The organism is Halobacteriovorax sp. XZX-3 (assembly GCF_043196495.1).
Classification (GTDB): Bacteria; Bdellovibrionota; Bacteriovoracia; order Bacteriovoracales; family Bacteriovoracaceae; genus Halobacteriovorax_A.
The window spans coordinates 1258628-1316298 of the sequence record NZ_JBEBMO010000001.1; the positions used below are offsets into that span (position 1 = coordinate 1258628).

61 protein-coding genes and 1 riboswitch (2 of these 62 running past the window's edge) are annotated in these 57671 nt (G+C 36.8%); of the genes, 21 read left to right on the plus strand and 40 right to left on the minus strand.

All coding sequences use genetic code 11. From position 1 onward, the window contains the following. A protein-coding gene (locus tag ABMA70_RS05965) for an RsmB/NOP family class I SAM-dependent RNA methyltransferase (RefSeq protein WP_392990991.1) crosses the window boundary here: on the minus strand, nucleotides 1-106 show its 5' end (the start). The gene continues 767 nt to the left of window position 1, outside the view; the window shows 106 of its 873 coding nt (coding positions 1-106); its start codon is at nucleotides 104-106; its stop codon lies beyond the left edge, outside the window. Nucleotides 107-157: 51 nt separating this feature from the next. Here ABMA70_RS05965 and ABMA70_RS05970 point away from each other — a divergent pair, with 51 nt between their 5' ends. After that, nucleotides 158-517, plus strand: coding sequence for a hypothetical protein (locus tag ABMA70_RS05970; protein WP_392990989.1), 360 nt, complete (start codon nucleotides 158-160; stop codon nucleotides 515-517). A gap of 44 nt (nucleotides 518-561) precedes the next feature. Further along, entirely contained in the window at nucleotides 562-1560 is a 999-nt protein-coding gene (rlmN, locus tag ABMA70_RS05975) for a 23S rRNA (adenine(2503)-C(2))-methyltransferase RlmN (protein ID WP_393022207.1), read from the plus strand. Here the strand turns inward: rlmN (ABMA70_RS05975) and ABMA70_RS05980 are convergent. Beyond that, nucleotides 1540-1917, minus strand: a complete 378-nt coding sequence (locus ABMA70_RS05980) for a thiol-disulfide oxidoreductase DCC family protein (protein WP_393022141.1) — start codon at nucleotides 1915-1917, stop codon at nucleotides 1540-1542. The genes rlmN (ABMA70_RS05975) and ABMA70_RS05980 overlap by 21 nt on opposite strands. 122 nt (nucleotides 1918-2039) lie before the next feature. Between ABMA70_RS05980 and ABMA70_RS05985 the strand changes: the two genes are divergently transcribed. Continuing rightward, nucleotides 2040-3293, plus strand: coding sequence for a hypothetical protein (locus ABMA70_RS05985; RefSeq protein ID WP_392990986.1), 1254 nt, complete (start codon nucleotides 2040-2042; stop codon nucleotides 3291-3293). Nucleotides 3294-3344: 51 nt separating this feature from the next. Here ABMA70_RS05985 and ABMA70_RS05990 read toward each other — a convergent pair whose 3' ends face one another. Continuing rightward, on the minus strand, nucleotides 3345-4118 hold the full coding sequence (locus tag ABMA70_RS05990; protein ID WP_103216438.1) for a dienelactone hydrolase family protein: 774 nt from the start codon (nucleotides 4116-4118) through the stop codon (nucleotides 3345-3347). A 51-nt stretch (nucleotides 4119-4169) separates the two neighbouring features. Between ABMA70_RS05990 and rlmN (ABMA70_RS05995) the strand changes: the two genes are divergently transcribed. Continuing rightward, nucleotides 4170-5210 (plus strand): 23S rRNA (adenine(2503)-C(2))-methyltransferase RlmN, encoded by a 1041-nt coding sequence (gene rlmN / locus ABMA70_RS05995; protein ID WP_392990985.1) that lies wholly within the window; start codon nucleotides 4170-4172, stop codon nucleotides 5208-5210. Here the strand turns inward: rlmN (ABMA70_RS05995) and ABMA70_RS06000 are convergent, their stop codons facing one another. The 5 genes from ABMA70_RS06000 to ABMA70_RS06020 form a co-directional block, all read right to left on the minus strand. Then, nucleotides 5211-6053: a LysR family transcriptional regulator gene (locus ABMA70_RS06000; protein ID WP_103216436.1), complete on the minus strand. Its 843-nt coding sequence runs from the start codon at nucleotides 6051-6053 to the stop codon at nucleotides 5211-5213. A 7-nt stretch (nucleotides 6054-6060) separates the two neighbouring features. Then, complete coding sequence (locus ABMA70_RS06005) at nucleotides 6061-7095, minus strand: ATP-grasp domain-containing protein (RefSeq protein ID WP_392990982.1); 1035 nt, start codon at nucleotides 7093-7095, stop codon at nucleotides 6061-6063. Further along, on the minus strand, nucleotides 7092-8099 hold the full coding sequence (locus ABMA70_RS06010) for a putative zinc-binding metallopeptidase (RefSeq protein WP_392990981.1): 1008 nt from the start codon (nucleotides 8097-8099) through the stop codon (nucleotides 7092-7094). Before ABMA70_RS06010 ends, ABMA70_RS06005 begins: the two co-directional genes overlap by 4 nt. Before the next feature lie 85 nt (nucleotides 8100-8184). Next, complete coding sequence (locus tag ABMA70_RS06015) at nucleotides 8185-8496, minus strand: winged helix-turn-helix domain-containing protein (RefSeq protein ID WP_158246757.1); 312 nt, start codon at nucleotides 8494-8496, stop codon at nucleotides 8185-8187. Nucleotides 8497-8646: 150 nt separating this feature from the next. Next, nucleotides 8647-8973 carry a winged helix-turn-helix domain-containing protein gene (locus ABMA70_RS06020; protein WP_158246756.1) on the minus strand — a complete coding sequence of 109 codons (327 nt, stop codon included), beginning with the start codon at nucleotides 8971-8973 and terminating at the stop codon, nucleotides 8647-8649. 142 nt (nucleotides 8974-9115) lie between these two features. Here ABMA70_RS06020 and ABMA70_RS06025 point away from each other — a divergent pair, with 142 nt between their 5' ends. From ABMA70_RS06025 to ABMA70_RS06035, 3 genes are all read left to right on the plus strand, one after another. Beyond that, on the plus strand, nucleotides 9116-9700 hold the full coding sequence (locus ABMA70_RS06025) for a hypothetical protein (protein WP_392990979.1): 585 nt from the start codon (nucleotides 9116-9118) through the stop codon (nucleotides 9698-9700). A gap of 102 nt (nucleotides 9701-9802) precedes the next feature. Further along, a complete protein-coding gene (locus ABMA70_RS06030) occupies nucleotides 9803-10309 on the plus strand; it encodes a hypothetical protein (protein ID WP_392990977.1) in 507 nt (168 codons plus the stop codon). A 71-nt stretch (nucleotides 10310-10380) separates the two neighbouring features. Next, nucleotides 10381-10507: riboswitch (adenosylcobalamin-variant (AdoCbl-variant) riboswitch) on the plus strand. Further along, on the plus strand, nucleotides 10463-12238 hold the full coding sequence (locus ABMA70_RS06035) for a TonB-dependent receptor plug domain-containing protein (RefSeq protein ID WP_392990976.1): 1776 nt from the start codon (nucleotides 10463-10465) through the stop codon (nucleotides 12236-12238). (Overlaps the previous riboswitch by 45 nt.) Here ABMA70_RS06035 and ABMA70_RS06040 read toward each other — a convergent pair. Further along, nucleotides 12220-13374, minus strand: coding sequence for an MFS transporter (locus ABMA70_RS06040; protein WP_392990974.1), 1155 nt, complete (start codon nucleotides 13372-13374; stop codon nucleotides 12220-12222). The two genes, ABMA70_RS06035 and ABMA70_RS06040, sit on opposite strands and share 19 nt — an antisense overlap. Before the next feature lie 21 nt (nucleotides 13375-13395). Further along, nucleotides 13396-15549 (minus strand): UvrD-helicase domain-containing protein, encoded by a 2154-nt coding sequence (locus ABMA70_RS06045; protein WP_103216427.1) that lies wholly within the window; start codon nucleotides 15547-15549, stop codon nucleotides 13396-13398. 84 nt (nucleotides 15550-15633) lie between these two features. Between ABMA70_RS06045 and ABMA70_RS06050 the strand changes: the two genes are divergently transcribed. Together ABMA70_RS06050 and ABMA70_RS06055 are read left to right on the plus strand one after the other, a co-directional pair. Continuing rightward, nucleotides 15634-16104 carry a peptidylprolyl isomerase gene (locus tag ABMA70_RS06050; protein WP_103216426.1) on the plus strand — a complete coding sequence of 157 codons (471 nt, stop codon included), beginning with the start codon at nucleotides 15634-15636 and terminating at the stop codon, nucleotides 16102-16104. 85 nt (nucleotides 16105-16189) lie between these two features. Beyond that, nucleotides 16190-17290 carry a porin gene (locus ABMA70_RS06055; protein ID WP_392990972.1) on the plus strand — a complete coding sequence of 367 codons (1101 nt, stop codon included), beginning with the start codon at nucleotides 16190-16192 and terminating at the stop codon, nucleotides 17288-17290. Here the strand turns inward: ABMA70_RS06055 and ABMA70_RS06060 are convergent. Together ABMA70_RS06060 and ABMA70_RS06065 are read right to left on the minus strand one after the other, a co-directional pair. Then, on the minus strand, nucleotides 17287-18429 hold the full coding sequence (locus tag ABMA70_RS06060; protein ID WP_392990970.1) for a cation:proton antiporter: 1143 nt from the start codon (nucleotides 18427-18429) through the stop codon (nucleotides 17287-17289). The two genes, ABMA70_RS06055 and ABMA70_RS06060, sit on opposite strands and share 4 nt — an antisense overlap. Continuing rightward, nucleotides 18429-20045, minus strand: coding sequence for an ABC-F family ATP-binding cassette domain-containing protein (locus tag ABMA70_RS06065; protein WP_103216423.1), 1617 nt, complete (start codon nucleotides 20043-20045; stop codon nucleotides 18429-18431). Before ABMA70_RS06065 ends, ABMA70_RS06060 begins: the two co-directional genes overlap by 1 nt. Before the next feature lie 166 nt (nucleotides 20046-20211). On the opposite strand from ABMA70_RS06065, the gene ABMA70_RS06070 reads away from it, so the two are divergent. Beyond that, the gene (locus ABMA70_RS06070; RefSeq protein ID WP_103216422.1) at nucleotides 20212-21039 is read left to right on the plus strand and encodes a mechanosensitive ion channel family protein; all 828 of its coding nucleotides are present in this window, start codon (nucleotides 20212-20214) and stop codon (nucleotides 21037-21039) included. An 80-nt stretch (nucleotides 21040-21119) separates the two neighbouring features. Further along, nucleotides 21120-21674 (plus strand): hypothetical protein, encoded by a 555-nt coding sequence (locus ABMA70_RS06075; protein ID WP_392990967.1) that lies wholly within the window; start codon nucleotides 21120-21122, stop codon nucleotides 21672-21674. A gap of 33 nt (nucleotides 21675-21707) precedes the next feature. Here ABMA70_RS06075 and ABMA70_RS06080 read toward each other — a convergent pair whose 3' ends face one another. The 5 genes from ABMA70_RS06080 to ABMA70_RS06100 all read right to left on the minus strand — a co-directional run bounded on the left by ABMA70_RS06080 (nucleotide 21708) and on the right by ABMA70_RS06100 (nucleotide 26236). Then, a complete protein-coding gene (locus tag ABMA70_RS06080; protein ID WP_158246755.1) occupies nucleotides 21708-22508 on the minus strand; it encodes a DUF2608 domain-containing protein in 801 nt (266 codons plus the stop codon). A 114-nt stretch (nucleotides 22509-22622) separates the two neighbouring features. Then, complete coding sequence (hpf, locus tag ABMA70_RS06085; protein WP_392990965.1) at nucleotides 22623-22988, minus strand: ribosome hibernation-promoting factor, HPF/YfiA family; 366 nt, start codon at nucleotides 22986-22988, stop codon at nucleotides 22623-22625. Between the two features lie 69 nt (nucleotides 22989-23057). After that, a complete protein-coding gene (gene rpoN / locus ABMA70_RS06090; protein WP_103216418.1) occupies nucleotides 23058-24509 on the minus strand; it encodes an RNA polymerase factor sigma-54 in 1452 nt (483 codons plus the stop codon). Nucleotides 24510-24558: 49 nt separating this feature from the next. After that, nucleotides 24559-25293 carry an LPS export ABC transporter ATP-binding protein gene (lptB, locus tag ABMA70_RS06095; RefSeq protein ID WP_103216417.1) on the minus strand — a complete coding sequence of 245 codons (735 nt, stop codon included), beginning with the start codon at nucleotides 25291-25293 and terminating at the stop codon, nucleotides 24559-24561. 7 nt (nucleotides 25294-25300) lie between these two features. Then, complete coding sequence (locus ABMA70_RS06100; protein ID WP_392990962.1) at nucleotides 25301-26236, minus strand: LptA/OstA family protein; 936 nt, start codon at nucleotides 26234-26236, stop codon at nucleotides 25301-25303. Nucleotides 26237-26402: 166 nt separating this feature from the next. Here ABMA70_RS06100 and mutS point away from each other — a divergent pair, with 166 nt between their 5' ends. After that, nucleotides 26403-29096: a DNA mismatch repair protein MutS gene (gene mutS, locus ABMA70_RS06105; protein WP_103216415.1), complete on the plus strand. Its 2694-nt coding sequence runs from the start codon at nucleotides 26403-26405 to the stop codon at nucleotides 29094-29096. Between the two features lie 72 nt (nucleotides 29097-29168). Then, a complete protein-coding gene (locus ABMA70_RS06110) occupies nucleotides 29169-29762 on the plus strand; it encodes an RDD family protein (protein ID WP_103216414.1) in 594 nt (197 codons plus the stop codon). Between the two features lie 189 nt (nucleotides 29763-29951). Here ABMA70_RS06110 and ABMA70_RS06115 read toward each other — a convergent pair whose 3' ends face one another. The 4 genes from ABMA70_RS06115 to aspS form a co-directional block, all read right to left on the minus strand. Further along, entirely contained in the window at nucleotides 29952-30326 is a 375-nt protein-coding gene (locus ABMA70_RS06115) for a hypothetical protein (protein ID WP_103216413.1), read from the minus strand. A 45-nt stretch (nucleotides 30327-30371) separates the two neighbouring features. Continuing rightward, a complete protein-coding gene (locus ABMA70_RS06120; protein WP_392990960.1) occupies nucleotides 30372-31862 on the minus strand; it encodes a hypothetical protein in 1491 nt (496 codons plus the stop codon). Between the two features lie 77 nt (nucleotides 31863-31939). Continuing rightward, the gene (locus ABMA70_RS06125; protein ID WP_392990958.1) at nucleotides 31940-33400 is read right to left on the minus strand and encodes an SLC13 family permease; all 1461 of its coding nucleotides are present in this window, start codon (nucleotides 33398-33400) and stop codon (nucleotides 31940-31942) included. A 50-nt stretch (nucleotides 33401-33450) separates the two neighbouring features. Then, nucleotides 33451-35241: an aspartate--tRNA ligase gene (aspS, locus tag ABMA70_RS06130; protein WP_392990956.1), complete on the minus strand. Its 1791-nt coding sequence runs from the start codon at nucleotides 35239-35241 to the stop codon at nucleotides 33451-33453. 30 nt (nucleotides 35242-35271) lie between these two features. On the opposite strand from aspS, the gene ABMA70_RS06135 reads away from it, so the two are divergent. Next, a complete protein-coding gene (locus tag ABMA70_RS06135; RefSeq protein ID WP_392990954.1) occupies nucleotides 35272-35796 on the plus strand; it encodes a DUF192 domain-containing protein in 525 nt (174 codons plus the stop codon). Here ABMA70_RS06135 and ABMA70_RS06140 read toward each other — a convergent pair. From ABMA70_RS06140 to ABMA70_RS06160, 5 genes are all read right to left on the minus strand, one after another. Further along, nucleotides 35741-36619 carry a septum formation initiator family protein gene (locus tag ABMA70_RS06140; RefSeq protein ID WP_103216409.1) on the minus strand — a complete coding sequence of 293 codons (879 nt, stop codon included), beginning with the start codon at nucleotides 36617-36619 and terminating at the stop codon, nucleotides 35741-35743. The two genes, ABMA70_RS06135 and ABMA70_RS06140, sit on opposite strands and share 56 nt — an antisense overlap. Before the next feature lie 155 nt (nucleotides 36620-36774). Continuing rightward, entirely contained in the window at nucleotides 36775-37611 is an 837-nt protein-coding gene (locus ABMA70_RS06145; protein ID WP_103216408.1) for a hypothetical protein, read from the minus strand. A gap of 82 nt (nucleotides 37612-37693) precedes the next feature. Further along, nucleotides 37694-37918, minus strand: coding sequence for a YggT family protein (locus tag ABMA70_RS06150; protein WP_021266446.1), 225 nt, complete (start codon nucleotides 37916-37918; stop codon nucleotides 37694-37696). An 81-nt stretch (nucleotides 37919-37999) separates the two neighbouring features. Then, nucleotides 38000-38293, minus strand: a complete 294-nt coding sequence (locus ABMA70_RS06155) for a hypothetical protein (protein ID WP_103216406.1) — start codon at nucleotides 38291-38293, stop codon at nucleotides 38000-38002. Continuing rightward, nucleotides 38290-40629: a DNA polymerase II gene (locus ABMA70_RS06160; RefSeq protein ID WP_392990950.1), complete on the minus strand. Its 2340-nt coding sequence runs from the start codon at nucleotides 40627-40629 to the stop codon at nucleotides 38290-38292. The genes ABMA70_RS06155 and ABMA70_RS06160 overlap by 4 nt, the downstream gene beginning before the upstream one ends. A gap of 102 nt (nucleotides 40630-40731) precedes the next feature. On the opposite strand from ABMA70_RS06160, the gene ABMA70_RS06165 reads away from it, so the two are divergent. The 6 genes from ABMA70_RS06165 to pheA all read left to right on the plus strand — a co-directional run bounded on the left by ABMA70_RS06165 (nucleotide 40732) and on the right by pheA (nucleotide 45768). Then, nucleotides 40732-41220, plus strand: a complete 489-nt coding sequence (locus tag ABMA70_RS06165) for a hypothetical protein (protein ID WP_146037740.1) — start codon at nucleotides 40732-40734, stop codon at nucleotides 41218-41220. 76 nt (nucleotides 41221-41296) lie between these two features. Further along, nucleotides 41297-41734 (plus strand): 6-carboxytetrahydropterin synthase, encoded by a 438-nt coding sequence (locus tag ABMA70_RS06170; RefSeq protein WP_103216403.1) that lies wholly within the window; start codon nucleotides 41297-41299, stop codon nucleotides 41732-41734. A 204-nt stretch (nucleotides 41735-41938) separates the two neighbouring features. Next, nucleotides 41939-43030, plus strand: a complete 1092-nt coding sequence (locus ABMA70_RS06175) for a chorismate mutase (RefSeq protein WP_392990948.1) — start codon at nucleotides 41939-41941, stop codon at nucleotides 43028-43030. 19 nt (nucleotides 43031-43049) lie between these two features. After that, nucleotides 43050-44207, plus strand: coding sequence for a pyridoxal phosphate-dependent aminotransferase (locus tag ABMA70_RS06180; protein WP_392990946.1), 1158 nt, complete (start codon nucleotides 43050-43052; stop codon nucleotides 44205-44207). After that, nucleotides 44207-44938 carry a prephenate dehydrogenase/arogenate dehydrogenase family protein gene (locus ABMA70_RS06185; RefSeq protein ID WP_392990944.1) on the plus strand — a complete coding sequence of 244 codons (732 nt, stop codon included), beginning with the start codon at nucleotides 44207-44209 and terminating at the stop codon, nucleotides 44936-44938. Before ABMA70_RS06180 ends, ABMA70_RS06185 begins: the two co-directional genes overlap by 1 nt. Before the next feature lie 8 nt (nucleotides 44939-44946). Then, the gene (pheA, locus tag ABMA70_RS06190) at nucleotides 44947-45768 is read left to right on the plus strand and encodes a prephenate dehydratase (protein ID WP_146037739.1); all 822 of its coding nucleotides are present in this window, start codon (nucleotides 44947-44949) and stop codon (nucleotides 45766-45768) included. On the opposite strand, the gene ABMA70_RS06195 is transcribed toward pheA, so the two are convergent. The 4 genes from ABMA70_RS06195 to ABMA70_RS06210 are packed head-to-tail and all read right to left on the minus strand — an operon-like array spanning nucleotide 45765 to nucleotide 48675. After that, nucleotides 45765-46538 (minus strand): PP2C family serine/threonine-protein phosphatase, encoded by a 774-nt coding sequence (locus ABMA70_RS06195; protein WP_103216398.1) that lies wholly within the window; start codon nucleotides 46536-46538, stop codon nucleotides 45765-45767. The two genes, pheA and ABMA70_RS06195, sit on opposite strands and share 4 nt — an antisense overlap. Beyond that, complete coding sequence (locus tag ABMA70_RS06200) at nucleotides 46528-47274, minus strand: protein kinase (RefSeq protein WP_392990942.1); 747 nt, start codon at nucleotides 47272-47274, stop codon at nucleotides 46528-46530. The genes ABMA70_RS06195 and ABMA70_RS06200 overlap by 11 nt, the downstream gene beginning before the upstream one ends. Then, on the minus strand, nucleotides 47267-47878 hold the full coding sequence (locus ABMA70_RS06205) for a septation protein IspZ (protein WP_103216396.1): 612 nt from the start codon (nucleotides 47876-47878) through the stop codon (nucleotides 47267-47269). Before ABMA70_RS06205 ends, ABMA70_RS06200 begins: the two co-directional genes overlap by 8 nt. Before the next feature lie 11 nt (nucleotides 47879-47889). Further along, nucleotides 47890-48675, minus strand: coding sequence for a WYL domain-containing protein (locus ABMA70_RS06210; RefSeq protein ID WP_103216395.1), 786 nt, complete (start codon nucleotides 48673-48675; stop codon nucleotides 47890-47892). A 90-nt stretch (nucleotides 48676-48765) separates the two neighbouring features. Between ABMA70_RS06210 and ABMA70_RS06215 the strand changes: the two genes are divergently transcribed. After that, complete coding sequence (locus tag ABMA70_RS06215; RefSeq protein WP_146037738.1) at nucleotides 48766-49263, plus strand: hypothetical protein; 498 nt, start codon at nucleotides 48766-48768, stop codon at nucleotides 49261-49263. Here the strand turns inward: ABMA70_RS06215 and ABMA70_RS06220 are convergent. The 10 genes from ABMA70_RS06220 to ABMA70_RS06265 all read right to left on the minus strand — a co-directional run. Then, nucleotides 49213-50127 carry a pseudouridine synthase gene (locus tag ABMA70_RS06220; RefSeq protein ID WP_103216393.1) on the minus strand — a complete coding sequence of 305 codons (915 nt, stop codon included), beginning with the start codon at nucleotides 50125-50127 and terminating at the stop codon, nucleotides 49213-49215. The genes ABMA70_RS06215 and ABMA70_RS06220 overlap by 51 nt on opposite strands. Further along, nucleotides 50102-50947, minus strand: a complete 846-nt coding sequence (locus tag ABMA70_RS06225) for a flagellar motor protein MotB (protein ID WP_392990939.1) — start codon at nucleotides 50945-50947, stop codon at nucleotides 50102-50104. The genes ABMA70_RS06220 and ABMA70_RS06225 overlap by 26 nt, the downstream gene beginning before the upstream one ends. 65 nt (nucleotides 50948-51012) lie before the next feature. Beyond that, a complete protein-coding gene (locus ABMA70_RS06230) occupies nucleotides 51013-51780 on the minus strand; it encodes a motility protein A (protein ID WP_103216391.1) in 768 nt (255 codons plus the stop codon). A 235-nt stretch (nucleotides 51781-52015) separates the two neighbouring features. Further along, a complete protein-coding gene (locus ABMA70_RS06235) occupies nucleotides 52016-52249 on the minus strand; it encodes a hypothetical protein (RefSeq protein ID WP_021266251.1) in 234 nt (77 codons plus the stop codon). A 132-nt stretch (nucleotides 52250-52381) separates the two neighbouring features. Further along, nucleotides 52382-53542, minus strand: a complete 1161-nt coding sequence (locus ABMA70_RS06240; RefSeq protein WP_393022144.1) for a chorismate-binding protein — start codon at nucleotides 53540-53542, stop codon at nucleotides 52382-52384. Beyond that, nucleotides 53517-54878, minus strand: coding sequence for a replicative DNA helicase (gene dnaB / locus ABMA70_RS06245; RefSeq protein ID WP_233189671.1), 1362 nt, complete (start codon nucleotides 54876-54878; stop codon nucleotides 53517-53519). The genes ABMA70_RS06240 and dnaB overlap by 26 nt, the downstream gene beginning before the upstream one ends. Nucleotides 54879-54949: 71 nt before the next feature. Continuing rightward, nucleotides 54950-55564 carry a 50S ribosomal protein L9 gene (rplI, locus tag ABMA70_RS06250; RefSeq protein WP_103216388.1) on the minus strand — a complete coding sequence of 205 codons (615 nt, stop codon included), beginning with the start codon at nucleotides 55562-55564 and terminating at the stop codon, nucleotides 54950-54952. Between the two features lies 1 nt (nucleotide 55565). Then, nucleotides 55566-56576: a DUF2232 domain-containing protein gene (locus tag ABMA70_RS06255; RefSeq protein ID WP_103216387.1), complete on the minus strand. Its 1011-nt coding sequence runs from the start codon at nucleotides 56574-56576 to the stop codon at nucleotides 55566-55568. 41 nt (nucleotides 56577-56617) lie between these two features. Beyond that, nucleotides 56618-57235, minus strand: coding sequence for a 30S ribosomal protein S18 (rpsR, locus tag ABMA70_RS06260; protein WP_103216386.1), 618 nt, complete (start codon nucleotides 57233-57235; stop codon nucleotides 56618-56620). Nucleotides 57236-57558: 323 nt separating this feature from the next. Then, a protein-coding gene (locus ABMA70_RS06265; protein WP_103216385.1) for an LON peptidase substrate-binding domain-containing protein crosses the window boundary here: on the minus strand, nucleotides 57559-57671 show its 3' end. It continues 499 nt past the right edge of the window; 113 of the gene's 612 nt are visible here — the last part of the coding sequence; its start codon lies beyond the right edge, outside the window; its stop codon occupies nucleotides 57559-57561.

Here is a 57671-nt window from a genome sequence, read left to right on the forward strand (position 1 = left end):
TCTTTGTGAAAGAGTCCTTTAATGAAGGCCATCTCTGGCCCCACATTTGTGAGTAAAAATATTCAAAGCCCTCTGGGCCTTTCGTTGGTGCAGCTTGGTTTTTCATGCGCATCATGTTACTAAATAAGGCCTAAACAGCAAAGTAAAGGATCGTGAAATGGAAAAATTTATTGATCAAATTATCAAAAATTTAAGTGCCAATGGCTTCCCTGAAAAGAAAGTCTCACTTCCAACTGAAAAAATGTATGAAGTTGCAGATAATAAAGGTTTAAGCCTTAATAAAGTTCTCGAAGAATTAAGAGAAAAGAAAATGATCGACAGTGAAATCGGTCCAGAAAAGATCGTCTTTTCAATGCAAAAATTTGAAAATCAACAAGATATGTACGCTAAGGCACAAGAGATGATGTCTCAAATGTCACCAGAAGAGCTACAAAAAATGCAAGATATGATTCAAAACATGTCTCCAGAGCAGCGTGAACAAATGATGGAACAAGCAAAGAAAATGGGGATGATCTAATAGAATCATTTTTTTCTACTCCACTTTCAAGTCTAGAAGGCTTCATCACAGAGCATGGATTCACAAAAGTTCATGCTCAAACGATCTATACTCAGATCTATAAGCACGGTGCAAAATCCTTTGAAGAAATTTCTGGATTACCACAAAAGCTTTATTCGTTATTAGAAAAAAAGTACTACTTTGATTTTCTTGAGATCGCCAAAATTCAAGAATCAGTTGATGATAAAACAGTTAAGCTCTTATTCAAGTTAAGCGATGGGCGCACTGTTGAAACAGTCTGTGTCCCTTTTCAAAAGAAGTATACTCTTTGCCTTTCTTCACAAGTTGGTTGTGCAATGAAGTGTTCATTCTGCTTTACTGGAACTCAAGGGCTAACACGCTCTTTAGAAAAGAAAGAAATTATTCTGCAATACATACAAGCATATGCCTATATCAAAGAGAAATTTGAGGGCCACCAAGCAGCTCCTAATATTGTTTTTATGGGTCAAGGAGAGCCTCTTCATAATATTGATAATGTTGCAGATGCCATTGAAATTCTAAAAACCACAGAGGGCATGGGACTAGGTCCAAGGCAAATTACTCTTTCAACGGCCGGCTATCTTCCGGGAATTAAAAGATTTAGTGAATTAGGAAGTGTTAACTTTGCCCTAAGCTTTCACTCACCATTTAATGAGGAAAGAAATGAGCTTATTCCATTAAATAAAGCCTACCCTATTGCGGACCTCATCGAAGAGCTTAAGTTAATAAAGCTCATGAAGCGACAATTTCTAACTTTTGAATATTTAATTATTCGCGACTTAAATCATACGAGAAAACACGTAGAAGAAATTGGAAGGCTATTAAAAGATATGCCTGTAATTTTCAATCTAATTCCTTTTAATGAATTTCCAGGTGCACCCTATAAGAGACCGGAGATGGCAGCAGTAGAAGAATTTAAAGCTGGGCTTATGGAGTTGGGGTTTCATGCAATGATTCGCACAACTAAGGGCGATGATATTCTAGCAGCTTGTGGCCAATTAACATCACAAGAAACGCTTAGCTAATTCAATATCAGGAATTGGACAAGTATCCATTTCCTCACCAATTCGATATCGATTTTTAGCAACTAGTTCATATAGCCAATTTCTTATCACCTTGGGAACGATCTTAAATATATTGAAATACCCATGGCCAAGCACATCCATCACAGCAATGACCGCATCCGACTTAGTAGAAAGCTTACCATTTTGATAAAAAACTACTGTCGACAGATTCTTAACAAAATCTTGTTGAAGATAATTCAAGGCCTTTGGGTCCTGTAAATTACAGAATTTTACCTTTTTCTTGTGGTCAATTCGATAAATAAACTTGACGAGCCTATTACATATTAAGCACTTACCGTCGATGAAGATGATATTCATACTATCCATTCTACACCATCTGCCAAATTGTAAAAATTATATTTGCTGAGTTAGAACTACATTGTTCATATTAAGTATGTTAGATTTTGCCAACTTTTACCCTATTATCGAGAGAGCAATCTATGAAGAAAATTCTACTTCTTGGTGTTAGTGCCATTACCCTTTTAAATCTTACGTCATGTGGGAATCGTTCAAGTATTTATGACGACAAGGGACCAACTATTAACAGTCAAGGCCTAAAAGGTGATGCTGTTGCTTCAGAAGTTTCAAATGCAAACTTTGTTTGTGACAGATTTTCAAAAAATGGATGTATTGATCAAGTCCTACTTATGGGTAAATTAAATCGTGGAAAACTTCAAACATGTGCAGCTTTCTTTGTTGGTGAAAACTTAATTGCGACAGCAAAGAAATGTCTTCCAAGCAAGCAAAAAGATCAGTCGTACTCTGACTGGCTTGACTCAGCTTGTTCGGCAGTTGCTTTCAAAGACCTTAAAGGTTTCACATATACTTGCTCATCAATTGAAAATCAAAAATATTCTGAAATTGCTCTAATCTCAACAAAGCAAAAGTCAAAAGTTGGATTTCTTGAAACAACTAATGAAGGTATTAACTTTGGTGGAAAGAACCAAATCTTTGAACTTACAAGCTTTAAAAAAGGTTTTGAAATTAACTATGCTTTATCAGAAGGTAAATACACGAGAGCAAAGAAAGAGTGTAATGGACTTACAGATTCACTTCTAACAACAATTAACGGATCAAAAGATTCTAAGAACTTTGTCCTTTCAAATTGTGCAATTGATTGGAACTCAACTGGTTCTCCAGTTCTAGTTGATGGAAAAGTTGCTGGTATGCTTCATGGTAAAATCGAAGGTGATGCAGATTTTGGAACAAAAGTGAGTGATAGAGATGGTGTTGCAGTTGCTGAAAACTTTGCATGTCAAACTAAGTTTAACGCTAATACTCCAGCTGCTTGTGATCTTCATAAGCTTGGAGATAAAATTAACAGCCTAAAAAAGACTCTAAAAAATGCCCTTGTTAATAATGGGACAGCTTTTGATGCAAATACTCAAGATATTACAATCTTTAGAAAAGATTCAAATCTAATGGTTCTAGCAACTGAAAAAGCAACGACTTGTGCAACAGAAGGTGAAAAAGGAAGCTTCCAAGCTTGTAAGGTAAACTTACCACTTAAGAACAAATTCCTTTCAACTCTTGATCTTGCAAATGTCGCTCTTGATTGTGACAACGCCGTGACAACAAATTGGAAAACAATCAAAGTTGATGAGAAGCTAACAAGACAATTTAGCTTTGAAGACTATACTTTGGATGGATACCACGCTGATAGATTTTGGATAGAAATTCCAGCTTGTGAATAAGTAGTAAAAAGAAAAAAATATAAAGGCCGCTCAATCAGCGGCCTTTTTTATTTAAAGTGTATTTTGTAGAAACTCTCTCATTAACTCCCAAGACTCTTTATCTGCTTTTTCATTATAGGCCAATGGAAGATTAAATTTCTTCCCATTCTCAGTGGCCTTAGGATTCGTGAAGGCATGAGTCGCACCTGGTAGGTTCACAAATCTCATAGGAAGTTGCGATCTTCTTATAACCTTCTTAAAATTAGCGATATCATCTTTTGACACTAACGGATCATCTGCACCATTTATTACAAGTAGCTTTGCCTTTGAGTTCTTTGTGACTTTTTTAATCCCACCTAACGAGCCGTGAAAAGAGACAACTCCCTTCAAGTCTGCCCCTTGGGTAGCATTGAAAAGAACCACAGCACCACCAAAGCAGTAACCGATCGCTCCAATTCGTTCAGCATCGACACTTGGCTGCTCTTTTAAAAGCTCCATGGCCTTATTAAATTTGGCCTTTAGAAGAGTTGGATCCTTAAAAGCTTCAGTAGCAAATTTCATTGCATCCTTAGGATGATTTGCCTGTTTTCCATCTCCATACATATCCAGTGCAATAGCATTGTAGCCAAGCTCAGCAAGTTGATCTGCTCGCTTACGAGCATATTCATTATGTCCCCACCATTCATGAACAACGACTATTCCAGGTCTCTTATCATTCTCATTTCCAGTCAGGGCCATATAGCCCTTAAAAGTCTTATCCCCTACTGTGTAATCAACATTCTCCGTTGTAACAGATGAACAGCTTACAAAGCCCATCATCATAAAAATTGGCAGTAAAATTCTCATTTTTCCTCCTAAAATATTGACTGCCACAACGCAATCAGATAATTATGCATTATGACAAAAACAAGCCTATATAATTTAACTTTAGAAAGTTTCCCATATGATGAAGCAAAAATCATGGGAAAGTGGGTCTATAAAAAGTTAAATTTTAATCCTGACACCTGGGAGAATGCTCCACGTGTAGTTAGAGAAAAGGCAAAAGAATATGACCTATCACTGCTAAAAATTCTTTGGCAGGGACTTTCGAAGGACGGAACACGTAAGTTTCTTCTTGGTTTAGGTGATAAGAACTCAATTGAAGCGGTTCTTATTGAGAGTGAAAACGACAAGCGTCTTAGATCGACTCTGTGTATTTCTTCTCAAGTTGGTTGTGCCATTGGTTGTACTTTTTGTCATACGGCCACACAAGGCCTAACAAGACATCTGCAAACATCTGAAATAGTCGGACAATTTTTAACTGTCTCTAAATGGATGCAAGAGAATGTCGATCCAAAATATCAGATTTCTAATATTGTTTTTATGGGTCAAGGTGAACCACTTCATAACTTCGAGAATGTGAAGAAGGCCTGCTATCTATTAACTGATCCACTAGGTATTGCACTAAGTAAACATAAGGTGACAATTTCGACATCTGGGCTTGTACCAAAGATCAAACAATGGGAAGAACTACCAGATGTAAACGTTGCTATCTCACTACATGCTATTAGAAATAATCTACGTAGTGAGCTGATGCCAATTAATAAACGCTACCAAGTTGATGATCTTCTTGAGGCACTAAGATCAATTCCAGTTAAGAACTCTCGTCGTATAATGTATGAGTACCTCTTAATTAAAGATCTTAATGATACGCAAGAAGATATTGATGGGTTGATAGAAAACCTTCCGAAGAAGGAATCAAAGATTAATATTATTCCATTTAATGAATATCCTGAAAGTAAGTTTAAACGCCCAAGTGATGAACATATTGAATGGTTTCAAAGATCACTTCAAGCTGCAGGTCTTACTTGTACAGTTAGAGAAACTAAGGGTGATGATATTCTAGCGGCTTGTGGCCAACTGAAAACACAATACGAAAAACTTAATCTTCCATCGTAATTAGATTAGCGAGTCTTTAACAAGTGCAAGAATATCCTTAACAAGCAAAGAGTTCTTCTTCTCTACTCGATAAACTAACGCAATTTGGTCCTTAACTATCGGTGAGTTATTTACAGGAACGAGGTTCTTATAATTAGAGGCGACACGACTTGGAAGAAGACCAATACCAAACCCTTCATTTGTGAGCTTAGCGATAACTTCTAAATTGTCACTTTCAACATGACCATCGATTTCAATCGAGTCATTTTTAAGCTTTCTTAGTAAGTCCTGACTTTGTGCTAATTGAGGATTAAAAATTAATTTATTATTTTTTCTTTTTGGTCGGCTCGACTCAAAAAGCTTAACCTCATCGAGCCCCATCTCATTAATAATAAGGTCTGGATGTTTAATAGGATTAACGACAATTCCAAAATCAACTTCAAAATCAATAACTTTTCCAGTAATGATGCGTGAAGAATCGTGAATTAAATTGAAATTTAAACGAGGATACTTCTCGTATATCGAAGGGAGAATATGAGGGAGAGAATATATTGCAACTGAAGGATGAATACCAACCTTGAACTCTCCAATAATTTCTCCACCTTCTTGATTAAAGATATTCTTAGCATCTTGCCAGTCTTGTAAAAGCTTATTTGCACGATGATGAAATTCTTCACCAAATTTAGTAAGTTCAATTCCGCTTTTAAGTCGAATAAAAACAGGAGCACCAAGTTCCTCTTCTAATCTTTTAATTGAATAACTTAATGCCGGTTGTGTTAACCCAAGTTGTTCTGAAGCTCTAGTGACATTCTTAAGCTTGGAAACAATAAGAAAATTTCTTAAGTCATCTAATTTCAAAGACATTCGATACCTACTTTATTAATTCATTAATTAATTTTTTATAATCCATTCCTGCTAATTTTGCGGCCATGGCAAATTCATCTTTTGTTGCGACATTTGGATTGGGGTTGGCCTCAATTATATAAGGAACACCTTCTGGACATACTCGCAAATCAATTCGTGCATAACCTGTTAGCTCTAATACTTTATAAGTTCTTTTACAAATTTTTATAATCTTATCTTCCAGCTCTTTTGTTATCTTAGCTTTTCCAGTCTCAATACCTTTATTCTGTCTGTATTTAAGACTCCATTTAGCTTTTTCAGAGTAAAGCTTAGCAAGTGGATTATCGATATTATTAAAAGCAAGCTCTAAAATGGGAAGAACCTTCAGTCTTTTCGCTCCCATTACTCCAACGAAGAACTCACGACCTTCGATAAATTCTTCAATAATTACATCTTCCTCATATTTATCCATAAGATAAATAATGCGCTCAATTGCCTTTTCAGGAGATTTAACTATAGATGCCGAACTAATTCCAAGAGATGCATCTTGATAGAGGCATTTTACAATTAATGGATACTTTAATTTCTTCGATATTTTCGTAACTTTGGCTTTTGAGCGGCTTGTGAAAACCTGAAACCCAGGTGTCTTAATCCTGTGGTACGAAAGAAGTTTTTTGGCCAACGCCTTATCTCTTGCTATCATGAGCCCGCGTGGATTGGCCCCTGTATATTTAACTTTCAGTAATTCAAGGTAAGAAACAACGTTTTGATCAAAGAGTACTTTTCCATCAAATTCCTCTAAGAGATTAAACACAACGTGTGGCCTAAACTCTTCAATGGCCTCTCTTAATGGCATAAGATCAGAGTAGACACCAACGATATTAACTTCATGACCTATTTCTTTTAGTGTTGAAATAACATTATATTCCGTAATCCACGGTTTAAATTCAAAGTCGTCTTTTTTCTTATCTTCTTTAGATATATCAGCTGGAGGAATGAGATCAGAATGAACAAGAACTAACACTCTTTTCTTTCTTTTATGACTTTTTTCTTTCTGGCTCACATGACTATCCTGTCGCGCCCCTCTCTAAAGTATTTATCAGCATGCGATAACACAATATTTTGTATGATTTGAGGGCCATACTTATTTGGAATCATAAGCTTTTTAGAACTTGAGATACTTTCCAAATCATTTACAACAGATTCTATTTTATATTGATATTCTTTTGTCAGCAAGGATATATCCCTAACGAGCTCTCTCCTTAAACCACCGATTACTTTATCTAGCTCTATTCCTGTCGTTTCATTATGGATAAGGTACTTTTGAATATGATGTATACTACGACGTGCTTGAGAGCTTTTACGTAATTTCTTTCTTTTAAGCTTAAGATACTCTCTTACTGTTAATTCACTTTCTTCAATACTATCAATCTCTTTATAACAAATGACGTTTGGCTTTTTATTACTTAAGGCCTTCATCATATTATCAACATACTTTAATTTTTTAAGAGCAGGCCAATTTTCATAGACTCGTTTCCAATTAGAACGTGGAGTTAGCCATACTGAAAATGTTTCAGCAAAATCTTCTTCTGGATGAGCTTGCGCATAGTTGTCTTCGAGATGGTACACAAACTTCTTTGAGAACTTCTTGGGTTCATAAAAAGTAGGATATGCGATTTCATGATCGCCAAAGATTGATTTTCTCTGTTTGTCGTCTTTTAGAAAATATGCATTATCCATGACATGACCACATTCATGTCTCAAAAGCTTCATGAACCAGTCATGAGTCTCCCCCTCACAAGCACCTGTAAATTCTTTTTCTATTTCAATTAGTTTTGGATGCATGAGGGTGAAAGGAACGGCAATGCCAGAGATTGAATCTGGACAAAACCACTCGTCACTTAGCCAAACTTTTGGCTTTACGAGTAATTTCTTTGCCGAGAGCTCGCCAGTAAGTTGATCTAAACAAGGAGCAAATTTACTTTTTTCAAAGCAAATATCAAGCTCCCACAACTGAGCGTTGAGAATGTCTTCACGACAAGCGAGGTCCAAATTCAATTTAATCATATTAATCTCTTCAAAGTAGTGGCGATTATAGCCCTAACCAGAAGAAATTAAAGAGATTTTAGCGACCTATGAATTATTTATCAGTTCATAAGTCGTTAATACAAACTTGGCCGTTGCGATTGATTTTTATTTTAAAATCAACGCCTTTAATCTTTGCACGAATATGGGATAAATGCGTGTTAATTGTCTTGTTTGTAACAACAACAGGGCCCCATGTACCAAGAACTAGCTCTTCTAATGTATAGATTCGCTTTTGACTTGAAATTAAGAAATTTAAAACTTTGAATTCTGTCTTAGTTAATGAAACCTCTCCATCATCAACAAAGACTGTCTTTGTGTTGGTGTTGATTCGTAAATTACGAAATCCGATCCACTCATTTTGAAAAACAAATGACATATTTCTTTTCTCCTCCCCCCTCATTTATTTACCTTAAGGGCAAGTGAGATATTACACAAGCTGTAAAATCAACAAGTTACGAATCTTATCGCTACTAATTAAAATAAGTTTGTTTAGGCTAACAATTTTAGCCATTTGACGCTTTATTCTTTAGAGATCGTGCAAACAGATTTGATTATTTCGATTAATTCTTATTCTAAAGTCAACGCCTTTTGTTTTATGACGAAGATGAGTTAAGTGAGTATTGACAGTTTTATTTGCCACTTCCACATCACCCCAAATATATTCAACTAGTTGCTCACGCGGATAGATTCTTTTTCCGCCGCTTAATAAGAAATATAGAATTTTATATTCCGTCTTTGTTAATTCGATTTTGCGATCATCCACAAGAGCAAAACGATTTTGTGGATCGAGAGTTAAATTTCGAAAACTAAGTTGCTTTTCACCCGTGGCCTTGTCATTGTCATAAGCGTGCATATTCATTCTCCTCTAAAACTGTAGTTGAGAGAATTTTATTCCATTGAACAAGTCCATGTTTTTGAGGTAAAAAAAGACACGTAAAGAATATTCAGTTATTAATTTATATTAAATATTATTAATCAAAAGATAAGAGAGTTTGATGGAAAACAAGAAGGCACTTTTTTGGAGTGGAGGGCTTAGCTCACTAAGCTGCTTAAAACTTTTAATAAAAGAAGGTACAAGTAAAAGTGATATTGTTCTCATTACTCTACTTTCAAAAGAAGGTAATGAAGTTGGCCATACTGGTATACCAGAGGAAATCATCTCTCTTCAGGCCAGGTATATGGGCATTAAGCTTGTCAGGCTCTACAATGATGAAATAAGTTCTAAGGTCTTAAATAAATTGAGTGAACAGGGTTACAATTTTTATAGTGGCCAAAGAAATGATAAATTTTCAAAAAATCCTATTATTGCAAATCTAAAAATAAATACACCATTACTCGGTATATCTTATACAAAGCTTCTTGAAGATCAAATTAATCGAGCAATTTTAACAAGTGTGGATAGAGAGGATCATCAACGTTTTCTAGGAAAAGAACTTAAAGACATTGAGATAAATTTTGATGAGATGGATATTGATACCTTTGTTATTTTTGATCCACTCATGAGAATTCGTATTCCTTTTTCTAAAAATATTATTATCGAAAAAGATAACCACTTTATTTGTAAAATAAGAAATGTCTAATGCCAAAGTATCATCAGAGACTTTGAAATTTCTTTAACATTACTATCATACTTGCTTGCCCCTTCAGTCATATAATCGTTAGTGATCATATTTGGAGGTCATATGAAGAATAAAAGAAAATTCTTATTTGTAGGTGCGCGAATACTTATGGGTGCCACCCTACTTTTGGGAGGAGTTACTCCAGGACTTGGCTTACTTACAGAATCTCAATACACACCTGAAGCGTTAGCTTTCATTAATTCGCTTCAAGACACCGGATATTTATACTACATGATTAAAACACTTGAGATTGTCTTAGGTACAATGTTCTTGTTAAACTTATTTGTTCCGCTAACAGCTGTTATCGCTGCACCATTAGTAATTAACATTTTATTCTTTGAGCTTTTTCTTTGTAATTCATATTTAATTGCACCGATTATTCTCATCGCTTGCGAACTTATTGTTTACCGCGAACATCGAAAATTATTTAATTGGCTATTTAAATACCAGATTCATACACATACGAATGATCTCGATGCACCAGATATGATAATTCTATCTGACTTAAAAGAGAAAGATCCAAAGGTGTACCAGAACGTTGTTGATTCTCAGTATTATCATAATATTTAAAACAAATATTGAGTTGGCCCGTTATCTGTTTAATTGACAGATAATGGGCTTCTTGTAACTATCTTCCTAAATAATTTATAAAGATAAAGGTGAACTCTGTGAAATTCAGAGACTGTCCCGCAACGGTTAGAGTCCGAGCCCTTCAATTTTATTATGTCTCGGAGGAAGATCATAAAAACACTACTTTATTACGCCACTGCATTCTTACCATTAACATCAATTGCACAGATTACAATTAAGGCCACAAAGCTCGACACAAGTTCAGAAAGAATAACTAGTGCTGTCACTGTAATCACTCGTGAAGAAATTGAAAACACTGATGCCACAACACTTCAACAGCTCTTACAAAGTAAAGCAGCTATCTTTATTGGCCAGACAGGTCAAATTGGATCGGCTTCTAGTCTTCGACTACGTGGACTGCCTAGCGGTTTCTCAAAAGTTCTCATCGACAATATTGAACTAACTGATCCTACTGATATCAATAATTCATATCAGATTAATCATCTTAATCTGGATAATATTGAGAGTATTGAGATTCTAAAAGGTAGTCAGTCAATTCTATACGGATCAAATGCCATTGGTGGTGTTTTAAAGATCAATACAAAGAAAGGTATAAAGAGCTCTAGTGTTAGAGCTGAGTATGGAAGTTATAATACGGCAAAGCTTGCGGCCCAATCGAGTGGTCACATGGAAAGGCTTAGTTACGGTGTTAATTTTTCATATCTTCAATCAGATGGATATTCTTCAGTAAATGAAGATCGATTAACAAATGCTGAAGATGACTCTTATAAGAACCTAAGTTTCTCATTAAACACGAGCTATCTAATAAGTAATCAAATGGAACTAAACTACCAAGGTCAGTTCATTGATTCAGAAATCGAAATTGATGGCTTCAATTTTGTTCCACCATTTAACCCTATTGATGTAGCAGACAATGATCTAAACAAGTACAATCAGTACAATAACTATCTGGGGCTTCGCTATAATAGCTCAGATGAGAGATTCAGCCTTACTCCAAGCATTAGGTATTCGACAATTAGAAGAGAGGATCCTCAAGGCTTCACTCCACTATTTCGCGGTGAAGAAACTGATGTAAAGCTTGATGCCACTTATGAATTCTCTAAGAGCTTAAATTCATTCTACGGTATCCAATATCTCAAACAAGATGACTTAACACTTGGAAACTATAGTGAGCTCTTCTCTGTTTATACAACTTTCAATTACGCTTACAAGAACTGGTTTTCAGATATAGGTGTACGCTTTGATAAATTCTCAACTTTTGATTTAAATACTATCGCTAGTATTGGCCTTGGTTATAACTTCACAAGAGAACTTTCTCTAAAGGGTCATTTCTCTGGTGGATATAAACTTCCAACTCTTTATCAGATAGCAAATCAACTAGAAAATTTAGATCCAACAGACAGTATTAATAGCGAACTAACGCTCTCTTATAAGAAAATCACATATCAAGTTGAACTTACACTATTCAACTATGATTTAAAGAACCAAATTGACTACGATACAATCAATATGGGTTATCTAAATATTGCAAAATCTGAGATTCAGGGTATTGAATTTAACTTTAATCAAGAGTTTCAAAACTCATTTACACTCGCAACTTCTTTAACAATTCAGAAAGCGACAAATAAGGTTACTAATTTGGATCTTGCTAGAACACCAAAGGCACTTGCAAGTGTAGAGTTAGGATACAGAATAAACGATTCTCAAAGAATTACAAACTGGTGGCAATATGTAGGAAAACGAGAAGACTTTGGAAGTATGCCTTCTTATGTAATCGGAAATCTTAACTATGAATATCAGAACTTTAATTTCAAAATCATTAATATCCTCGACAAGGATTATGAAAATATTCGTTACTACGGAACGATGGCACGTAGTTATTTCCTAGGCTACAAGCTCGACTTCTGATGATATTTCTTTACCATCGCAATAGCGATGGTAAAGAATATTATTGATCCAATATTTAAAAAGTAGAAGAAATTAATCGCATCCTTTGCACCAAAATTGTCAGCAATAACACCAAAAACAAAGTGCATAATAGCAATACTTACTCCGATATAACTCATCGTCTGGGCCAATACCACGTGATTCTTTTTTGGAAAGTTATTTGAAACCCAATCAACGATAACAGGAAAACAAAAAGACATGAACAAGGCCGTCATTGGATAAAAGATATGGTGAAATTGTCCTAAACTAAAACATATCAAGCTTGTTAATAATGAAATGTAGATTAACTTATTCGATGATAATTTAATATTTAAGAAGGCAAAGCCTAGCCTTCCTAACATAAGAAATAAAAAGAAGTAAGACAGATAATTATTAGCGTTAATATCTGAATAATTATGAGCTTCAACAAGATAGAATTTCAATCGAGAAGAGAGCATGATTTCAGATGCAACATAGAAACCAGCAAATAAACCAATCATCAAATTCATTAAAAAAGCATTTGGCATTGAACCATCGTTCTCTTTTATTTCGTCATGATGAGTGTCTTCAATAAAGAAAGAATAAATAAATACTAATGCACATGGTATTAATAAGAATTTAAAGAAGTGAATCCAATCAGAATTTAAGAAATAAAATAGGGAAAGAATTTGTGGGGCCAATAAAGAGGCTACACCGTAGACACCGTGAAGTCCTGATAAGTAGCGCCTTTTATGTTCTGAAGGTGCACCATTATCAACCATGAAATTCATGGTGATACCAGTAATACCGAAACCGAATCCGGCCCACGCACCAAAGAAGAGACTCAAGTCAAAATTTAAAAAGTCTCCACCTAGTCCAATTCCAAACGTCCCTATCCCCATCATAACCATGGCCATTCGAGTTGCTCTCACAGGGCCAAAACTCGGAAGCCAAAATGAAGTAGTAAGGTATGCTATGAAAGAAGTTATGGACATCAAAGAGAATATCAATGAACCTTTATCAGGTCTGATTTGAAAATATTGTAAAAGCTCAGGATAAACACTACCGCGTCCATTATCAATAAGGCTTAAGGCCACAAGTGATAAGTATCCTAAAGAGACATAACCAAAATTTTTCAAATCAACTTCCTTCTAAATCAATTAAGCAATTAGTGACTTATCTTTGAATAGAATCCAAAGCTGATGAATTGCTCTAGTTGCAGCAAGGTGCAGTCTTTTTCTTGCAGTATTATTAACTGGATAAACATCCTTATCACAGTCAGGAATAATAACGTAATCAAACTCAAGACCTCTAATTTGCTCAACTGTTGTCACATCTACACCTGGTCTCAACGAAAAGTTCTCATCAAGTACAAGTCTAATACTTCCAACTTCTTCAATCTCTGAGTATAGCTCTCTTGCAATACTTTCTTTCGAACAAATAATAGCAATTGAAGCTTTCGGTTCACGGTTCATTAGTTCTACAAGTGCACTACTGATGAGCATTGAAGCATGCTCAAGGTGCTGCACAGACGTTTCAATGATCGGTCCTCCATCTCTTTTCGATTCAGGAAGCTCTTTTGGAGCCAATGGCCCAAGAACATTATGTGCAAAAGAAACAATTTCTTTTGGAGAACGATATGAAACATTAAGTTCTTCAACTTGCATATCATCCACATCAAGCTCAAGTGTATGACAAACATCGTGCCATGAAGTGAATTCAAAAGTGCTATCAATTTGTTGAACACTATCTCCTGCAATCGTGAAGTTTCCTTCTTGATGTTTAATTTGCCCAAGCATAATTAGTTCTGATTTTGAAAGCTCTTGTGCCTCGTCTAAGAAGATATGGCGATACGATTTAAACTCACGTCCAAAGTAGCGAAGGTGACCAAATTGCTTAACAATTAAGTAATTAAATAGTGGAAGATCATACTTATCAACAAATCCTGAAACATCTTGTCCATGATTTGCATAATCCGAATCTTTATCTAGTCCTTGAATTTGTTTGGCCGTATAAAATTTTAAATCATTTAACATGTGAGTCGTTACCATACGATTTGTCATCTCAGGTAGCCTCTCCATACGCTTTGAATCAGAAAAGATATTAAGTAATTCTTCTCTTACATTTTTAAAGCCATTTAAAATCTTTTTCACTTCAACTTTTAAAACAGAGTCACGTGTATTTTCATAAAGGTTCTTAACACGAACATAAAGTGGACGAGTGCGATCTTTAGTAAAAAACTCAAGGTCTGTCCCTTTAAGCTTCTTTTCAATACTTAATTCTTTTTCTGCTAAGTACTCATCAATAAGCTTTAGTAGCTTTGGATTTCTTTTTATTGTAACGATTGAATCAAGAGGATTATCTTCGATCTTCTTAGGAACCGAGCGCATATTTTGGAAGACAATCTTTTTAATTAGATCATCAAGAGTCGATACACGTACTTTTTCAAGTTGTGATTCAATTAAGAGTTTCTTTGATAATTTCACAAGTCCGTTATTTGGAACGATTACCATAACTTCTTCTTGGCGAATTCCATCTTCACGACAAAGCTTTGCAATTCGATATAAAGCAACTGTCGTCTTACCACTACCAGCACCACCTGTAATAAGAAGAGGTTTTTTTGCACTTTGATTAACGAGGTCGTACTGAGTCTTATCAAGTAGAGAAATAACTTCTGGCCCATCAAATCCAGTGCGTCCACTACCAAGACTCTGGTTAGCACTCCCTTCTCCACCAGCAAGTTTTTGTGTTGATTCACTTAAAGAAATCCATTCTCTATCTCTTAGAACATTTGTGTTTCCTTCTCGATCAATTCGCACAAGTTGCTTGTCTCTAACAGTTAGGATTGATTTTTCTAATATATGCCCTTCAATAATTCGATCATCTAAGTCGAAATCAAAATCATCCCCCTCACCAAATTGATAGAAGATTCTCGCCATCGGTGACTTTTTCCAGTCAATAATTTTAAACTTTAACTCTTTATGTGAAAAAGGCGTATGCCCAATAAGAAAGTCTTTTAACTTTCCATTTTGTTCAATCTTAAAATGACCAAAGAACGGCGACTCTGCATTAGGTAAACTCTGGTGTTGCTCATAACGATCTGCTAGTTGATTAAGAAGGTTCATTTGCTGGATAATTCCAGGAAGGTCATCTTCCTTACAATTAAGAGATTCATCTCTAAGGGCCTTAATATTCGCTGCAATATCGGCTAATGCTGCAGCATTTAAATCTGGAACTCTATTAATTAAATCAACAGTTTGCGCAAGGAAATCATTGATCTTTTGGATATATTCTTGATTTACTAATTCACTCATTCTTTATTTGCCTTTAATCATCTAGCTTGTTAGTGTTGACCTTTAATTTTTTATATTAATAATCAACAATTAGAGGGCCCTATTATGCCAAAAGTTATCGGATTTCACTACACATTAACGAACTCAAAGAACGAAGTTTTAGACAATTCTGCTGAACATGGTCCACTAGTTTTCTTAGAAGGTGTTGGTCAGATCATCCCAGGTCTTGAAAAAGAAATCGTAGCAATGAATGTTGGTGATAAGAAAGTTATCAATGTACCTGCTGCTGACGCATACGGTAATATAAATGATGAACTAGTTATTACTGTGCAACGCTCACAATTCCCAGAGGATGCACAACTTAATATTGGTGACGTATTCCAAGTTAACCAAGACCAAGGACTTCCTCCATTTGCAGTTATTGCAATTGAAGGCGATGAAATTACTTTAGATGGTAACCACCCACTTGCAGGTGAAGACCTAAACTTTGATATTGAAATCACTGAAGTAAGAGAAGCAACAGAAACAGAACTTGCTCATGGACATGCTCATGGACAAGGTGGATGTGGCCACTAATCAATCTTTACCTTTTTTAAGTTAGAATATCGCATAGAACCTTACTAAAATTAATTTATCGATTATTGATTTGAGTGAGGATTCTATGTGGGTTAATAATTTAAGAAGGTCTCTCGCATTTTCTATATGCGCGAGTTCATTTCTTTATTCAAGTACAATCACAGCTAAGAACCTCGGCGATGACTTCAGTCTCTACGGTAAAATATCCATGGCGGCCATTGGTCAAGATGGAGCTCAATCATTAAATAATAACTCTTCTCGATTTGGTTTTAAATATAAGAGAGATGGCCTAATCGAGAAGTTCACCACTGGTCTTCGTGCTGAGTTTGGAATCAATACCAGCAATACGAGCCAGAGCATACAAAGCATCCCCAACACCACGGGACGCTTTCAAATTGACAATACTAGCGACCGGCCCTTTTCTACTAGGCTAGCTTATCTTTGGATTGAAAACGGAGATTTCAATGCCACAATAGGAAAGAACTGGTCTGTCTGGTATGACGTAACAGAAATGACTGATATCTTTATGGTCACTGGTGCCTTTGCCTCCTCTACTTTTACTGCTAATAGTGAAGTCATTGGAACTTCTCGTGGTGTAGATCTTTTGGAATTTCGCTACAAAATTGGTGACCTACATTTTGGGGCCCAAACAAAGTTTACAGGAGATGAAACGGCCGAATACGATTCTGATGGCGATGGAATTGACGATGCAGTCCTCACTCTTGAGCATTCAATTGCCGCTTCTCTAAGAATTGTTAAAAAAAATTACAAAGTTGGAATTGCAGCGATTAATTTAAATTCAAATAATAATGGAGTTGAAATTGCTAAACTTTCAGTTACCGTTGGAGCAAATTATTATTTTAAAAACCTTTTTATCGCCGCAGTCTACGGTGATACAAAAGACCTCGAATTAATTGATGGCAGATTCGTAAGAACTGATAATGTCGAGGCAATTATGGGTTGGCGCTTCAATCCATTTCACCAGTTTATGATTGGATACAATTGGCAAACTTCTGATGACGATGGACTGGATGATTATGAAATGTCTAAAATTCTTGGCTCATATATGTATACAAATGATCAGTATGAATTAGGTATTGAATATGTATTTGATGATAGTGTCGATGCCAGTGGTATGCGCCCAAAGAACAATCAGCTCATTTTAGGCGCAACCATGTATTTCTAATAATTTTCAGGTGGAACTTTTTTAAATATAAAGGCCGGAATTACACTTGAAACAAGAGTGTAGATAACAAGACCAGAGATAATCTCTAAAGGAACCTCAAAGCGCTCCTTAGCAATCTGGGCCATAACTAAACCAAAGATAAGTGTCGGTAGCAATGAAACAGTAATCTCTTTACGGTCTGGCCAAAAATCCTGCATAAAGAATTTCATATTTGAGTATGTGTTGAAGATTCTTAGAGGAATGAAAATTCCTAAGAAAGCTAATCCAATATATAGTCCATCCATTGTAAATAGATCTTGCGTAAAGCCTACACCGGCCTTAAAGAAGTAGAATGGAATGAAGAAAGAAAAGAACATCTGTAGGTTTTTTAGAATTTCTTCTGACTTCTCAGATTTTCCAAAGTGCTTAAATTCAGAAGCAATAAATCCTACAAGGAATGCACCTACTAAATAGTATGTTCCAATCTTCTTTGTGATAACACCACAAATAAGTGCAGTAAGAATTAAGAAACCAACTTCTGAATCCTTTGCATATGGAGCGATATATTTGAAAAATAATTTGTAAGAAAGGGGTAAAAAGACACTAAGGGCAACTAAAATAAAGGTAGAACTACCAAGGTTAACTAAGCTCTCCGACTGAAGAGTAATAAATAGCAGTAAGATGGCAGAGATCTCCTTAGAAATTGCTTTTGATCTAATCCAGTACTCCTGCCCTTCACTAAACCCATAATTCTTTAATGAGTTTAAGATGAAGCCTGTTGAAGGAGTCATGATACCAAGTGCAATTAAAGTTGCTGCACGGAAACTAATTGAAAAGAAGAAGTGTATCCCAAAAGCAACAATAAGTGTGATGGAGATAGTCTGGGTAACCCCGGATAGGAGCTCTTTCCAATTCTGCTTCAGTTCTTCAAATTCAACTTCAAAACCAGCGAATAAGAATAAAGATGTGATCCCCAAGCGAGAAAGCATTAGTAGTAGATCATCATTTTGAAACCATCCAAGCCCAAGACCAGCAGCAATCCCTAAGAAGATTGATGAGATACCAATTGGGATTTGGAATCGAAGTAAAAGTTTTGGAAGAATGAGAAGAATTGTAAACAGTAATAAGTACTGTACTTCCGTATTCTGCAAGTTAATCATTATTGTCTCTCCATGTATTCAACGTATGATCCCGGGAAGATGCGTACTTCCCCCTTATCCACTTCGTAAACATTTTCAGCTAATTCACTAAGAAAGTGTCTATCGTGGGATACAAACATTACCGTTCCCTCATAACGTTTAAGTGCATCCAGTAGAACCTCTCTTGATTTAATATCAAGGTGGTTTGTCGGCTCATCTAGAACTAAGAAATTATTATTTTGCGAAAGTAGTACGGCCATAACAAGACGAGACTTCTCTCCCCCTGAAAGGTACTTAACTTTCTTATCAACGTCTTGGCCTCTAAATAAGAAGGCCGCAAGTAGGTTTCTAACATACCCATCACTTGCCATTGGTAGATCTTTTCTAACTTCATCAAAAACACTTGATTCTGGATTTAGAACTTCCAGTGAGTATTGAGAGAAGTATCCGATCTTGATACTAGGGCCAATCGCTACTGTTCCAGCAGTTGGTTCAGTATGAGCAGTAATACACTTTAAAAGCGTTGACTTACCCGCACCATTTACACCAACTACGGCGATTTTATTTGTTCTTTTAACTGTTGTTGATAGTCCATGAAAGACTTCATGCGCACTTCCGTCAGACAGTGGCCATGATTTTGAAAGATCTTTAATGATAACAACATCATCCCCACCTCTTGGAGGCGTTGGGAATTGAAAGTTAATTGTTTCTTCCTCAGCAGGAACTTCAATACGATCAATTTTTTCAAGCTTCTTCACTCGAGATTGAACTTGAGCAGCATGTGAAGCACGTGCCTTAAATTTTGCAATGAACTCTTCTTCTTTTGCTAGCATATCAGCTTGACGAGAAGCTTGAGCAATTAATTGTTCACGACGAAGGTCTCTTTCTTTCTCGTAGAAGTCGTAATTACCTGTATAAGTCGTAATTCTCTTATGAGCAATTTCCACAATCTTATTACAAACATTATTCATGAAATCACGATCGTGGGTCGTCATAAAGATTCCGCCCTTAAAATTCTTTAGCCAGTCTTCAAGCCAAAGAATCGATTCCATATCGAGGTAGTTGGTAGGCTCATCCATTAGGATAAGTTCAGGATTAATTACAAGAACACGAGCAAGAGCAATACGCATCTTCCATCCACCAGAGAAGTCTTCAATCATCTTATTATGATCAACAGGCATAATCCCTAGTCCTGTTAGAACTTCCTCAGCACGTGTTTCAAGATCATAGCCACCACGCTTTTCAAACTCTGACTGAACGTCTCCCATTTTCATCAGGACATCATTCATCTCATCGTCACTCATATTGGCACAATCAGCTAACTTGTCTTCAAATTCTTTAAGCTGTTGTGCTAGCTCAGCAACTTTTACGTCTCCAGACATAACGACTTCTTTTGCCGTCTGCCCTGCCATCTCCCCTACTTTTTGAGAGAAATAGGCCCAACGCAATTTATCAGGAAAAGAGATTTGGCCTTCATCAGGTTTCTCCTCACCAATAATCATACGAAATAAAGTTGTTTTCCCAGCTCCGTTTGGACCAACTAGCCCAACCTTTTCGCCAGGATTTATTTGAAAGCTTCCACCGCTATATAAGGTTTCACTACTTTGGATTTTTGAAATATTGGAAACATTTAACATATGCTGTAAATCCCACTCAACTTTTAATATTTATTTAGCTGCTATTTAATCTGAATATACGAATAAGTTCAGTCTAGCATGGCACTTCTAAATATGTCTTTAAGATTCGACACTTTTAACGCATTTAATCGTTTGGAAATCAGCTATTTAGCCTTATAATTTGCCTATGACTTTAGAAAATATATTCGTTGATACACAAGGTGAAATTAAAAAATCAGTTTATGTCACATTAGTACTGATTCTTTTCTATTTAACTAACCATATCTTTTCTTTCATTTTGAAAAAGACTAGTAGCATAAATATTGAAACGAAAAGACGCTATGTTGTTAACACAAATATTTCGTTAACGATTATCTTCGTCTTTATTACTCTTTATATTTATTCAACTGAGTTGAAAAACCTGGCCTTCTCACTTGCCGCCCTAATGGTTGCCATAGTCCTCATCACAAAAGAGCTCTCTCTTAATATTATGGGTGGTATCTATAAGACGTTTTCTGGTGGATTTATTATTGGGGATACTATTGAGATTGATGGCAAGCGCGGAAGTGTTATCGACCGAGACCTATTCACGACAACTCTATTAGAAGTTGGACCAAATAAAACATCTCACAACTATACAGGACGCTCTGTTATTATTCCAAACTCAATATTCTTAACAAATCGAGTAACGAATGAATCATTTTTAAAGAGTTTTGTTCTTCATACTTTTAAAGTTGTTCTCTCTCCAGATTGTGATTGGGAAAAAGCGGAAAGAATTCTTCTTGAGAAATCAGAATTCTATTGTTCTGAATATTTTGAGCAGGCCCAAGTTGTTTTAAACAAACTATTCACAAAGTCTCACTTAGAAACACCTATTCTAAAACCACGTGTTCAAATCAATTTTACTAGTAAAGATGAGATCGAACTCAATGTTAGAATAACGGCCCCAGCAAGAACGAAAGGCTCTGTAGAACAGAAGATTCTTAAAGATTTCTTGCGAGAATTTTATAAGTAAGAGACTGGTGCCAAACTGTCTCTAGACAGCGACTTTCAATATAAGATATTTAACCCCTACAATTTCAGTAGGGAGAAATTATGAAAAATATCTTAAGAATATTCTTATTCACACTAATCTCAATTACGTGTATTCAGGCCAATGGAGCTCCTACAGAGCTGGCCCCATTTGATCAAGCTGGTTCATATTTTGATGAAGACCAAGGGCTTATCATCGGAAGTGATGGACTTAGATACTGGCACCAATCTAACAATACAATGAAGAATGAGAATGGTGTTATTTTCAAATTCAGACTTTTCTCGATTAAAGCATCCGATGGTAAAAGATATAGGAAAGCATCAAAAACTCATATCAAAGAAAATTGGGAAGCTAAGCGCTATCCAGTAAAACTTAGTCAACGTATGCTAACAATTAGAGAAGATGCTGGAGTTGATTTTAAAGAACTAGCTAATGCCATTGAAAATGGAGATAGCATCTATCTTTCTAAGCAAGAAAGAGATTCACTATCGGCTTACTTAAGGGTTAGACAACATGAGCAAGATAGCTGGGATGGTAGCTTTAGAACGAATCGTACAGGTAGAACGACATGTACAACTCATGGAATGAATACAGTTTGCACAACAACTTCATATTAAAAAAAAGCCTTCTTACGAAGGCTTTTTTATTTTTTAATTTAAATCTTTATTTAATTTTTTAAATTCTTCACCAATTCGTATTTCAAGCTTCTTATCTGATTCGTTAAACTCTTTTACGATAGCATCAGTTGTCGTTAGACGATAGGCAAAGACAGCAAGCTTATTCGCTTTATTATTCTTATACTCTTTATCCATACTCTTCATATGCTTTAGACGATCATCTAAGAAGAAGACTGCTTTATACTTCTTGTTAATCCCTGGACGATTAATTAAGTGAGTAAGCATTTGGCCCTTATTAAGTCCTGAAGTCATAAAGATACCATCAGCATAACGTACTTCTCTTCCTTGTAACTTTGTCATAAATGGAAGTCTTGGGGCATTTACTTTATTAAGATTAATTCCATTCTTATTCATTTCTCGAACTGTTGCAGGATAATTAACAGGACCTCTAGAAGTGATAGAAGTTACTCCGTAACCTGTCTCTTGTAGTTTTTCGATCAGTCTTGGAATTTCTTTTTCAACTAGAATCATATCAGAAATAAATGTTGCTTTATAAGAGTACTCAAGCATTTCATTAACTGACTTGGCAATACAATGAACCGGACAACCATTGTTAATTTGTTCCTTCTGCCAGTTATACCACTGATCACTACCAAAGCTTGTTTTGAATCTTAAAAGAGTGTTATCGATATCATAGACAACAAGAACATCACTTGTTTTTAATTTATTCTTCTTAGTATACTCAACAATCTTCTTATAAAAGTCAGAGTGAGAAGCTATCTCCTGATAAGATAGGGCGCTAAAAGCGATTAAAATAGAAATTATATATTTCATCATGTCTCCTTTTCTTGACCAGCAAGCATACCAGTAAAGGAGGCAAAATAAAAGCCTTCCATAACGGAAGGCTTTATATGCAAAATATACAGAAAGTATGTTTATATTGACTGATTAAGACGCCATATCATCATAGTCCATCCACGCATCGTTTGGTTCGAGGATTTCCATGTCTTTGTGAGGCATCTTTTTCTTATTAAGCATTTTTTCTTTCTTTCTTTGTACCTGTTTTTCAATCTTAGCAACAACAAGATCAATGGTCTTATATAGGCTATCAGAGTGAGCTTTCGCATGGTAATCGAACTTCGGTCCAATTACTTCAACTTCGGCATAGTGTTCGCGACCATCCCTAACCTCACAACTCCATTTTAGATGTAGATTTCCATCAAGGTATTTTGCGATTTTTTCTGACTTTTCTTGGATTCTCTCATCAAGTGCTGGCGTATGATCTAGGTGTCTAAAACTTACTGTTACTTTCATAAAATACGTTCTCCTCTATGTGTATAGTATCTTGGCTAAACCTATCGGCAGTTTCTCCAAAATATCGAGCTATTTTACTTTTCTTTTTGACGACGACAAAATCCCAAGCATTTCTCTATACTTAGCGACTGTACGTCTCGCAACCTTCACATCTTCTTGGCTCAAAAGGTCGGCAATCTTTTGATCCGATAAAGGTTTCTTCTCATTTTCATTGTCGATAAGTTCCTTAATTTTTAATTTTAGAACTTCACCTGCAACGTCGATTCCACCTTTGTCTCCACCGATTCCCGCATTGAAAAAATACTTCAATTCAAATAGGCCAATTGGTGTATGCATATACTTATTTGAAGTAGCACGAGACACTGTTGACTCGTGAACTCCCAGCTCATTAGCAACATCTTTTAGAACCATAGGCTTTAAATGTTTTGGCCCCTTCTTAAAAAATTGCTGCTGCTTTTTCACAATTGATTTTGCCACTTGATCAATTGTACGCTGTCTCTTATTTATAGACTTTATTAGCCATAAAGCCGACTTAAGTTTTTCTTCTACGAATTCTTTAGCTTCTTTATTTTTCAGGGATTCTGCTTGATTAAGCATATCCTGATACATTTTAGAAATTCTTAATCTTGGTACACCATCGTCATTAACCTGAACAACGAACTCTCCCCCTACTTCAACAACAAATACATCAGGTGTTACGTAATGAGTATCTCCACCACCTACAAGACGTCCTGGTTTAGGGTGAAAATTATGAAGCAGTTTTGCAGTTTCAATAATCTGTTCTTCTGATACTCCAGTGTCTGCAGTGATTTTCTTATAATCTCTATTTTTTAGATTTGTTAAATGAAAACGAATTAGCTTCTCTAAAAGCGGTGAACGCTCTTCTGCAATTCTTGCTTGAGCTAGCAGACAGTCAACAAGGTCTTGAGCACCACAGCCAACTGGATCAAGACGTTGAACAATTTCTAAAATATCTAGACAGTGCTCACGCTCTAATTTTGTTTTTTCAATAAGCTCATCAAATGGACATGACAGATAGCCATCATCATTGATATTTCCAATAACCTCAATGGCAAAATCAATCTCGACATCGTTTAAAGCTTCCATACGAAGCTGCCATTCAAGGTGTTCAGCAAGGGACTCTCCCTTTGAAACCATATTCTCATAATTAGGCATATCGTCTGGACTAAGAGAAGGTGCGGCCATATTTGGCTCGTATGTCGTCGAGTTATAACTATCGACATACTTTTGCCAATCCATATCATCGCCACTACTCATCATGGCCTCTTCTTTAAAATCGTCGGCCTTGGCTTCTTTAGTTTGACTCTCTAATTTATCAAGTTTGTAATCACTTTCACCAGGTGAAAACTCTTCCAGCATTGGATTTTCTACCATCTCCTTAGCGATGACATCTGTCATTTCTAAATGGCTTAATGTCAGTAATTTAATCGCCTGCTGAAGCTGCGGCGTCATCACGAGCTGCTGAGTTTGACTGAGATTCTGCGAAAGTTTTGTGGCCATATTGGTTCCTTATTCTTAGTAACCAGACCAGCTTATTTGCTTGGTCTAGCTACATTCTAAATTCTTCACCAAGATAGAACTTCCTTGCTCTTTCATTGTTTACAATTTCATCCGGTGTCCCACTTACAAGTAATTCTCCACTACTCATAATAAACGCGCGATCAACTACTCCTAATGTTTCTCTCACGTTGTGGTCGGTGATTAGTACACCGATATTCCTTCTCTTTAGACTGTTAATAACACTTTGAATGTCATTAACTGCTAACGGGTCAACTCCAGCAAAAGGCTCGTCGAGAAGAACAAACTTAGGCTCAAGTGCCAGAGTTCGTGCAATCTCAACTCTTCTTCTTTCACCACCGGAAAGAGCTGAACCAAGAGATTTTCTAATATGTCCAAGTCCAAAGTCTGCTATCAAGTTATCAAGAAGTGTCTTCTTCTTGGCCCTTGGTAGTTCTCGATTTTCTAGTACCGAGAAGATATTGGCCTCAACTGTTAAATCTCTAAAGATGCTGGCTTCTTGTGGAAGATAACCAACTCCCTTTAATGCCCTAATATGAATTGGTTGCTCTGTTAAGTCTTCGCCAGATAAATCTATTGTTCCTTCATCTGCCTTAACTAGCCCTACCATCATATAAAACGATGTTGTCTTACCAGCACCGTTTGGGCCGAGTAGTCCTACGACTTCTCCTTGCTTAACATCGATTGAAACGCCTTTTACGACTTCTCTGCCGCCGTAGACTTTCTTTAAACCATGAGCTGATAATTGTGCGATTTCTTCAACCATGCTGCTATTACCTTATTTTAAAGTTCGTATTAGCATCATCAACTTCTATGGTCTCGATGTCACGCCTAAGAACAATTGTATTTCCTTTTAAAACGTCTTTCTTTTGATAAACCCGTGGGAGACCAAGCAGAACAATTTTATCCTCTGCCATATATCCCTCAAGTCGCTCACTAAAAGCCTTTCTTTTAAAAGGAACTTGTCCCTTAGGAGAAACAGTTTCCTCAATGACCACATCGTCATATAGTGCATAATACTTGAGTTTTTTATTGTAGTTATCTAGATAGATTTCGCCATTTCGGGCACTTGCAAGTAGTTGAGATTTCTGAAATTTTACATTTCCACTCATGTTGGCATTGCGATTGCTCTTATCAACAATAATTGAGTCTGCAAAAAACTTAACCGAGTCCTCATAGGCCCTCACTCTTTGAACCCTTCCCTCAACATTTCCGTCATAAGTTCCAACTTCTGTCACAAGATTATAACTTAGCTCATCTGCATTTACCGCGACTTCATAAGCCGAATCAAAATCTTTTGAAATCGATTCTGTCTTGCCACGGAAATTCACAACCTGAGAATTATCTGAATAATTCATACTCTCTGACTTAATACTCATATTGCGATTTCTAAGAACGACCTTTCCTCTAAGAGAAAGATATTTTTCCTTCGCGTTCAAGACACCAGTGTAAGCATCGTAATACATTGGCTCTGCTTGATGATCGTTAATAAGAACCCCATTAGGCTCTGTTAGAATAAGAACATCTGTTGTTAAATTTTGAGAAACCTCTGCCGCTTCAAGGTGATAGCGAGCATCTTTATCTGTCTTTTTAAAGTACTTAACATTTTTAAAATACGAATAAATATCTTGGTTCAAAAGATCCGTCATCGACTGTTCTAAGTCCTCGTCTTCGTAACGGCTAAAGAGTCCAAATAATGTTGATGTCATGATGCCAATAAGAAATAACCAGATTGACAAACGTTGTCCAACGCTTAGCAAAAACAACTTCCTTCAGTTTATGTAAATAATCAGCTATTTACGTCCTTCTATTTTACGACAAATAAGTGCGTCATGCCAATTGTAAGTATTGAAGTCTTTTCCATTGGTGGTGTATTTGGTAGACTTAATCGCTCAAGAATACACAACACTTAAGGGAATCAATAACATGACTTTAGAGATTGAAAAAATCGTTGCCGAAGGCGTAAAGCTTACACCAATGATGGCCCAATATCACGAAATCAAAGTGAACTATCGTGACCATATGCTAATGTTTCGCATGGGTGACTTTTACGAAGTCTTCTTTGAAGATGCAATCAATGCATCTAAAATTCTAAATATTGCACTCACTCACAGAGGAAAACTTGGTGAACACAAAATTCCTATGGCAGGAATTCCACACCATGCAGCTGCAACTTATATCGATCGCTTCTCAAGCGAGGGACTTAAAGTCGCAATTTGTGAACAAGTCGAAAACCCAAAAGAAGCAAAGGGGATTGTTAAAAGAGCTGTTACTCAAGTTGTCTCTCCAGGGATGCCTTACGATCTCGATAAAACAGATTCAAAAGAAGACCAATTCATTCTTGCCTGTAATGAAGTAAATGGCCGCTTTGAAATTGTTGCCATTGATTTTACAACTGGATTCTTCAAAGGTTTTATTCTTGATAGCTTTGAAGACTTTATTGAAAAAATTCGCGTCCTTCATCCTAAAGAGTTCATTACATACTTAGGACAGTGGGATAAGTATGAGAGTGTCGCTACTCTTAATGAGCACAATGGAACTCTTGTCACTCACCTTTCAAAAGAATATTTTAATGAAAAGTACTCAAGTGTTTATCTTGAAAAGTTAATTCCAACTTATAAACGTGATCAACTTTTAAATGAAAACCAAAGTGTTCTCGGCCCAATTGGAGCGCTTTCATATTATATTTGTTCGACTCAAAATCATGAAGAGTTCACTCACCTCCACGCTTTCAGTCTATCTGATCGCACGGGTAGCATGAAGGTTACAATCCCTACTCTTACAGGATTAGAGATACTTCCAAAGTCACGTGAAACTTATAAAGACTCACTTCTTGGCTTTATGGATAAGACAAAAACATCAATGGGTTCAAGAAAACTAAAAACTGTTTTCACAAACCCACTAACAGATCGAAAAGAAATCACAAATCGTCTTGATACAATTGAGTTCTTTTTAAAACATGATGATCTTTTACAAGATACTCGCGAGGCTTTAAATAACGTTCGCGATCTTGAAAGAATCCTAGCGAAGGCCGCGACAAACCGTGCAAATGCTGGGGACCTTTTAAATATTTCAAGTGCAGTCGATGTATACGAAGAATTAACAAATTCGCTAAGCGAGCTTCCAACAAATGTCTTTAAAGAAATGAAAACGGAAGACAAAACGAATTTATTCAAGCTTCGTGATGATATTAAAAAGACAATTAACGATGAAATAGGTGCAAATCTCGATAAGGGTAACTTAATCAGAGAAGGCGCAAATGAGACACGTGACCACCTTGCAAAGATTTCTCAAAATACGGCCCAAGCTCTAGTCGAACTAGAAAATCGCTACCGCGAAGAAACAGGAATTCAAAAGCTACGTATTAAATCAAATAATGTTGCTGGCTACTTCATTGAAGTTTCTAAAACTCATTCAGATAAAGTTCCTGCAAATTTTATTCGCAGGCAAACTCTTGTTAACTCTGAGAGGTACGCAACTGAAGAGCTAACTCAATTTGAAAAAGAAGTTGTTGTTGCACGCGAAAAGCTAGAAAAACTTGAAAGAGAAATCTTTAAAGGGCTAATTAAGCAGATCACGGATTTAAGCCATGCAATTCAAATGCTAGCAAATATCCTATCTGCAACAGATACTCTTCAATCACTTTCTTGGATTGCACGAAACGAAGAATTCTCAAGACCAACTATTTCTGAAAAGTCTCGTGACATGGATATTCGCGGAGCATGGCACCCACTAATTAAAGCTGCCATCAAAGATCAATTCATTCCGCACGACCTTAAACTTAATGATGAAACATACTTCGGTCTTATTACTGGTCCCAACATGGCCGGTAAAACAACAGTTATGCGTGAGATTGCGATCATCCAACTTCTAACACAAATTGGATCATTCGTTCCTGCAGATAATGCCAAAGTTAGCATTTGCGACTTCCTATTCAGTCGTCTTGGTGCAAGTGATGACATCCTAAAAGGACAATCGACTTTTATGGTGGAAATGGCCGAAACAGCTGAGATCCTAAGACACGCAACAGATAAGTCACTTATCATTCTTGATGAAGTGGGACGTGGTACTTCAACTTATGATGGCCTTTCAATCGCTTGGGCCCTAGTTGAACACTTCATTGAGAACACAAAAGCACTTTGTCTATTTGCAACTCACTACCATGAGCTAATTGATCTTGCGGATCGCTACCCTGAGGCAAAAAACCTTACAGTAGAAACGCAAAACCATAGAGGAAATGTTAAATTCCTATATCGTCTCGTTGAACAAGCCGCTTCACAATCATTTGGTATCTACGTTGCCAAACTTGCAGGCCTTCCTCCAACTGTACTTAAGCGTTCACAATCAATTCTTAAGAGCATGGAAAAGGAATCAAGCGTATCTCAAGCCTTACTTGATAGTGATCATAGCGAACAATTAGATTTCTTCAGTGTACAAACACCAGCAGAAATACCTGAGTACTTGAAACAAGTTGAGGATCACTTATCAAAAGTCGATATCAACAACTTAACTCCTATTCAGGCCCTAAATAAGCTCAATGAATTAGTTGATCAAATTACTTTAAACTAGAAATAATTTCCAAGGGCGCTTTCTAAAGCGCCCTTTCTTTTAATCTTCAGCGTTCATACCGATAAATACAGTATGAGCACGAATAATAAGCTATCTGAAATTTACGATTACTACAAAAAAAGCAAAGCCGCTAAGAAGATAAGACAAGATCGTCTTAGAAAGAGATTCTACGCTTTTATCCTAGATATTTATCTTGTGGTTTTTGCCAATAAGGCACTAACTTTTATTTGGCTTTCATTTGTAAATAATTTCATTTCAAATATTTCGACTTCGCCAAAGGTTTCATCAATGGCATTTCAGAGTCAGACAACACAGCTATCACTTGCAATCATGTTCTTTAGCTACTTCTTCTTTTCTTACTACTTAGGAAATGGACAGACTTTAGGGAAAGCATTTTTCAAGTTAAAGGTTGTGAAGTCACACGATGTAACTGAGCCATTAAGTGCCCTTGATTGCTTTGGACGCTCAATCGGCTATGTTTTCGCTAACCTACTTTTCTTTTTACCACTTGTGATCAACTTCTTAAGACATGATCAAAAAGGTGTGCAGGACTTCATCTCTCAAACTCATGTGATCAGTACAGAAGAATTCGCTTATGCACTAGCAGAGATCCAAGCAGATACCGAGCCAGTTGAAGAAGTTGAACAAATCAGCCTATTCGGTTAGGGGCGCGGGTACCAATCGAGAATTCGGATACTTAACTAAGAATTATTTCTTAAATTCACAAAAATACAATAACGAACACTCCATAAAGCGATGCTTCGAGGCTAATTCATTAAAAATTTCATGGAAAAGTGAGAATTAGATATGATTCTCTCTTCTATATAATTGAATTCTCGATTGGTACCCGCGCCCCTAAAGTTCGAGATTGGCGAAGATCTCGCTGGCACGGCCCACGACACGTGACTTTAGTTTTTCGTCACAGCTCACTGACTTACTCGGACGACTCCCCTCACACTCTTTTTGATATGGCTTCATAACTGTCTTATTAGCAACCTTAGACTTGTTATAGCCTTCACTACTTCCATTAAAGAGATCACGCTGAGAACTATCACTTGAATCCCACGGTCTTTTCACACAGGCCTTATGCTCACCTTTTTGCGTACGACGAGAACGCTCCTCTTTATGATCGAGTATAATCTCAAGTAAAGATTCATCAGAATTTTCAATACGATTTTTAATCTTATTCTTTGTCGTTTTAACAAAAGTTTTTTCTAAACTAAGGGCCATAATATTCTATTTTATCTGCCCCTATGATTTCGTGCAACAAAGAACTTACTGGTCTCCGTAAAGGCTATTAATACTGGCCTTTAGCTTCTCCATGCTCTTGGTTCTTAAAATTACTTCATCACTATTTAAGAGAACTTCAACTTCTCGATCAACTGTCTTTCCACCTTTTCTCACAATATTATCTAGAACAGAAATGCTACAACCATTTCTCCCCTCAATATAATTGTGTTTTACATTTGAGTTTTCTGTACGCTCAGACATTTGAAGATTTCGCCTGGTCTGTCTTTCAAGAATATATGCAATTGAAGCAGCATCACATAACTTCGCTAACTCAAGACGAGAAACATCTTTGTAGCAATCATCCTGAACAAGTCCAAGGATGATGAGCTCTTCTTTCGCAAAATTATCAAGAAGCCCTTCTCTATGAGCAACTTCGAGGTAATCCCTTGGATACATACCATCAGCACAAACCGTATCAATACTTCCACCTAGGGCCTGGTAATGAAGAAGATTATTCATATTATTAAAAATGGCAGAGCTTTTGAGATCTTCCATGATGGCCTGCTGCTCATAAGAGCCAAATAAATTACTAGAAGTGGCCATTGCTGGATATGTAGAACTTATCGTTTCTTTCATATGATTAGTATTGAGATAAATCCCTTTAGCAAATTCACATGCCAGATTATCTCCTAACCCATTTCGATAAGACTCTGCCACATCAATATGCTTTGATATTAAATCAGAAATCGGAGATGGTTTCCCTCCAAGTGATCTTGAAAGAATCTCTTGTCTAATTAACTCCATAACCTTTGTATCATCAAGTCCCCCAGATTCGAGAGAAAGCTTTAATAATTTATAATAGTCGTCTGAAAGGTTTCCATTGGCATCCATACCTATATAACGAGGATATTGATTTGCTGCCTTTGCAAGTTTGGCCCCTTTGTAATTTTCTTTAAGATAACTAATTAGTCCATCCACATCACCTTCGAAAGTAATATAGGCCTTTGCTAACTCAAGATCTTTATAAGACTCATTATCGACAATATAGCCAGAAGCTTGGGCCGAACGAATAAGACGTTCGATAGCGGGATTTACTTTATAGAAACCAGTATTTGTTTCTACATTATATTCATAGTATGGAGCTGTGGAATTACTTATAATCTCAGTTACCAATTTTTCACGCTCACTACGACTTAACTCATTCTTTGGATCAACACTTGCGAAATAACTTTCTAAGTCCACTGTATCATTAGCTGAATGGGATATATGATACTGTAATTGATTTTTTGCAAATGCAGATGCAATCGCTTTTTTATCTGGCATTTTCAGATTAACACCGTAATTCGTAAAGCTGCCCCCCATGCCCATTCCCATACCAGGATAGCCACCCCCAGAAGAGTTCATATTTTGATTCTGTTCTTGAACCATGACACATTCAACACATGCATCCATCTCGGCAAAGTCTTCGAACTTATCATCAAAGGCAAAGGTTAAAAGAGAACAAATTGATATCGTGGCGATTTTAAGTGCTTTCATACTCGACTATTCGGAGTGAGTAATTTGTACGCTTAAATAATTAATGAACTAAATAAAATTAGGAAAAATCATCCAAGCTAAGACATTATCACAATTAGGGACAAACTAATAAATGCCACAATATTGAGAATAACGCCAAAGCTAATCATACGATTCATAGGGACGAGACCTGTTCCATAGACAATTGCATTTGGTGGTGTGGCAACTGGTAACATAAAGGCCATATTACAACTAAAGGCCACGACAAAAGCCGCAGTAATACTTGAATAATTTGCTTGAGTTGCTGCTGCAATCAGAATTGGAACTAAAACATTGGCCGCAGCAGTATTGCTTACAAGCTCAGTGAGTAATATTGAAATTCCAACAACAAGAACAAGAAGAGCAGCAAAGCTCCAGTTACTAAAAATACTAATCAAGTTATTTGCCACAAAATCGGCAATTCCTGTTTTAAAAAGTGTCGATCCTAGAGAAAGACCAGAGCCAAAGAGTAACAGTGTTCCCCAATCAATTGTCTTAATATCATCTTGATCCAATAATTTTGTACGACTATAAATTGGTGCCATAAAAAGAGTACAAGCAGCAATGATAGCAACCATCCCCGCTGTTAAATATTTTTGAACATATATTGAAACGATATGCCCCTTACCTAATATGAGTGAGCATAAACTTGGAGCAAACCATAAGAAAATGGTAATCGTAAAAATGAGCATTAAGCGTATTTCGTTATTTGTAATTTTATTATTCTTACCTAAGCTCATCATGAGATCATTCTTATCAACTTTCTTAATATCTTCAGTAATTTTCCTCTTTGCATAGAAGAATAAAATTATTGAAAAGAAGATTGTCAGGGGAAAGCCAAACTTGCACCAATCCCAAAAAGTTAAAACTTGATTTGTATGCTGCTCAAGTAGTCCCATTGTAATAAGGTTTGGAGGTGAACCAATTGGAGTGGCCATTCCACCAACGGATGCAGCATAGGCAACAATTAATAAAAAATACTGCTTTGTCTTTTCTTCTTTCACTTTAAAAGACTTAAGTAAGCCAAAACCGATTGGCAGCATCATTGCAGTTGTAGCGGAATTTGAAACCCACATCGAAAATAGACAAGTGACACCAATAACGACGGCCAGAGTACGATTGAAGTCACCATCAATGAAGCGAGTATTTAGAATCGTCACCGATAATTTTCGATCAAGGCCAAGCTTCTCCATCGCACGCGCTAAAAGAAATCCTCCCATAAACAGAAAGATAATCTGAGAGCTAAAACTACTGAAGGCTTCTTCAAAAGAAACCACACCAAATAGAACAGTCAGAGCAACTCCCATCATTCCTGAAATAAATAAAGGAGTACTTGAAAGAAGCCATTGAATAACAACATAAGAAAATATTGCTAAGAATGTTTTTGCATTAGTTTCGAGCTGTAAATCTGAAGTATAGACTAAGAAGAAAGCGACGATTCCAAGAAATTGAAAAACCACCGACATTGTCGAGCTATGTTTCCACTCATGTAAGAATTCACGGTACAAGCTTTTAAACATAGATCAATATTCCAAAAAAGAGGCCCTCCTAATAAGAGGGCCTTCTACAATTATTTTAAGAAACCAAAGTGTAGTTCATCAGTCTGCTCTTTTGAAGGAACAGATGGTGCATTCGACATCATATCACTTGCTGTCGTTGTCTTAGGGAACGCGATTACATCACGAATATTATCAGTTCCGGCCTTAACCATTGTGATACGGTCTAGACCTAGAGCAATACCACCATGTGGAGGTGTTCCGTACTTAAGCGCATTTACAAAGAACCCAAATTGATTAGCAACTTCTTCTTCACTCATACCAAGAACTTCAAACATTCTTTCCTGAACTGCACCGTTGTGAATTCTAATTGATCCACCACCAAGCTCGTACCCGTTACAAACGAGGTCGTATGCTTGAGCAGGAAGGTCGCGAAGAGTTTTATTGCTAACATTGATCTCTTCGTTCATAAATTTATCCATTTCACTAATCTTAGGAGAAGTGAATGGGTGGTGTTTTGCATAGAATCTTGATTCATCAGTTTCAAAACATGGGAAGTCATTTACCCATAGGAATGCGTAACCGTCTTTGATTAGACCAAGCTCGCGCCCTAGGTGGCGACGAAGAGCATCTGCACTATCGTGTACAATTCCCTCTTGATCTGCAAAGAATAGCCATGTTCCATTTTTTGCATCTCCATCTAAATCAGAAAGACTTGATAAACTTGCAAGAACCTCTTCAGTAATGAATTTAGAGATACCACCAGAAACGGCACCATCTTCAACTTTAAAGAATGCAACACCTTTTCCACCGTGAGGTTTTACAACATCAACGAATCCATCAAGAATCTTACGAGAAAATGTTCCCATTGAAGCTGGTACGAACATCGTCTTAACCATTCCACCACTTTCAATTGCTGATTTGAAAACACCAAATTCAGTATCTTTAAAAATGTCTGAAACAATATGTTGCTTTAATCCAAAACGTACGTCTGGTTTATCTGAACCGTAGTCTCTCATTGCATCGTTGTAATGCATAACTGGAATTTCAAAATCAGCGCCTAATTCAAAGATATTTCTCATAAGATCAGTTGCGATATTTTTCATATACTCTTCAGTAGCAAATGAAACCTCAATATCGATTTGAGTAAACTCTGGCTGACGGTCAGCTCTTAAGTCCTCGTCACGGAAGCACTTACAGATTTGGAAGTACTTATCAGTTCCACCAATCATAAGAAGTTGTTTAAGTGTCTGTGGCGACTGTGGAAGAGCGTAAACGTGACCAGGGTGAACACGAGATGGAACAACGTAGTCACGAGCACCTTCTGGTGTCGACTTATAAAGAATTGGTGTTTCAACTTCGATGAAGTCGTTTGCACTCATTGTATTTCTTACGTCTAGAGTAATTTTAGAACGAAGCTTTAGAATATCTTGAAGCTTCTTTGTTCTTAAATCTAGGTAGCGGTACTTAAGCTTGTTATCTTCTGTCGCTTCAGTTGCACCATATGGAAGAAATGGAATATTATTAATATCACACTCTGATAGAACTTCTAGTTCAGTTACGTGAACTTCAACTTCTCCTGTGGCCATATTCTTATTTAGCGCTTCTTCAGGACGTCCTGCAACAGTCCCAATAACCTTGATAACTGATTCAAGATGACATTTTTTAAGAAGATCAGCGTCGCCCTTGAAGTTTGTGAAGTTAAGTTGAGTTACACCAAATTTATCTCGTAAATCGATAAAAGTTAGACCACCTAGGTCGCGGTTCTTATTTACCCAACCGCATAGTGTTACTACATTACCGATGTGCTCGGCCCTTAATTCTCCTAAATTGTGAGTTCTCATCAAACCCTTAATCTGTGACATGCTAATCCTCTTGATATATAGTTTTTTGGTATGAAATTTATAACAAATTCTTCACATATTCTCAGTACATTTTTTGTATTTCTACTATTAACGCTAGGCACACATTCACATGCCCAATTTATTAATCCGAAGTGGGACGAAAAGATCATGATTACGCCAAAGAATAATGAGATTAAAGTCTCTTGGGCAGTATCAGAAGAGGAAAAGCAACAAGGCCTAAGTGGACTAAAGGCCAACAAGATGAAGAAAAGTGAAGGCCTCGTTTTTGTCTATCAACAAGAGATGCCACTAAAGTTTTGGATGCCTGATACTTACTTTGATCTCGATATTATTTTTTTAGATAAGAACTTTAAAGTTATTGCTATTGAAACACTACCTCATTATCCAAGTCGCAATGAACCGCAAAAGATTCCAACGACTAAGGTTTATCAAGGTCAATTTGTTTTAGAATTGCATGCCGGTATGGCAAAGAAGTTCGGAATTACTAAGGGCTCCCAACTTAAATGGAAGAAAGCCCTCGATCAGAAGTTTCAGAAGTCTCTGGGAATAAAATAAGATACTCATCACGAGCGATATAACCTAAGTGATCACGGACAAGTTTCTTTTTATAGCGGTGATTATTTCTGATTAAATCAAGCTCTTTCATTAGGCCATCATTCTCTGCTTTTAATAGAGTTACTTCATGGTAAGCCTGATCAAGCGTCGATTTCTTATCAAAGTATTCAATTACCCCACCCTGAGAAAAAACTAAGCGGCCTAGAAGGAATAAGCAAAATCCCCAACATAACTTCACACCCCAGTGCGTAAGCTCACCTTTCTTTTTAGATTTAGATTTTACTTTTCTCTTAGCACTTACCGCAGTCTTGGCCTTAGCAATTGCCTTTACTGGTGTTTGGTCAGCATAATTAACAGCTGCAGGAGCTGTTGTCTTCTTTCTTAGAGGTGAAGACATTTCAATATTATCTGCTTGAGTAATTGGTTTTCTTGTTGGAGCTGCACTTGGTGAAGCTGAAACTGATGGTTTTGGTGCTGCACTTGCTTCACGTTGAGCTCGTTGTGCTCTAAGTTTCGCCAATACAGACGATCCCGATTCACTTGATGCTCCTTCATCACGAGATGGAGCAGACATTGGTCTTGGACGAGCACTTGTTGCAGATGCCCTAGGCATTGGAGGCGGCGTTCCCATTGGGGCAGAAGCACGACTCGGTGCACCTGCAGGAGTCCCTCTTTGATCTTGTCTCGAGGCCATCTTTGCACGATTTCTTTCAATCGCTTTTTGCATTGCTGCACTTCTTGAATTTTGCTCTGAACTACTATTAGTCGTCGATGCAGACCCTGACGCAGAAGGTCCACGATTTCTTCCTAGTGAAAACTGCAAACTTACATCCTGTTTTTTGCGAAGTATTCCTCATGAATACTTTTTTTCCCAATATCAATATTTTAATGCGTTTCAAAATTTCACACAAGTAGTTTTCTCACGGAAAACTTATCGTGACAAAGCGCACAAAGGCGATTCGAAGTTTTTTTATTCGTTTACGAAAGAAGATTTTGAGAAGTCGAATAATCAAAATTTGTGTTTAAAGACTCGATTTGAAGCCAAAACTTTCTGATAGTTGCCAACTCAATTAGATATAATTTCAAAGTCTCATCAAGTCCTCTTAGAATCTGAGCATCACTATCAAGCTCTCCTTCTTCAAAAACTAAAGATAATTCTTCAAATATTCGGTGAAAGCGATCTTTCGGCTTTAGAATGAAATGCTTTTCTGAAATACTAAACTCTAAAAGATTCATTTTCTCTTCTAGGGCCTTTTCCAGACGTGTGAAAAGAATACTTGCGATACACACATCGCCAATTGGACCTAGTTTCAGTCTTTGTCCGCTCCCCTCAAGCTTATGGCTTTTAAAGTTAATGCGAATGGCATCGTCACTTCTTTGATACCACCAGCTAAAGCCCGGGTCAGAGATATTGCAAATTAAATCTTCCTCTAAAGGGAAGCGCTTATTAAAAATTTGATCATAAATAACTTGAGCAAGATCTAAGTTAGGAATTTCGTAGTAAAGAGATTCGGCCACTTCACTCTTTTCAATTCGTAGTGACTTAAGTGTCGATACATCGCCAGAGCTAGCTAATTCGAATGTTTCACTAATATTATCTGTAATTACACCACGAATACTAAAAGTCGAGCTACTTTTAACGATATTGTATACGAAACCAGAGGTTTGAGGATATTCAACACATGATTCTGATTCAGACTCTAAACTTTGTGAGCCAAAAAGAAATTCATTGCGAAAATCTTCATCAGCTAAAAATTGTTCTTGTGTATTAAGATTAAAAGTCTCTTGTGTAAGAAAATCAAACTCGTTGTGCACTAACCCCTCCATAGGCAATACATATAATTATAATTTAATAACTTTTGATACGTATTGGCAAGAATTTGAAATTACAAAGAAACTAAAAAACTGCGACGAAAATCTTTAAAAATAAAATCACAATCATCGGAGAGATATCAAATGGAATATCCATTTCTGGCAACATACGACGAACAGGGCCACATGTGTAATCAGAGAGCTGCTTTATTCTTACACAAATTGGATGTGATTTATATTGAGGGATATAAGAAATAATCACATCAATAATGAGAATAAAAATATAAATATCAATTAGTGTTCGAATCAAAATACAACCCCTTTGAACTGCTAAATAGGATATATAAGAAGCCTAAAAAGTTCAAGGGATGGTTAGCAAATAAAAGCTTACCTATTTCACGATACTGGCCGGAATGCCCCTTCCAAGCTTGTTGCAGGCGATTTCATATTTATTCTGACAAGATAGCTCAAGATACTTTTGTGCCTTAGCATACTCCCCATCTTCCTGATAAATATCAGATAATAAGAAACAGGCCGGAGCATTATTTTCTTGTTCACAAACATATAAGTAGAAATCGCGTTTGAAAAGAATGTAAAAGATTGCCATGATAAAAAAAACAGAACCCATGAAGGCCCAGTTCTTCTTATAGCTTCTTTTTGGTGCTGTATATTCTTGATCGCTCATTCAAATAAACTCATTTGTGAACCCATGACAATATCGTCAAAGGAGATACCCATAAATTTTAGCACATCAGTTGCAACTGGTGATAACTGTTTATCAATATAATGCTGATAATCGATGTCCTTAGGCGCAAAAACAAGAGGAACAGGGCCATGAAGCGTCATTAAGTAATCGATTTTTCTGATGTTCTTATCAGGTTCTCTCTCCTGCAATAACCTTGCGGCCTTTACATGAGGAGGATTTGTTTTTGTGTATTCGCTGATATCTTTTGATAATCGTTTTGAATAAACCAATTGCCTATCAAAAAAACCATTCTTTAAATCATTAACGTAATTCTTAATATATTCATTTAAAGACTCTGAATTAAAAAACCTCTTATAGATTTCATACTGAAAGCTTTTAGCGGCTTTCGTCCAATCAGAACGAACAAACTCCATTCCAGAAAAATATAATTCACCATTTTCAAAAATTCCGGCATAGCGCTTCTTTGCACCCATTTCAGAACTTCGAGATTCAGGGATAAACAACTTCTTAAAGCATTTCTCATATTCCATTTCAAGATGAGACTCGAGGTCGTAATCTCTTTCGATTAACTCCGTTAAGTGAGTTGTTATTTTACGAGCTAGATCTGTACCGGCCTTATCCTTTTGAGATGATTCTAAGAACTTTAATTTTATGAAAACAGAATCAGTATCACCATAGACAACTTCGTAGCCAAGAGAGCGTGCATAATTCATGGATTCATTAAGAAGCCACTGACCTGTTGATGTTATCGATGTCGCTAGATCCGCGTGATAAAAGCGGCAACCACCAGAGCCCATTACACCATAGAAAGAATTCATGAGAATTTTAACGGCTTGAGATAAGTTCTTATCCTGCCTTGTTTTTGCTATTTCACGCTGTTTTAAAAGAAAATCAATTTGTTCTGGAAGAATATGCTCTGTCTTAGAGAAAGCAACTCCATTTTTAAGTATTGTTGAATTCACATCACCTTTTAAGCGAGAAAGAGGATCTATTTTAAAAGTTTTAATAATCGTTGGGTAGAGAGACTTAAAATCTAGAACCACAACGTTTTCATGTAACCCTTTAGTTCCCTCAATAACAAGTCCACCCAGAGATGCACTTTCCTTATCAATATCTAAGGTATTTCCCGCAATAAAACCTTTACGGTGTAGGCGTGGTAAATAAATATGATCAAAAGCACGTGTTGAACTTGATAAACGATCAATTAACATTCCACTTAATTGTACGCGACGATAGAGATGTTCAATAATTTCTAACTTTTTATAAATATCTAAAACAAGAGTACAGTCGAGAATATTATACTTTGCAAGAGCATGCTTTTCTTCTAAGAAACGTCTTGTAATTTCTTCAACTTTATCCATTCCTGTTTCGGTAATATCTTTATTTGCACCAAGAACTTCAGTTGCAACAGTATCAAGTTTAAAATTTTCAAATTGATAAAATGCTGCTCTTAAAGTTGGAGGGCCATCAATAACCTGACGACCAGCTATTGTTGAAAACCAACCGGCTCCCTTTCTTTCTCTAAGACGTACTTGCGAGCCATCACGGCCAAGATTAAATTTAATGCCAAATTGTTGGCACTTGCGCTCTAAAAATTTTAAGTCAAAACCGATAACATGCCATCCGACAATGAAGTCAGGGTCATAATCAGGAAAATCATTAATGAATGCAATCATTAACTCTTTTTCACTTCGATAAAAAGTTGTTAACTCATCATTAGTATATTGGCCGCTTTCATCAACCATATAAACTTTCTTAATATCACGATTGCCTATTTGATGTATCGCAATCGAATACAGATCATTGCCCATACTCGTTTCAATATCTAAGGACATGATATTAAAATTAGGCGTTGGTTTTTGGGCGGACTCATGAATTCCCAAGGCCTTCATTTGTGGGTTATGAAAAACACGCATCTTGCCAATCACTTGAGCTTGTCCTTGAATAAGAACTTCACCATTAATGAATCTCTCCATCAAGAATCGCTCATTTGGCCTAACGTCACTTTCATAGGTACGAATCCCATTTTTATGAAAGTGCTCTCTCGTATCCATAAGATCTTTATGACGATTAAAATAGATACCATCTAAAGTTCTGCCATTAAAGGCTTTAAGGTTTAACTTCTTTCTTTCTCCTTGAAAGCTAAGATTTAAATTAGCATCACTTTCAATAAAAAAAAGTGGTCTTTCATTAGAGATAATTACTTTTACGACATCTTCAGGTGTTTTAATCCAAAAGATTAAATCCATATGATTTGCCTGATCAACGACCTGATCGTGAATGATAAAACCTTGTGTACTCGTGATATTCGTCATAGACAGAGCGTAGCTTATTTAAAGCAATTTGTTAAAGAGGATTTAGCCTTTTTTAGCATTTTCTTAAGTTTAGACATTGGTAAAAGCCCCGATATGCAAGGCATGACAATAACAATCGTATTCACAGTATTCAATTTAGTTTTTTTAGTGGATTTCTTTTCGGAGAAAGATGACAAGGGCAAGAAGTATCGCTTACTAAGCTATATGTTCTTCGGTGTCTTGGCACTCTTATCCATTCAAGTTTTCCAAAACCCTGTAATGAGCGTGGTATTTACAGCACTATCACTTCTATCCCTAGGATTCGCTCTTTTAAATGAATTCTTAAATCCCCCTAAGAGTTCGAAAGAGAGGGTCTACAATGGACTAGTGAATATGCTCTTACCAGTTGCGATTTACTTTATTGCCCTAAGATGGTTCCCTTCACAAGGAAATCTCGTGGCAGCAGAAGGAGGACAAGATATTAATCGCAATATCTTCATTATCCAAACTCTTCTTGTTCTGGGCGTAGCTTTCAAGTATTCCCCTACCCTCATCTTTACCAAAAAAGCTACGAAAGAACTTAATGAAGATATCAAAACTATCAAGTTATAGTCCCATCTGGGGCTAGATCATGTGGCCATGATTACCCGATCTATGCTAGTGTGTAGATACTTAAACGGAGATAATTATGGCCACTTTTAAATCAACAAAACACTTCTATGGCTTCCCATGTACACACCGTCAATGGAAAGCAGATTCACATTGTCGATTCGTTCACGGATACTCACGCTCATTCCACTTTGAATTTGAATGTTCACAGCTGACTAAGGAAATGTGGGTAATGGACTTTGGTGATCTTAAAGACGTTAAAGCTTGGCTTGATGATATGTTTGATCACACTTTCCTTGCATCACAAGACGATCCATTTATGGAAGAATTTAAAAAACTTGATGAAGCTGGTGTTGTTCAACTTCGAGTGCTTCCAAATGCAGGAATGGAAGGAACGGCCGAATTTGTTTATGAGAAAATGTCTGAACTAATTAAAAAGAAGACAGACGGTCGCGTTTGGATTTCACGTCTAGAAGTGAAAGAAAACGAAAAAAACTCAGCTATTTATATTCCATAATTCTTGTCGTGGGTTCATTATATTTCGAGTATATTGGGCCCATAACTATCCCTAAGCAAATAATTCCATTTAGAACAAATAAACACTGAATAAATTAAGAAAATTTAAGTCAATTTCGATGAGTTAAAGACTTGAATAGTATTGTATTGAGTAATATAAATTTATCTTAATACTTGACCAAAAAGAAAGCCTAAAGGATGTCACATGAAAATAGCGCCACTAAACTCTTGGATAAAAATTGATGAAAAACCACTTGTTATCGCAGGCCCGTGTTCTGCGGAAAGTGAAGAGCAAGTATATCAAATTGCAAAAGAGCTCGTGGAGAATGGCAAAGTGGACGCCTTTCGTGCAGGAATTTGGAAGCCAAGAACTCGCCCTAATACATTTGAAGGTGTAGGTCTTGTTGGTCTTCCTTGGATGGAACAAGTTAGAAAAGATTTTAATATTCCAATTACAACTGAAGTTGCCAATGCTTCTCACGTCGAATTAGCTCTTAAGCACAATGTTGATATTCTTTGGATTGGGGCACGTACTACTGTTTCACCTTTTGCTGTTCAAGAAATTGCAGAAGCTCTTAAAGGTGTCGATATTCCTGTTATGGTGAAGAACCCAATCAACTTAGACCTTGCTCTTTGGATGGGTGCTATCGAAAGGTTCTCAAATGTAGGTCTTGATAAACTTGCTGCAATTCACAGAGGTTTTTCAAGTGCAGAAAAAACGAAATATAGAAATAAGCCTTACTGGGCAATTCCAATTGAATTAAAAAGACTTATGCCTGAGCTTCCAATTATCTGTGACCCTTCACACATTGCAGGGAATCGCAACCTAATTGGAGAAGTATGTCAGAAGGCCATGGATATGAATATGGATGGTGTGATGGTTGAAACTCATATCACTCCAGAAAAAGCATTAAGTGATGCCGCTCAACAGGTAACTCCAAAAATGCTTCACGATATCATCACTCACCTACAAGTAAGAGATGCTATTGGACACAATGATGGCTTTGAAGACGAACTTAATAACCTTAGAAATAAAATCGATCAAATTGATAATGATATCCTAGAGTTTATGCATATGCGTATGAATATCGTTAAGCAGATTGGTGCACTTAAGAGTGCAAATAACGTAACTCCACTTCAAGTAGGAAGAATGGATACGCTAATGAATGATCGTATTGCTAAGGGTGAAAAGCTATCTCTTGATCGCAGATTTGTTGAAGAGCTATACCACGCAATTCACACTGAATCAGTTAGAGAACAAACTCGAATGATGAATGATTTTAAGAAAGAATCTTAAAAAGTGATATAATTAAATTATGAAAGTATCTGAAAGAGTGGAAGGAATTGCTCCGTCTGGAAGTATCCAGATATCGGCACAAATTACAAACCTTAGAAATCAAGGAAAGGATATCATCGGTTTAAATATCGGTGAGCCTGATTTCTTGCCAAAAGAAAGTATTCTTGAAGCAATCTATGAGGCCCTCAAGAAAGGGAAAACTAAGTATTCTTCAGTAAGTGGTGAGCCAGAGTTAAGGCAAGCTATTGCAAGTTACTTTAACAAACGTTGCAATACTCAGATTGGCCCTCAAAATATTCTCGTAGGTAATGGCTCAAAGCAAATTATTTTCAACTCTTTTCAATCAATTCTAGATGAAGGTGATGAAGTTATCGTCCCTATCCCATATTGGGTAACTATTCCTGAAAGTATCAAGCTAGCTGGAGGAAAGTCTGTTTTTGTTAATTCACAAGAAGATTTTCACCTTGATCTTGATGCAATTAAGAACGCTATTACATCTAAGACAAAAGCAATCTATATCAATACACCAAATAATCCATCAGGTGCTGTGTATACAAGAAAAGAATTAACAGAACTTGGTGAGCTTGCTATTGCTCATGATTTAATTATCGTAAGTGATGAAGCCTACGAGTCTCTGACTTATGACTGTGAATTCGTCTCACCTCTTATGCTTGGTAAAGAAATCGCAGATCGTTCAATTTCAATTCAAAGCTTTTCAAAATCATTTTGTATGACAGGCTTTCGTGTCGGTTACATGATTGCCAAGGAAGAATTCATTAAGAAAGTTGATAGTTTTCAAGGTCATCTTTGTGGAAATATTCCACCTTTTACTCAATATGGTGCAATCAATGCCATTGAGCATAGTGATGAAATTATTGGCGATATGCTTAAGACCATGCATGAGCGCAAAACTCGTGCTTATGAATTATTTTCTCAACTCTTTAAAGTCTCTAAGCCTCAAGGAGCATTTTATCTATTCTTAGATATAAAACCATTTATTGAAAAAGGTATCGTAAAGGATTCTATTGAGATGGTTCAAAAGCTAATTGAAGAAGCTGGTGTTGCTCTTGTTCCAGGAAAGTTTTTTGGTCAAGATGATTATATTCGCCTAGCTTTTACAGATTCTGTTGAACGTATTGAACAAGCTTATGAAAATATAAAAAAGGTTCTTTGTTAATGAAAGTTGGAATAATTGGTTTCGGACGACTTGGTAAGTTAATTTCAAAATACTTAGAAGAAGATTTTACAGTTGAGGTTTATGACATCAACGAAAGTGTAAAAACGGAAGTTGAGGCCATGGGTTGTCACTTCAAGTCTCTTAAAGAAGTTGCAAGTAATCCAATCGTCATCCCTTTTGTTCCAATGAATAAATTTGAAGCAGTCATTAAAGAAATAGCACCAATGTTATCAAAGGATGCTCTCGTTGCTGATGTTTGTTCTGTCAAAGAAATGCCTGTTGAAGTGATGAAGAAATACTTACCTGAATCAGTAAGTATCCTTGCAACTCACCCAATGTTTGGACCGGACTCAGCAGGTGAAACATTATTTGGAACAAAGATAGCGGTTTGTCCTGTTCGCATTGAAGATAAGTATTATCAAAAGATCTGTGCCTTTATGCGTTTTCATGGGATTAAAGTTATTGAAACAACTGCCGCAGAACACGACAAACAAATCTCACACTCTCTTCTACTCACTCACATGATTGGTAGAACCCTTATGGATATGGATGCGAAAAAACTTCCTATCGATACTAAAGGTTACCGAAGACTTTTAAAAATTCTCAAGACTGTCGAAAATGATTCATGGGAATTATTCGCGGATATGAATGAGCATAATCAATATGCCAAACAAACCCGTGAGGACTTTATTGAATCATTTAATAAAGTAGTTAAAAGGCTTGAGAATTGAATAAAGGCATGAAGGTAGCATTTCAAGGCACCAAAGGTTCTTACTCAGAAGAAGCACTCTATAAATATTTTGGTAAAGACGTTAAGGCCGTGGGCATTGCCCTAAGTGAAGACGTATGTAGCGCCCTTGAAAATGAGGAAGTCGCTTGTGCCATCTTACCTATCGAAAATAGCATCGTCGGAAACGTCGATATCAATATGGATTTAATTTTTAAACATGACTTCTTTGCCATTGGCGAACTCTACCTAGAAATTAACCATTGCCTTATGGCCAATCAGGGTGTTGATGTAGCGGACATTAAGGCCGTCTACTCTCACCCGATTGCTTTGGCCCAATGCCATGGCTTTTTTAAAGATCAAGGCCTAAAACCTGTTGCTGAATTCGACACGGCAGGTTCTGCCAAAATTATCTCAGAGTCGAAGTCTTTGAATGAAGCCTGTGTTGGATCTCGTCTATGCGCTGACTACTACGGCCTTAATATCATTCAAGAAAAGATTCAAGATGAAGCGGCAAACTACACGCGCTTTCTAATTTTCGTCAAAGAAAAGAATATTCCAACAGGAATTGGGAAAGAAAAAACAAGTATCGCTTTCACAACAAAGCACCACCCAGGAGCTCTTCTAGGGTGCCTGCAAGTTTTCGCTGACTACAGCATCAACTTAACAAAGCTGGAATCACGCCCAATCCCACACGAGCCATTTAAGTATATCTTCTACGTTGATTTCATGGGTGCGCTTCACAATGACAAGGTCCAAGAATGCCTTAAAGAGTTAAAGCGTGACGCTAATGACATTAAGATTCTTGGAAGTTATCCTGCGGGTCAGTTCTAAGCCTTAACCTTTCGAATCGCGATAAAAGAGATGTCATCGTACTTAAGCCAAGCATCTTCGTTTTGAATTTTACAAAACTCAGCGAGGTTTTCAAATGACTTATCAAAAATCCCCTGTCCAATAAGTTCAGTAAGGGAGTCATGAGGGATATTGTCGAATAAACCATCACTTCCAATGAGAATGGTGTGACCTTTTTTAATATTGGCCCCAGAAGTTGATTCAATTTTAATGACGTCATCACCCATGAGGTTATTAACATAATTTCTTTCAGGGTGAGCAAGGGATTCTTCCTGACCTAGAACACCGGCCTTAACCATATGGCCAACTCCAGAGTGTGGAGTGGAAGTATAGATTTCATTGCCGTGGGCATTCCAATAAAGAATTTCCGAATCCCCAACGTGGTAAAAGCGAACCATATCATCTTTGATCTGGGCAAAGGCAAGAGTTGATCTTGCTCCGGCCTTAAGGTCAGAGACGTGTTGATTGGCCGTTTCAATAAGTTCAATACAATTACTTCCATCTTTATACTGGGCCACAGCTTCAACGATAGCAACGGCCGCATCTCGGCCACGTGGATGTCCTCCAGCACCGTCAGAAACTCCAACAACAAAAGATTTCTCTTCACCACTAATAAAGAGTGCATCTTCGTTATTGTCATTAGTTTCTTTTAGTTTGTGTTTAGCTATGAAGTAACCAATTCGATAATCACCAAAATCGAAAATTTCATGTTCAAATTCTTGTATATCGGAAACAATTTTCTTAAACGGCATCTGACCAATCCATGGTTTCTAGGTGATAGCGAAGCATACTAATATTCTTAAAACGATTTAAGATCATCCCACGTTTAAGTCCACAAATAATGTACTTAATCGATGGTGATAGCTTTTTATAATGCTTCTGTCCTCCTAGGATATCATAGAAAATTCTGATGATTTTTATAATATCTTCATCGCGATTATCTTTTTTCGAATCGCCCCAGTGGTGAAGATCGATAATCTTTAAATCAAACTCTAATCCAAAGCGACGAATAATAATATTTTCAGTATGAAGGTCACCATGATACTCACCTTCTAAGTGGATTGATTCAACACCGACAACAATCGAATAAAGTAAGTGGATGGCAGAAAAGATTTCCAGACGCTTATTCTTTTGTTTTTGAATAAACTCTCCAAGCATCTCCCCTTCAATAAACTCAGATGTTAAGCAGGCAACTTTTTGACCTTTAAGAGTAATTAATTCATGCGATAGGCAGTCCATAACAATTGGACTATGTTTGAGCTTTTCAAGCTTCAATGCATATCTAGTGCTTACCTTGAATTTCTTATTTCTTTGCGGGAAGTAAATTTTTACGGCCCTTTCAATATTGGTGTGTTTTTCTCTTACGCGGTAAACTTCACCTTCGTAACCAGAACCAAGTTTCTCAATGACAACATAACGCCCGGCAAGGGTGCGCCCAGGAGCAATATCAAACTCTTCAATCTCAACTATATCGCCTGTTTTAGTCAAATGGTCCTCCACGGTGTGTATGTAGCATATCGGCTTGAGAGTGCATTTGCTCAAGCATAATCTTCTTAACCTCACGTCTTATTATAATAATTTCTAAAACAAGAAAGACGGCAAAAACGATATAGAAACCGATGGATTTAAAGAAGGCCCAACGTGAAGTTGATTCATAAATAGCAAGGTAGCCCATAAAGATTCCATTAAAGAGTAAGAAATAAGCCAAGTGGTACTCGATCTTTGTCATGATCTCTTCGGGAATATTTGCTTTCTTTTCCATATCTTCCATCATGGTAAGCATTAAGCTTTTTCCTTGCCTAAGATTAAAGATCAGAAAGCCACTTAGAAAGAGGCCTGTAAAAAATGGCTGAAGCTTAAACCACACACCATCGTGTCCAATTAAAGAGATTGGTCCAAGAACTAGAATGATAATGAAATTTAATTTAGAAATTGAATGAATATGCTTAAAGAAGATCTTTTCAAATATGATTTCTATAATCGCCAGTGAAAGACCACCAATAATGGCAATCTCCACTGTCTGTGTTTCTTCCAGATACCAATAAAGAAGCGCTGGGAGAAACGATATTAGAAATAAGTTATTCTTTTTCATCTCATATCGGATTATGCAGCATTTCTTCTTTTCTGGCAAAACTCCTCAAATTCTTCTTTAATACAACTTGGTTCAAGAATTTCAATTTGATCACGCATTGAATATAGCCAGTCAAATAAGTATAGCGACTTTTCAACTGAGGCCGCCCAAATGATTTCTCCATACTGATTTGTTGTTGAGTATGGATGACCAAGAAAGATTAAATTACTAATTGGAGGTAACTCAAAGCCATAATTTAACTTTAGGACTAAGCGCTGGTCACTTCCATCAATATGTCTTAAGGCATTGATATATTCTTCAATTTCAAATCGTGAATACATGGAAGAGTAGTCGAATTCTTGAAATTCAATATCATCGACTTCGTTCATATCAATAGTGATTAATTTCTTAGTCACAACATCTTCACTAATGACTTTATATAGATTTTGAGAAAGAACGACTCGCCAAGGTCTAACTTTCTTTTTTGATTGATCTAAGAAAGTAAACTCACACACTCTTCCTTCTTTACAAGCGGCCTGGATATCTTTGATCAATTCACGATGTGAAGTATTCTCCAGTAGTACATCTCCATAATCTCTACGCCAAGAAAGTGGCATTAATAAGAATTCATCATCCTTAGGGCGCAGATCAATCGACAACCCATAAAAGTGAGACTTCTCATAGAACATATAGAATTCATCTCGATTAATGTGATTTTTTCTTAGGAAAGTAACCAAACTGATTGGCTTTCTAATTTCTTCTAAATTAAACAAAATATTCCAAAAATTTTGATCTTCCATAGACGAAAATGACGTCATTACAGCTCCTTAAATAACCTACTATATTTATCGGATATGGCCATCATTTCCTTTAGTGATTTTTATAAAATTTAGTGCGATAATATTGCTATGGTATTGAAATCACTACTTAGAAATCCAGTACTAGGATTCGGAATATTAATATTTATTATCTTTATCTTTCAGTTAAGAGAAAACGGTGCCTTTCAAAAAAGAGCGGATAGTATGCTTGCAACTTCATGTCGTTCAGTAAAAGTGCGTCTTGATAAGTATATGCACCCTTCTTGGAAGATTGAATGTAATAAAAATAATCTCGAAGTGACAATTCCTGTTGATGAAAAGATCGTACCAGAAGGCACTGACAAAGAAATCCTTCGCCAAGAAATGTATAAGGCGTTGGCCAATTCTTATATTTCAATTTCACGCTATGCTATGGATGAAAGTCTTGAGCGTACGATGATGGTCGTTGTGAAACTTGTTCACCCAAAAATGATTCTCTCTTCTCTTTCAGAAGGGAAATATGTCGTGAAGTTAAAGACTCTTAAGAATAAGAATAACCTAGCTCGCCACATCCATCAGACTATCCAAGTCCAAGAGGTCGCAGAATAAGTCTGCCTTCTCTGCTTTAAAACAAGTCGTGTGTCCATTAACGTCTAAGCAATACTGAAATGCGTGTAAATAAAGACGCTTATCTTGTTCTTTATTATATTCTTCGTTATAAAGCGGATCCCCGATAATTGGAAGGCCAGCATTAGAAAGTTGAACACGTATCTGATGGCGATGTCCTTCGTTGAGTGTAACCCTAACTAACGTAAGATTCTTTCTTTCGTGATAGTAGAGAGAATCTACCTTTAAAGTCGCTTCCACTCCAACATCATTCACAATCATCTTCTCACCTTTAATTCCACTTGAAACGAGACGATCTGTTAGATGTAAACTCTCTTCAAGCTTGCCACTTACGACGGCCAAGTAAGTCTTCTCTTTTGCAATTTGAGAAAAAGAATTTCGAAGATTCTCATGGATAAGCTCATCTTTAATATAGATAAGCACACCACTCGTTAACTTATCAAGGCGATATAGAAGGCCCTTCTCATAATCAGAGCGAGGGTTTCCAAGGCTTGGAAGATTAAAGTGATCACGCATGAAATTAAGTACAGTATTTGTTTCACTATACTCCATAGGGTGTCCGTGGATCCCCTGTGGCTTATTTAAAACGATAAAAATATCATCCTCATAAATCACTTCAATAGCAACTCCTGTGTAGATAGGATTGACGTGATAGCGATTTAAAAGGTCTCTTGGCAGATATAGCTCACTCTTAGGAGCAAGATGCGACTGAAGCGCAACCTTTGATATATAAGAGGTCTTGATTGCTTTATTGGAAAAATGGAGCTCCCCTTTAAGGAACTCCTTTAATGTATCTTTTTCAGTGAGATTACAGAAATTATTATTGTGCTTCAACTTTGTGGCCATTATCTTCTAGATCACGTTTTCTTATCATAAATTCAACTTTACGATTTTCATTATCAATCTCCATTTGAGATCGACCAGGAAGATCAGTTAAACGAGTATCACCATAAAATATCGTTGAAATTCTTTCTGGATTGATCCCTCTTCTAATAAGAGATTTAGTGGCCGCAGTGGCACGGGCCGATGATAACTCAAGAGCATCACTCTTACCATCATTAGAAACTTCACCGCGAGCAGCATAACCCATAACAAAGACTTTCCAATTTCGCTTTTTAAGAAGATCAATCATTCGCTGATAAGAAGATACCGCAATCTTTGTTGATTCAATTTCAACAGAGCCGCGTTTAAAATAGATTTTATCTTTTATACGAACAACGATCCCTTCAGATTGTTCATATACTGTCACATTTTCGCTTAAGTTAAATTCCTTAAGGTCGTGGCGCATATTTTTTAAAACTTCTTCAGAGCCACGATTAATTTCGTGTTTATCAAGTAACCCTTCCATTGTAAGAAATTCAATTGGAAATGGTTTGATTGGAGTTTGTGATTCCATCATTGTTGGAAAGTTATCAGGAGACTTCCCCTTTTGAATAACTTCACCCTGCTGAAGAACGTTACCACCAAAGGCATTGCGAATTGAACCAAGGGCCGCTTCATACTTAGCAGTCTCAGTCTTTGCAAAAGAAAGAAGTAGTACGAAGAATGTTAGTAGAAGTGTTACAAGGTCAGAGAATGTAGCCATCCACCCCGGAAGGCCAGGAACACACTCAGGACACTTTGCTTTACCACCATCATCTACTACTGCAGCACTATCATCTGCCATTTCTTACTCCTTGATTACCTTTAGTATTTATTCCTCAAATACTGGTTTTTTTATTGGTTTTAAGCCTATTCTTCACCTTCATCCGAAGCAGATCTTTCACTTGGCGGAAGGAATGAATTAAGTTTTTCAATAATCATACGAGGGTTTTCACCTGCAACAATTCCAAGTGTTCCCGCTACTACGATACTCATGGACATAAGTTCCATTTGTGATCGGTATGAAATTTTATTTTTAACAGGTCCTGCAAAAACGTTGGCAATAATCGCACCATAGAACGTTGTCAGAAGGGCAACGGCCATGGCCGGACCAATCGCCGACGGATCTGAAAGGTTCTGAAGCATCTGTACTAGACCGATTAGGGTCCCGATCATTCCCATAGCAGGGCCATCTGCCGCAACACCATCAAAAACATCTGCCCCAGTCTTGTGACGAGACTCCATTGAATCAATATCCATTTGGAGAATCGAAGCAATAACTTCAGGAGGTCTGTTATCCGCTGCAAGAGTCATCGCCTTCTTCATAAACGGATCATCAATTTCAGCTTTCTCTAAAGCAAAAACTGACTCACGTCTGGCAAGCTCTGCGAGTTCTTTAATTTTGTTAATTTTGTCTTTAGGATCAACTGGCGTGAAGAAGATCGATTTCATTGCAATTGCAACAAGACCTTTTACAACCTCCATTGGCCAACGATAAAGAGTTACTCCGATTAGACCTAGACCAACAACAAGTACTGAAGGGACATCAATGAAAATTGAGATCGCCCCACCTGACATAATGGAACCCATGATTCCACCTACTGCTAATACTAATCCAATGACTGATGCTATATCCATACAACATTCCTATGAAAATTTTCCTATTTCATTCTAAGTATCGGAAATGAGAAGTCTTACCTTAATAAAATTTTAGTAAGCACTTTAAATTGCATAGTTGTGGAAATTTCTACCGATTGAAGATGTTCAGTAAGGAGAATAAAAAAATGCCCCTCTCACTAAACCTAAGCTTAATAAGAAGGGCATTAAGGAGATTATTGAGAAACAAGTCCTATGTTTCCAAAAGATTAACTGACTATTTTACTTTAGAAGTATCGACACCATTCTCTTGAAATGTTGTGTCGAGAAACTTAAGCATTTTTGATCTCAATTCATCCATTGAAACAGTATCATCAAGCATTAACTCTTTCTTAATGAAATCAGTTGGTACACCTGAGATTTCAACTAAATCATTTAATTGCACCATAACGTCCTTGTTGTGAGTATCTTTGTTCTGTGTTGTCTGTGTTGTGTTGTTTGTCATATCCATTGACTTCCCTCTCCTGCGACAAATTTTCAACGATCCATGTTGGAGCAATCCTTTGCTTCACTTTGTCACAAAAAAATCATATCTAGCGTGATATTTGAATGTCAAAACTAACAAAACAGATGTAAGAATTTATTAGATTTTTACATCCTTAAAGAAAACCTTAAGAAAGCTATTAGCTTTGGCTTTTAGTTCGAAGAATTCGCTCTCAGCGTCACTTAGTAGAGTGATTCCTCCTCCTGCCCCGTATAGAGCGAGGTTAGAAGATGATGCAATATCTAAAGAACGGATATTTATAGATGATTTATAAATATTGTCAAAATTTAAAATGGTAGAACCTGTGTAAATTCCTCGGTCTTTGTTTTCGATATTTTTTATCAATTCAACGACTCTTTTCTTCGGTGCACCAGTGATACTTCCTCCTGGAAACAGGGAGGTAACTAAAGAGAGGTTGTTGCACTCTTCTAGCTCCACACTTATTTTAGAGTACTGATGAATAAGTCCTGGCACATAAAAAAATTCGCGCATTGATTCAACTTTTGAAAAGTTTTTTCCAATGGCAGACAGGTCATGTCTTAAGAGGTCTGTAATTATATTGAGTTCACTTGTATTTTTGGCGTCGTTAATCAAGAAGTCTTTGCCAAGGTGATCGGCCACAGTTCCCTTGATTGGTCTTGTTGTGAGCTTTTTTCTTTCGTGGTCATACTCGTATAAGCATTCTGGAGAATTACTAATAACGAGACGCTCTTCAAATGGAAGACTTAGGATATGTGCAAATTCACCGAGCTTGGGATAAAGCTCTATACTTAAAAATGTATTAATCAGATCATCTGTATTTGAAATTTTTAACTCGATAAGAGAAGTTAGATTTAACTGGTAACAATTTCCGGCCAATAAATTTTCATATGTCTTATGAAATAGATTTTCATACTCATCTTTAGTAATAATTTTTTCTACTGTAGCTGTCGTTTTCTTATGGGCTTCTGTAGGCCTTATAATGCTTTTCTCTTCAAAGTTTATAAGTGTTGCAAGGCTTAGCTCTTCTTCAAAGTAAGGGGCATCAGACAAAAAGTAATGGCCTAATTCATAATGCAGAGATTGCACATGCCAGCAGTGTCCTAATAAGTCTTTTAAAGCAGCAACAGAGAAGTCCTGTTCAGTTTGACGGAGTCGATCGTAAATTTTCTTATTTGTTATATGAAGGTATTTTGAAGGCCTCTCAAGTTTTAAGAAGCCTTCTTCATGTTTAAAGAGAGCGTAAGTCGATTGACTAGTTTCTGCCATCGTCTTGTGCATAGGCGATATTTTCGAAACTTGTATGCGCACCAACGAATGTTAGCTTTGCAGTTCCAACTTCACCACCACGGTTTTTACCAACGATAACTTCTGCAATCCCCTGATCTTTTGTATCAGGGTTATAATATTCATCACGATATACGAACATAATAATATCCGCATCCTGCTCAATTGATCCAGATTCACGAAGATCCGAAGTCATTGGACGTTTGTTAGGACGAGATTCAACCCCACGGTTAAGCTGTGAAAGTGCGATTACCGGACACTCAAGTTCTTTGGCCATATTCTTTAGGCCCCTTGAAATTTCCGCAATCTGCTGTTCACGAGGAAGCATCTTATTGTGTGAACTCATTAGCTGAAGGTAGTCGATAACCACAAGTCCCAGACCTTCAGATGCTTTGATCTTACGACAAGCAGACTGAATATCGAGAAGGTTTGTCCCAGCATTATCATTAATATAAATTGGCATATCAGCAAGTTGCTGAATCCCCTGCCCAATTTTTCTTAAATCTGTTTCAAGGAACTCTTTTGTACGAATTCTTTTTGAATCGATCTTCGCACGTTGAGTTAGAAGTCTCATTGAAAGTTCCTTGGCCATCATCTCCAGAGAGAAAAGAGCAACTGGAAGTTTTGAGAACTCACAAGCATTCTGTGCAACGTTTAGAGCAAGAGCAGTCTTCCCCATGGCAGGACGGGCAGCTAGAATAATTAACTGACCAGGTTGCATACCAAGTAATAACTTATCAAGGGCACCATAACCAGTCGGTACACCATGAATCTCACCGGCAACGCGCGATGTATCTTCAATTTCTTTAATGTTTTCTTTTAGACACTCATTAAGCTTAATCATACTTCCTTGCTTGGCCTCGTTTGTAAGACCAAAGAAGATTGATTCTACTTCCTGAATGAAGTCTTGTGCATTTCCAGAGAAAGTTGCACCTTTGTCCGCTACCTTTCTAGCTTGGCGAACGAGGTCTCTAAGAGACGCCTTGTCTTTTACAGTCTTTGCATAGTGACGAAGGTTTGCACTTGATACCTGATCTTCTGTAATATCAAGAATGAAGTTCTGACCACCAATTTCATCAAGGCGATTGTGGTCTGAAAGATATGAACAAATTGTTACGTAATCAACAGGGTTATTCGAGTGAACCATATCTTTAATGGCATCGAATACAATTCCATATTTCGGATTATAAAAATCCTTTCCCTCTAATTTTAAATCAGAGATTTCATCAAATGACATACTATCTAAAATTAAGCATGAAAGTAGAGATTTCTCAGAAAGAGTATCGTTTGGAAGTGTTCTTGCGTTGTTCGAGTTGTTTTGCTCAACCATATTCTGCCCCATAATATGATTAGAAAAAAGAAGGGAGGCTTAAAGCCCCCCTCTTTAATATAAGAAAAAAATTAGCTTCTTAGGATTCTATTAGCTTCCATCTTAAGCTTTTCTTCTTCAGACATCTCACCTGAGTTGTCACCAGAAGCAGCAGCTTCAGCAGCTTCTTTAGCAAGAAGTTCTTGAGCAGCTTTCATTGCAGCAAGTTCTTCAGCTTTTTTCTTGTTTTCTTCTTCTTGAGCTGGATCCATTTTTACAGTTACTGTAAAAGTAGCATCTACACCTGCGAAAACTTTAGCTTTAACTTCGTAGCTACCAATCGCACGGATTGGGTTTTCTAGAAGAAGGTGTCTTCTTTCTACATCGTGACCTAGTTTACCTAGTTCAAGAGAAAGTTCGTGAGTAGTAACAGAACCAAATAGTTTACCGTTAGTACCAACTCTTTTGATAAGTTCAATGTTTAGTCCATTGATTGCACCAGCAACTTTTGTTGCAGATGCTTTATCAGCTTCAACTTGCTTAGCAAGTAGTTTCTCAAAGTGCTTAACCTGAGCTGTGTTTGATTCATCAGCTAGAACTGCAGCACCATTTGGAATTAGGAAGTTTCTTGCATAACCAGCTGAAACGTTAACGATCTCACCAACGTTACCAAGAGACTTTACAGTTTCTTTAAGAATAACTTTCATTTTATATCTCCTTATTATTTTTAAAAAATCTTCTAAAGTTGACCCAATAGTCTAATAGGCCAACAATCGCAATAAAACGATGAGCAAAGAAAATAGTCATAATCGCAAGAATTGAGCGAACAAACCCAGTCACCTTAATATATTTTAAGAAGTCTAAGTAAACACCCATTCCTTGAAAGAAATAGAATATTCCTAAGCAAAGTAAGATATTAAGGCCAATAACCTCAACAATCTCACCACCAATATACTCTCCACCTAAGAAGAGAGCTAGCCCAATAACTACGATAAGGGCAAAGTACTCTGGCACTTGAAAGCGCACAAAGTGCTTTAGACCAAATTTGTAGCCATGAAGCATTTTCCATAACTTTGCATTTCTTAAAAGCATGAAAACTGTTAACCATAAAATAAAGAACGTACTTACAAAAATAACAGAGAAGCCCCATTGATAGATTCTCTTAATGATATCTTCTGGGTTTTCAAAAACACTTTGGTAAGTTGCTGCGACTTCACCACCGCGAGCAATTAATTCTTTATAATCTGGTGAATTCTTTAATTGTGACAAACCTTCATTTACTGAAGTTGTAATCGTCGTCGAGATTGTTGAAGGAAAAATCACTTCAATTGTTCCCAAAAGTCCGAAGATCACAAGTAGGAGTATAAATCCTCTCTTTAATAATCCTTTTACAGGATCTTCATTGCGTAAAATCGTAGCGGCACTCAAGTAACCAATGATAACAGCGTAGAATAAAACGTACGCCGAGTTAGCAAGGATTAAAAAAGAGTCGTTCGATTGTGCAGCAATAAAGCAAAGAACGATCATTACACCGAAAGTCACAAGCGTCTTTAAGTTTCCATAGATTAAGAAAGCGAATGCCACTGGAAGTGGTGAAAATACACCTAGTGGATAAGCAACACTTAAGATCAAACTCACTACACATAAGAAAAGTAACTTCCCAATTGTGAAGTTATCTTTTGAGATAAGTGTAAATGTGTTTGGTTTCTTATCGTTCATTATCTTTTTCTAATTCCCTTAAGACTAAATTCTCAACGCTCTTAGTGAGCGAAGTCACCTCTAACGTGAGATACTAGACCAATATTTCTTGCTCTCTTAATTGCAGATTGTGCCCATCTGTGGTGCTTAGTAGAAACACCTGTAACTCTTGCTGGTTGAATTTTACCAAACTCGTTGATAAGCCAGTTGTAAGTTTTTGGATCTTTCCAGTCTGCAGTGATGCTGTTTGCTTTGAACCAACAGTTCTTTCTCTTAGCAAATCTTCTCTTATCTTTTTCTGCACCTTTTTCTAGTTCATCAGTTTGTGAACCTGGGTGAGCTTTTGAGAATGGAGTTTTGTAAGCTTTAACAACAGCTTCTGCGTCTGCGTTGTTGTCTGCTAGTTTAATGATTAGATACTTGTGAACGTCTTCGTTGATTTTGAAACGTCTTTGAAGTTCTGTGTTTAGGTCTTTGTTACCTGAAACGATGAAATAGATGTAGTTACCTGTTTTAGCACCGTTCTTGGCAGTTTGAGCAAATGTTCTCATTCCCCAATCATCAGTTAAAAGGACTTCACCTTCGTAATTTTTTACAACTTCTGCTACTAGGTTTTTAAGGCTAGTTTGTTGCTCTTCAGTTGCGCCCGCGTGAGCTACTAATGCTAACTCATAAATCATACTTTATCTCCTGGACAATAGTTATTATTGGCCTCCCTACCACAGGGAAGCGAGTAAATTAACGGTCAAATGTGGTGCTAATCTATCAGCAACAGCGCTTTGTGTAAAGCGACTTCGGGTACGCGCCACCTTTACGTGATTACAATACGTTGGACAATACAAGGAGGGGCAAAGCTATGTAGTTTCGGACACTTAGATGATAGCGACGGTAATAATATCCCTCGAATGAGCGTAAAATAGCCTAAATATGCGAATTTTTTTCAATTTATTCAAAAGAGAACAACCTAAACTACTGAATTCTCGATAAGGTGGCGCGTACTACTTTAGTCGAGCCATTCAAGGAGGACGTCGATCTTAGCGTTGATATCATCGATTTCAAGAATTCCCTGCTTTAGATCTGGCGAAGTAACCACAAATTCAGTAATGGCCCCGATTA

Coding starts and splice junctions, on each gene's coding strand:
- ABMA70_RS05970 (WP_392990989.1), top strand. CDS start 158: ATGGAAAAATTTATTGATCAAATTATCAAAAATTTAAGTGCCAATGGC.
- ABMA70_RS05980 (WP_393022141.1), bottom strand. CDS start 1,917: ATGAATATCATCTTCATCGACGGTAAGTGCTTAATATGTAATAGGCTC.
- ABMA70_RS05985 (WP_392990986.1), top strand. CDS start 2,040: ATGAAGAAAATTCTACTTCTTGGTGTTAGTGCCATTACCCTTTTAAAT.
- ABMA70_RS05990 (WP_103216438.1), bottom strand. CDS start 4,118: ATGAGAATTTTACTGCCAATTTTTATGATGATGGGCTTTGTAAGCTGT.
- rlmN (WP_392990985.1), top strand. CDS start 4,170: ATGACAAAAACAAGCCTATATAATTTAACTTTAGAAAGTTTCCCATAT.
- ABMA70_RS06000 (WP_103216436.1), bottom strand. CDS start 6,053: ATGTCTTTGAAATTAGATGACTTAAGAAATTTTCTTATTGTTTCCAAG.
- ABMA70_RS06010 (WP_392990981.1), bottom strand. CDS start 8,099: ATGATTAAATTGAATTTGGACCTCGCTTGTCGTGAAGACATTCTCAAC.
- ABMA70_RS06015 (WP_158246757.1), bottom strand. CDS start 8,496: ATGTCATTTGTTTTTCAAAATGAGTGGATCGGATTTCGTAATTTACGA.
- ABMA70_RS06020 (WP_158246756.1), bottom strand. CDS start 8,973: ATGCACGCTTATGACAATGACAAGGCCACGGGTGAAAAGCAACTTAGT.
- ABMA70_RS06025 (WP_392990979.1), top strand. CDS start 9,116: ATGGAAAACAAGAAGGCACTTTTTTGGAGTGGAGGGCTTAGCTCACTA.
- ABMA70_RS06030 (WP_392990977.1), top strand. CDS start 9,803: ATGAAGAATAAAAGAAAATTCTTATTTGTAGGTGCGCGAATACTTATG.
- ABMA70_RS06035 (WP_392990976.1), top strand. CDS start 10,463: ATGTCTCGGAGGAAGATCATAAAAACACTACTTTATTACGCCACTGCA.
- ABMA70_RS06045 (WP_103216427.1), bottom strand. CDS start 15,549: ATGAGTGAATTAGTAAATCAAGAATATATCCAAAAGATCAATGATTTC.
- ABMA70_RS06050 (WP_103216426.1), top strand. CDS start 15,634: ATGCCAAAAGTTATCGGATTTCACTACACATTAACGAACTCAAAGAAC.
- ABMA70_RS06055 (WP_392990972.1), top strand. CDS start 16,190: ATGTGGGTTAATAATTTAAGAAGGTCTCTCGCATTTTCTATATGCGCG.
- ABMA70_RS06060 (WP_392990970.1), bottom strand. CDS start 18,429: ATGATTAACTTGCAGAATACGGAAGTACAGTACTTATTACTGTTTACA.
- ABMA70_RS06065 (WP_103216423.1), bottom strand. CDS start 20,045: ATGTTAAATGTTTCCAATATTTCAAAAATCCAAAGTAGTGAAACCTTA.
- ABMA70_RS06070 (WP_103216422.1), top strand. CDS start 20,212: ATGACTTTAGAAAATATATTCGTTGATACACAAGGTGAAATTAAAAAA.
- ABMA70_RS06075 (WP_392990967.1), top strand. CDS start 21,120: ATGAAAAATATCTTAAGAATATTCTTATTCACACTAATCTCAATTACG.
- ABMA70_RS06080 (WP_158246755.1), bottom strand. CDS start 22,508: ATGAAATATATAATTTCTATTTTAATCGCTTTTAGCGCCCTATCTTAT.
- hpf (WP_392990965.1), bottom strand. CDS start 22,988: ATGAAAGTAACAGTAAGTTTTAGACACCTAGATCATACGCCAGCACTT.
- rpoN (WP_103216418.1), bottom strand. CDS start 24,509: ATGGCCACAAAACTTTCGCAGAATCTCAGTCAAACTCAGCAGCTCGTG.
- lptB (WP_103216417.1), bottom strand. CDS start 25,293: ATGGTTGAAGAAATCGCACAATTATCAGCTCATGGTTTAAAGAAAGTC.
- ABMA70_RS06100 (WP_392990962.1), bottom strand. CDS start 26,236: ATGACATCAACATTATTTGGACTCTTTAGCCGTTACGAAGACGAGGAC.
- ABMA70_RS06110 (WP_103216414.1), top strand. CDS start 29,169: ATGAGCACGAATAATAAGCTATCTGAAATTTACGATTACTACAAAAAA.
- ABMA70_RS06115 (WP_103216413.1), bottom strand. CDS start 30,326: ATGGCCCTTAGTTTAGAAAAAACTTTTGTTAAAACGACAAAGAATAAG.
- ABMA70_RS06120 (WP_392990960.1), bottom strand. CDS start 31,862: ATGAAAGCACTTAAAATCGCCACGATATCAATTTGTTCTCTTTTAACC.
- ABMA70_RS06125 (WP_392990958.1), bottom strand. CDS start 33,400: ATGTTTAAAAGCTTGTACCGTGAATTCTTACATGAGTGGAAACATAGC.
- aspS (WP_392990956.1), bottom strand. CDS start 35,241: ATGTCACAGATTAAGGGTTTGATGAGAACTCACAATTTAGGAGAATTA.
- ABMA70_RS06135 (WP_392990954.1), top strand. CDS start 35,272: ATGAAATTTATAACAAATTCTTCACATATTCTCAGTACATTTTTTGTA.
- ABMA70_RS06155 (WP_103216406.1), bottom strand. CDS start 38,293: ATGAGCGATCAAGAATATACAGCACCAAAAAGAAGCTATAAGAAGAAC.
- ABMA70_RS06160 (WP_392990950.1), bottom strand. CDS start 40,629: ATGACGAATATCACGAGTACACAAGGTTTTATCATTCACGATCAGGTC.
- ABMA70_RS06165 (WP_146037740.1), top strand. CDS start 40,732: ATGACAATAACAATCGTATTCACAGTATTCAATTTAGTTTTTTTAGTG.
- ABMA70_RS06170 (WP_103216403.1), top strand. CDS start 41,297: ATGGCCACTTTTAAATCAACAAAACACTTCTATGGCTTCCCATGTACA.
- ABMA70_RS06175 (WP_392990948.1), top strand. CDS start 41,939: ATGAAAATAGCGCCACTAAACTCTTGGATAAAAATTGATGAAAAACCA.
- ABMA70_RS06180 (WP_392990946.1), top strand. CDS start 43,050: ATGAAAGTATCTGAAAGAGTGGAAGGAATTGCTCCGTCTGGAAGTATC.
- ABMA70_RS06185 (WP_392990944.1), top strand. CDS start 44,207: ATGAAAGTTGGAATAATTGGTTTCGGACGACTTGGTAAGTTAATTTCA.
- pheA (WP_146037739.1), top strand. CDS start 44,947: ATGAAGGTAGCATTTCAAGGCACCAAAGGTTCTTACTCAGAAGAAGCA.
- ABMA70_RS06195 (WP_103216398.1), bottom strand. CDS start 46,538: ATGCCGTTTAAGAAAATTGTTTCCGATATACAAGAATTTGAACATGAA.
- ABMA70_RS06205 (WP_103216396.1), bottom strand. CDS start 47,878: ATGAAAAAGAATAACTTATTTCTAATATCGTTTCTCCCAGCGCTTCTT.
- ABMA70_RS06210 (WP_103216395.1), bottom strand. CDS start 48,675: ATGACGTCATTTTCGTCTATGGAAGATCAAAATTTTTGGAATATTTTG.
- ABMA70_RS06215 (WP_146037738.1), top strand. CDS start 48,766: ATGGTATTGAAATCACTACTTAGAAATCCAGTACTAGGATTCGGAATA.
- ABMA70_RS06220 (WP_103216393.1), bottom strand. CDS start 50,127: ATGGCCACAAAGTTGAAGCACAATAATAATTTCTGTAATCTCACTGAA.
- ABMA70_RS06225 (WP_392990939.1), bottom strand. CDS start 50,947: ATGGCAGATGATAGTGCTGCAGTAGTAGATGATGGTGGTAAAGCAAAG.
- ABMA70_RS06230 (WP_103216391.1), bottom strand. CDS start 51,780: ATGGATATAGCATCAGTCATTGGATTAGTATTAGCAGTAGGTGGAATC.
- ABMA70_RS06235 (WP_021266251.1), bottom strand. CDS start 52,249: ATGGATATGACAAACAACACAACACAGACAACACAGAACAAAGATACT.
- ABMA70_RS06240 (WP_393022144.1), bottom strand. CDS start 53,542: ATGCACAAGACGATGGCAGAAACTAGTCAATCGACTTACGCTCTCTTT.
- dnaB (WP_233189671.1), bottom strand. CDS start 54,878: ATGGTTGAGCAAAACAACTCGAACAACGCAAGAACACTTCCAAACGAT.
- rplI (WP_103216388.1), bottom strand. CDS start 55,564: ATGAAAGTTATTCTTAAAGAAACTGTAAAGTCTCTTGGTAACGTTGGT.
- ABMA70_RS06255 (WP_103216387.1), bottom strand. CDS start 56,576: ATGAACGATAAGAAACCAAACACATTTACACTTATCTCAAAAGATAAC.
- rpsR (WP_103216386.1), bottom strand. CDS start 57,235: ATGATTTATGAGTTAGCATTAGTAGCTCACGCGGGCGCAACTGAAGAG.